This window comes from Klebsiella sp. GW_Kp182 (assembly GCF_040062275.1).
GTDB classification, from domain to species: domain Bacteria; phylum Pseudomonadota; class Gammaproteobacteria; order Enterobacterales; family Enterobacteriaceae; genus Klebsiella; species Klebsiella michiganensis.
Map to the genome: position 1 here is coordinate 57,672 of NZ_JBEAFQ010000039.1, position 57,671 is coordinate 115,342.

54 protein-coding genes (2 of these 54 cut by a window edge) are annotated in these 57,671 nt (G+C 56.6%); 27 read left to right on the forward strand and 27 right to left on the reverse strand.

Annotation, left to right across the window (positions count from 1 at the left end; all coding sequences use genetic code 11):
- The 13 genes from ABLU88_RS16575 to ABLU88_RS16635 form a co-directional block, all read left to right on the forward strand.
- Positions 1-202 carry the final stretch of a fimbrial protein gene (locus ABLU88_RS16575; RefSeq protein WP_032751744.1) on the forward strand. 341 nt of this gene lie to the left of the window's left edge, so 202 of the gene's 543 nt are visible here — the last part of the coding sequence; the start codon falls outside the window, past its left edge; it ends in the stop codon at positions 200-202.
- On the forward strand, positions 202-717 hold the full coding sequence (locus ABLU88_RS16580) for a fimbrial protein (RefSeq protein ID WP_109241094.1): 516 nt from the start codon (positions 202-204) through the stop codon (positions 715-717). Before ABLU88_RS16575 ends, ABLU88_RS16580 begins: the two co-directional genes overlap by 1 nt.
- Positions 718-724: 7 nt before the next feature.
- Positions 725-1,420, forward strand: coding sequence for a molecular chaperone (locus tag ABLU88_RS16585; RefSeq protein WP_064358707.1), 696 nt, complete (start codon positions 725-727; stop codon positions 1,418-1,420).
- Between the two features lies 1 nt (position 1,421).
- Positions 1,422-3,146 (forward strand): Wzy polymerase domain-containing protein, encoded by a 1,725-nt coding sequence (locus ABLU88_RS16590; RefSeq protein ID WP_348837169.1) that lies wholly within the window; start codon positions 1,422-1,424, stop codon positions 3,144-3,146.
- 170 nt (positions 3,147-3,316) lie between these two features.
- Complete coding sequence (locus ABLU88_RS16595; protein WP_025106549.1) at positions 3,317-3,607, forward strand: hypothetical protein; 291 nt, start codon at positions 3,317-3,319, stop codon at positions 3,605-3,607.
- A gap of 199 nt (positions 3,608-3,806) precedes the next feature.
- Positions 3,807-4,664: a small-conductance mechanosensitive channel MscS gene (gene mscS, locus ABLU88_RS16600; protein WP_032751741.1), complete on the forward strand. Its 858-nt coding sequence runs from the start codon at positions 3,807-3,809 to the stop codon at positions 4,662-4,664.
- Between the two features lie 37 nt (positions 4,665-4,701).
- Complete coding sequence (locus ABLU88_RS16605) at positions 4,702-4,950, forward strand: YceK/YidQ family lipoprotein (RefSeq protein WP_223852521.1); 249 nt, start codon at positions 4,702-4,704, stop codon at positions 4,948-4,950.
- A gap of 31 nt (positions 4,951-4,981) precedes the next feature.
- Entirely contained in the window at positions 4,982-5,563 is a 582-nt protein-coding gene (locus ABLU88_RS16610) for a helix-turn-helix transcriptional regulator (protein ID WP_080528435.1), read from the forward strand.
- 323 nt (positions 5,564-5,886) lie between these two features.
- Complete coding sequence (locus tag ABLU88_RS16615; protein WP_025106553.1) at positions 5,887-6,897, forward strand: LacI family DNA-binding transcriptional regulator; 1,011 nt, start codon at positions 5,887-5,889, stop codon at positions 6,895-6,897.
- Between the two features lie 70 nt (positions 6,898-6,967).
- Positions 6,968-8,389, forward strand: a complete 1,422-nt coding sequence (locus tag ABLU88_RS16620; RefSeq protein WP_032751738.1) for an MFS transporter — start codon at positions 6,968-6,970, stop codon at positions 8,387-8,389.
- The gene (locus ABLU88_RS16625; RefSeq protein WP_049079701.1) at positions 8,373-10,061 is read left to right on the forward strand and encodes a glycoside hydrolase family 32 protein; all 1,689 of its coding nucleotides are present in this window, start codon (positions 8,373-8,375) and stop codon (positions 10,059-10,061) included. The genes ABLU88_RS16620 and ABLU88_RS16625 overlap by 17 nt, the downstream gene beginning before the upstream one ends.
- Before the next feature lie 59 nt (positions 10,062-10,120).
- A complete protein-coding gene (locus ABLU88_RS16630) occupies positions 10,121-11,482 on the forward strand; it encodes a NosD domain-containing protein (protein WP_025106556.1) in 1,362 nt (453 codons plus the stop codon).
- A 158-nt stretch (positions 11,483-11,640) separates the two neighbouring features.
- Positions 11,641-13,020, forward strand: a complete 1,380-nt coding sequence (locus tag ABLU88_RS16635) for a carbohydrate porin (protein ID WP_049079702.1) — start codon at positions 11,641-11,643, stop codon at positions 13,018-13,020.
- 47 nt (positions 13,021-13,067) lie between these two features.
- Here ABLU88_RS16635 and rhaM read toward each other — a convergent pair whose 3' ends face one another.
- The 9 genes from rhaM to rhaB form a co-directional block, all read right to left on the reverse strand.
- The gene (gene rhaM, locus ABLU88_RS16640; RefSeq protein ID WP_014227413.1) at positions 13,068-13,382 is read right to left on the reverse strand and encodes an L-rhamnose mutarotase; all 315 of its coding nucleotides are present in this window, start codon (positions 13,380-13,382) and stop codon (positions 13,068-13,070) included.
- Positions 13,379-14,527, reverse strand: a complete 1,149-nt coding sequence (gene fucO / locus ABLU88_RS16645) for a lactaldehyde reductase (protein ID WP_348837176.1) — start codon at positions 14,525-14,527, stop codon at positions 13,379-13,381. Before fucO ends, rhaM begins: the two co-directional genes overlap by 4 nt.
- Before the next feature lie 115 nt (positions 14,528-14,642).
- Positions 14,643-15,647 (reverse strand): ABC transporter permease, encoded by a 1,005-nt coding sequence (locus ABLU88_RS16650; protein ID WP_004855968.1) that lies wholly within the window; start codon positions 15,645-15,647, stop codon positions 14,643-14,645.
- The gene (locus ABLU88_RS16655) at positions 15,644-16,648 is read right to left on the reverse strand and encodes an ABC transporter permease (protein ID WP_025106559.1); all 1,005 of its coding nucleotides are present in this window, start codon (positions 16,646-16,648) and stop codon (positions 15,644-15,646) included. Before ABLU88_RS16655 ends, ABLU88_RS16650 begins: the two co-directional genes overlap by 4 nt.
- Entirely contained in the window at positions 16,648-18,159 is a 1,512-nt protein-coding gene (locus ABLU88_RS16660; protein ID WP_014227417.1) for a sugar ABC transporter ATP-binding protein, read from the reverse strand. Before ABLU88_RS16660 ends, ABLU88_RS16655 begins: the two co-directional genes overlap by 1 nt.
- A gap of 143 nt (positions 18,160-18,302) precedes the next feature.
- Positions 18,303-19,289, reverse strand: coding sequence for a rhamnose ABC transporter substrate-binding protein (rhaS, locus tag ABLU88_RS16665; RefSeq protein WP_004127197.1), 987 nt, complete (start codon positions 19,287-19,289; stop codon positions 18,303-18,305).
- Between the two features lie 81 nt (positions 19,290-19,370).
- On the reverse strand, positions 19,371-20,201 hold the full coding sequence (gene rhaD, locus ABLU88_RS16670; RefSeq protein ID WP_049082052.1) for a rhamnulose-1-phosphate aldolase: 831 nt from the start codon (positions 20,199-20,201) through the stop codon (positions 19,371-19,373).
- 137 nt (positions 20,202-20,338) lie between these two features.
- Positions 20,339-21,598: an L-rhamnose isomerase gene (gene rhaA / locus ABLU88_RS16675; RefSeq protein WP_004107479.1), complete on the reverse strand. Its 1,260-nt coding sequence runs from the start codon at positions 21,596-21,598 to the stop codon at positions 20,339-20,341.
- Positions 21,595-23,061 carry a rhamnulokinase gene (gene rhaB, locus ABLU88_RS16680; RefSeq protein WP_348837184.1) on the reverse strand — a complete coding sequence of 489 codons (1,467 nt, stop codon included), beginning with the start codon at positions 23,059-23,061 and terminating at the stop codon, positions 21,595-21,597. Before rhaB ends, rhaA begins: the two co-directional genes overlap by 4 nt.
- Positions 23,062-23,372: 311 nt before the next feature.
- Between rhaB and rhaS (ABLU88_RS16685) the strand changes: the two genes are divergently transcribed.
- On the forward strand, positions 23,373-24,209 hold the full coding sequence (rhaS, locus tag ABLU88_RS16685; RefSeq protein ID WP_014227422.1) for an HTH-type transcriptional activator RhaS: 837 nt from the start codon (positions 23,373-23,375) through the stop codon (positions 24,207-24,209).
- Positions 24,210-24,282: 73 nt separating this feature from the next.
- A complete protein-coding gene (rhaR, locus tag ABLU88_RS16690) occupies positions 24,283-25,131 on the forward strand; it encodes an HTH-type transcriptional activator RhaR (protein WP_004127212.1) in 849 nt (282 codons plus the stop codon).
- A gap of 5 nt (positions 25,132-25,136) precedes the next feature.
- Here rhaR and rhaT read toward each other — a convergent pair whose 3' ends face one another.
- Positions 25,137-26,171: an L-rhamnose/proton symporter RhaT gene (gene rhaT, locus ABLU88_RS16695; protein WP_348837187.1), complete on the reverse strand. Its 1,035-nt coding sequence runs from the start codon at positions 26,169-26,171 to the stop codon at positions 25,137-25,139.
- Between the two features lie 291 nt (positions 26,172-26,462).
- Here rhaT and sodA point away from each other — a divergent pair, with 291 nt between their 5' ends.
- Positions 26,463-27,083 (forward strand): superoxide dismutase [Mn], encoded by a 621-nt coding sequence (sodA, locus tag ABLU88_RS16700; protein WP_004127220.1) that lies wholly within the window; start codon positions 26,463-26,465, stop codon positions 27,081-27,083.
- A gap of 71 nt (positions 27,084-27,154) precedes the next feature.
- A complete protein-coding gene (yiiM, locus tag ABLU88_RS16705) occupies positions 27,155-27,829 on the forward strand; it encodes a 6-hydroxyaminopurine reductase (protein ID WP_014227423.1) in 675 nt (224 codons plus the stop codon).
- A gap of 91 nt (positions 27,830-27,920) precedes the next feature.
- On the opposite strand, the gene cpxA is transcribed toward yiiM, so the two are convergent.
- Entirely contained in the window at positions 27,921-29,294 is a 1,374-nt protein-coding gene (gene cpxA / locus ABLU88_RS16710; RefSeq protein ID WP_004107505.1) for an envelope stress sensor histidine kinase CpxA, read from the reverse strand.
- The gene (cpxR, locus tag ABLU88_RS16715; RefSeq protein WP_219557740.1) at positions 29,291-29,989 is read right to left on the reverse strand and encodes an envelope stress response regulator transcription factor CpxR; all 699 of its coding nucleotides are present in this window, start codon (positions 29,987-29,989) and stop codon (positions 29,291-29,293) included. Before cpxR ends, cpxA begins: the two co-directional genes overlap by 4 nt.
- Positions 29,990-30,138: 149 nt before the next feature.
- Here cpxR and cpxP point away from each other — a divergent pair, with 149 nt between their 5' ends.
- From cpxP to pfkA, 3 genes are all read left to right on the forward strand, one after another.
- Entirely contained in the window at positions 30,139-30,642 is a 504-nt protein-coding gene (gene cpxP / locus ABLU88_RS16720; protein ID WP_049082048.1) for a cell-envelope stress modulator CpxP, read from the forward strand.
- Between the two features lie 149 nt (positions 30,643-30,791).
- Positions 30,792-31,688 (forward strand): CDF family cation-efflux transporter FieF, encoded by an 897-nt coding sequence (gene fieF, locus ABLU88_RS16725; protein ID WP_014227425.1) that lies wholly within the window; start codon positions 30,792-30,794, stop codon positions 31,686-31,688.
- Between the two features lie 202 nt (positions 31,689-31,890).
- Positions 31,891-32,853 carry a 6-phosphofructokinase gene (pfkA, locus tag ABLU88_RS16730; RefSeq protein ID WP_004127238.1) on the forward strand — a complete coding sequence of 321 codons (963 nt, stop codon included), beginning with the start codon at positions 31,891-31,893 and terminating at the stop codon, positions 32,851-32,853.
- A 59-nt stretch (positions 32,854-32,912) separates the two neighbouring features.
- Here pfkA and rraA read toward each other — a convergent pair whose 3' ends face one another.
- From rraA to priA, 7 genes are all read right to left on the reverse strand, one after another.
- Complete coding sequence (gene rraA, locus ABLU88_RS16735) at positions 32,913-33,398, reverse strand: ribonuclease E activity regulator RraA (protein WP_004127241.1); 486 nt, start codon at positions 33,396-33,398, stop codon at positions 32,913-32,915.
- A gap of 92 nt (positions 33,399-33,490) precedes the next feature.
- Entirely contained in the window at positions 33,491-34,417 is a 927-nt protein-coding gene (gene menA / locus ABLU88_RS16740; RefSeq protein ID WP_014227426.1) for a 1,4-dihydroxy-2-naphthoate polyprenyltransferase, read from the reverse strand.
- 190 nt (positions 34,418-34,607) lie between these two features.
- A complete protein-coding gene (hslU, locus tag ABLU88_RS16745) occupies positions 34,608-35,942 on the reverse strand; it encodes an HslU--HslV peptidase ATPase subunit (RefSeq protein WP_004127247.1) in 1,335 nt (444 codons plus the stop codon).
- Between the two features lie 9 nt (positions 35,943-35,951).
- Positions 35,952-36,482 carry an ATP-dependent protease subunit HslV gene (hslV, locus tag ABLU88_RS16750; RefSeq protein ID WP_004107530.1) on the reverse strand — a complete coding sequence of 177 codons (531 nt, stop codon included), beginning with the start codon at positions 36,480-36,482 and terminating at the stop codon, positions 35,952-35,954.
- Positions 36,483-36,572: 90 nt separating this feature from the next.
- Positions 36,573-37,541: a cell division protein FtsN gene (ftsN, locus tag ABLU88_RS16755; protein ID WP_071846047.1), complete on the reverse strand. Its 969-nt coding sequence runs from the start codon at positions 37,539-37,541 to the stop codon at positions 36,573-36,575.
- 91 nt (positions 37,542-37,632) lie between these two features.
- Positions 37,633-38,661 (reverse strand): DNA-binding transcriptional regulator CytR, encoded by a 1,029-nt coding sequence (gene cytR / locus ABLU88_RS16760; RefSeq protein ID WP_004856005.1) that lies wholly within the window; start codon positions 38,659-38,661, stop codon positions 37,633-37,635.
- Between the two features lie 150 nt (positions 38,662-38,811).
- Complete coding sequence (priA, locus tag ABLU88_RS16765) at positions 38,812-41,007, reverse strand: primosomal protein N' (RefSeq protein WP_116280659.1); 2,196 nt, start codon at positions 41,005-41,007, stop codon at positions 38,812-38,814.
- Positions 41,008-41,248: 241 nt separating this feature from the next.
- Here priA and rpmE point away from each other — a divergent pair, with 241 nt between their 5' ends.
- A complete protein-coding gene (gene rpmE / locus ABLU88_RS16770; RefSeq protein WP_004107543.1) occupies positions 41,249-41,464 on the forward strand; it encodes a 50S ribosomal protein L31 in 216 nt (71 codons plus the stop codon).
- Positions 41,465-41,561: 97 nt separating this feature from the next.
- On the opposite strand, the gene metJ is transcribed toward rpmE, so the two are convergent.
- The gene (gene metJ / locus ABLU88_RS16775) at positions 41,562-41,879 is read right to left on the reverse strand and encodes a met regulon transcriptional regulator MetJ (protein ID WP_004107547.1); all 318 of its coding nucleotides are present in this window, start codon (positions 41,877-41,879) and stop codon (positions 41,562-41,564) included.
- A gap of 266 nt (positions 41,880-42,145) precedes the next feature.
- On the opposite strand from metJ, the gene metB reads away from it, so the two are divergent.
- Positions 42,146-43,306 (forward strand): cystathionine gamma-synthase, encoded by a 1,161-nt coding sequence (gene metB / locus ABLU88_RS16780; RefSeq protein ID WP_014227429.1) that lies wholly within the window; start codon positions 42,146-42,148, stop codon positions 43,304-43,306.
- Positions 43,307-43,308: 2 nt separating this feature from the next.
- Positions 43,309-45,741, forward strand: a complete 2,433-nt coding sequence (locus ABLU88_RS16785) for a bifunctional aspartate kinase/homoserine dehydrogenase II (RefSeq protein WP_014227430.1) — start codon at positions 43,309-43,311, stop codon at positions 45,739-45,741.
- Between the two features lie 39 nt (positions 45,742-45,780).
- Here the strand turns inward: ABLU88_RS16785 and ABLU88_RS16790 are convergent, their stop codons facing one another.
- Entirely contained in the window at positions 45,781-46,152 is a 372-nt protein-coding gene (locus ABLU88_RS16790) for a carboxymuconolactone decarboxylase family protein (protein ID WP_004856015.1), read from the reverse strand.
- A 90-nt stretch (positions 46,153-46,242) separates the two neighbouring features.
- On the opposite strand from ABLU88_RS16790, the gene ABLU88_RS16795 reads away from it, so the two are divergent.
- Complete coding sequence (locus ABLU88_RS16795) at positions 46,243-47,148, forward strand: LysR family transcriptional regulator (RefSeq protein ID WP_219557744.1); 906 nt, start codon at positions 46,243-46,245, stop codon at positions 47,146-47,148.
- A 166-nt stretch (positions 47,149-47,314) separates the two neighbouring features.
- Entirely contained in the window at positions 47,315-48,202 is an 888-nt protein-coding gene (gene metF / locus ABLU88_RS16800; protein WP_004856019.1) for a methylenetetrahydrofolate reductase, read from the forward strand.
- 122 nt (positions 48,203-48,324) lie between these two features.
- Here the strand turns inward: metF and ABLU88_RS16805 are convergent, their stop codons facing one another.
- The 4 genes from ABLU88_RS16805 to ABLU88_RS16820 all read right to left on the reverse strand — a co-directional run bounded on the left by ABLU88_RS16805 (position 48,325) and on the right by ABLU88_RS16820 (position 52,094).
- Positions 48,325-49,074 (reverse strand): DeoR/GlpR family DNA-binding transcription regulator, encoded by a 750-nt coding sequence (locus ABLU88_RS16805; protein ID WP_163461719.1) that lies wholly within the window; start codon positions 49,072-49,074, stop codon positions 48,325-48,327.
- A gap of 128 nt (positions 49,075-49,202) precedes the next feature.
- Entirely contained in the window at positions 49,203-50,306 is a 1,104-nt protein-coding gene (locus tag ABLU88_RS16810; protein ID WP_102803649.1) for a glycerol dehydrogenase, read from the reverse strand.
- A 56-nt stretch (positions 50,307-50,362) separates the two neighbouring features.
- On the reverse strand, positions 50,363-51,025 hold the full coding sequence (fsa, locus tag ABLU88_RS16815) for a fructose-6-phosphate aldolase (RefSeq protein WP_025106567.1): 663 nt from the start codon (positions 51,023-51,025) through the stop codon (positions 50,363-50,365).
- Positions 51,026-51,230: 205 nt separating this feature from the next.
- The gene (locus ABLU88_RS16820; protein WP_025106568.1) at positions 51,231-52,094 is read right to left on the reverse strand and encodes an AraC family transcriptional regulator; all 864 of its coding nucleotides are present in this window, start codon (positions 52,092-52,094) and stop codon (positions 51,231-51,233) included.
- Positions 52,095-52,245: 151 nt separating this feature from the next.
- Here ABLU88_RS16820 and zinT point away from each other — a divergent pair, with 151 nt between their 5' ends.
- Positions 52,246-52,893, forward strand: a complete 648-nt coding sequence (zinT, locus tag ABLU88_RS16825; protein WP_163461703.1) for a metal-binding protein ZinT — start codon at positions 52,246-52,248, stop codon at positions 52,891-52,893.
- Between the two features lie 96 nt (positions 52,894-52,989).
- Here the strand turns inward: zinT and ppc are convergent, their stop codons facing one another.
- Entirely contained in the window at positions 52,990-55,641 is a 2,652-nt protein-coding gene (gene ppc / locus ABLU88_RS16830) for a phosphoenolpyruvate carboxylase (RefSeq protein ID WP_032747324.1), read from the reverse strand.
- Positions 55,642-55,895: 254 nt separating this feature from the next.
- Positions 55,896-57,047 (reverse strand): acetylornithine deacetylase, encoded by a 1,152-nt coding sequence (gene argE / locus ABLU88_RS16835; RefSeq protein ID WP_004127321.1) that lies wholly within the window; start codon positions 57,045-57,047, stop codon positions 55,896-55,898.
- 184 nt (positions 57,048-57,231) lie between these two features.
- On the opposite strand from argE, the gene argC reads away from it, so the two are divergent.
- Positions 57,232-57,671, forward strand: partial view of an N-acetyl-gamma-glutamyl-phosphate reductase gene (gene argC, locus ABLU88_RS16840; protein WP_116280655.1) — the beginning only. The gene runs 565 nt beyond the window's last position; only the first 440 of its 1,005 coding nucleotides appear in the window; it begins with the start codon at positions 57,232-57,234; its stop codon lies off the right edge, out of view.

A 57,671-nucleotide genomic window follows, 5' to 3' on the forward strand; every position in this document is an offset into this window, starting at 1 on the left:
CGGCGGAATGGCCAGCGGCGTGGCGATTGAGCTGCTGGACAGCAGTATGAACGCGATTGCGATTAACAGTACCGATAACGGGTACCCGATTACCCAGGGCAATAACGATCTGACGTTTCGCCTGCGCTATAAAGCTACCGCGGTGCCGGTTACGCCCGGCAACGCCTCTTCGGTACTCTATTTTGATGTGAGCTATCAATAATGAAAAAGACGATCCTGCTGTTATCGCTATCCGGCTTGTCCTGCTCAGCGCTGGCCCACGACGGCACCGTAAACATTACCGGCACGATCCAGGGAAACACCTGCACCGTGACCACCGATACCGCCAACCAGCAGGTGATCCTGGGCGACATTGCGGCGAAACAGTTTACCGCGGCCGGCAGCGCCTCCCAGCCGATAGCGTTCACCATCGGGCTGGAAAACTGCGGCAGCGCGGCGTCGGCGGTCTCATTAACCTTTACCGGCGAGGCGGATACGACCAACAGCGCCCTGCTGGCGTTAACCAGCCAGGCGGGCAGCGCCGTGGGCGTCGGGGTGGCGATCTTAGACAGCCAGCGTACGCTGGTGCCGCTGAACAGCGCCAGCAGGCAATATACGCTCGACCCGCAGCAAACCAGCCAGAACCTCACCTTTTACGGTGAGATGGTAGCGACGAGCAGCCCGGTTACCGCCGGCAGCGTTGACGCCACGACCACCTTTAGCCTGACCTATCAGTAGCCTGTCCATGTTGAGAAAAATCGCTGTACTGCTGGCGCTCAGCGCCTTGTCCCTTCAGGCGCAGGCGGGCGTAGTGATCGGGGGGACCCGCTTTATTTATAATGAGGGTAAGCCGTCGATATCGTTCCGGGTGATCAATCAATCGCCCTCGCGCTACTTGATTCTGAGCAAAATCGTCGCCGATGGCGACCCGCACGCGGCGGTGCCTTTTGTGGCGACGCCCCCGGTCTTTGCGCTAAACGGCCACAAAGAAAATGAAATTCGCGTGATGTACACCAGCGGCCAGCTGCCGGCGGACCGCGAAAGTCTGTTTTGGGTCACGGTGGCCAATATCCCTCAGGCCGACAGTCAGCAGCAGAATACCCTGCAGATTGCGGTGCGCAGCCGCATGAAGCTGTTTTATCGCCCGAAGGGCGTACAAGGGGATTCACAGCAGGCTTATCGCCAGCTGACCTGGCGGCGCCAGGGTAAAACGGTAACGGTGCAGAATCCGACGCCGTTTTACGTCACGCTGCTGAATATGCAGGCCAACGGCCAGAGTATCGCCGGGGCCGGGATGGTCGCGCCGCTTTCCAGCCGCTCGGTGGCGTGGTGTCCGGCGCAGGGCGGCTGCGCGCTGCAGTGGCAGACCCTTAACGACTATGGTCGGGCCATGCCGGCGCTGCGTATTTCGCCCGATGCGCAGGCCAGGAAGGGGCAATAAGATGCACGCAGAACTCAGGGGAGAGCCGGAAACGGCGGCCTCCCGCTGGCTCCTTATGATGCTGGCGCTGATCCTGCTTGGCGTCATGCATATTGTCCTGCCCAGCACCGGCGGCAGCGGCGCCGATTTACCGGAACCGCTGCTGGTCTGGGGCGTGCTGCTGGTCACGATGGTCGGCTGCGCCTGGTTTTTGCGGCATCAGAGACTGCGCAGCAGCCCGTTCCTGCGCGGCATGGCGCTGGCGGCGTTACTGCTGACGCTGCCCCTGCTCTGGAGCCCCTCCGCCGACTGGCGGCTGGATGCCTTCCCGCGCCTGGCGGGCCTGTGGGCGGGCGTGGCGTTTTATTATCTGCTGCTGAACTGTCGGCTCACGCCGCGTCAGCAGCAGACCGTACTGTGGCTGATCGTCACCGCCACTCTGATTCAGGCGGTTTATGCGCTGGTGGGGATCGGCCATCCGGCTTGGCTGCCGCTGCCGGCGCAGGCGGCGCAGCGCCAGGCCGGACAGTTCGCGATCGGCGTTTTTCTGCAACGCAACGTCACCGGTTCCTTTATTGCCACCGGCGCCGCGGTGCTGCTGTGGCTGACGGTCGACGTCCGCTTTGTCTGCCGCAGCGTCGCGAGGGAGAGATATCGTCAGTGGGGAAGCGCGCTCGGGCTCGGGCTGCTCTACGCCACGCTGACCCTGCTGAAATCCCGCACCGGATGGCTGGGCGGCGTGGTCTGCTGGCTGATGATGGTGACCATTTTTTGCTTCTCGCCGTTACGCCGCTCCGCCGCGCGCGGGGCACGCTGGCGTGTCGTACTGGCGCCGGTGGCCGGCGTACTGCTGGGGCTTGCCCTGCTATCGGTCTCGTTACTCAACGCCCTGCATGAACATGACGGCTCGAATCTTGAGCGGGTTTTTATTCTGCAGCAGACCTGGAACATGATACTGCAGCATCCGATCGTCGGCTGGGGCTACGGGGGATACGCCTGGTCCTTTGCCCATTTCGTGGCCGATAGCGTCCCGCCGTTGTCCCGTCGGGTCCCGGGGTTAACCTATCCGCATAATGACCTGCTGTTCTGGTGGGTCGAGGGCGGAGCGGTCGCCCTGCTCGGGCTGCTGGTGCTGGGCGTTAGCGGATTCTGGCTACTGCTGCGCCGCCCCGGCGTACGGCAGCTGGCGCTGCTGGCTTGCCTGATGCCCATTTTGCTGCACACGCAGCTGGAGTATCCGCTGTATCAATCGCCGGTACACTGGTTGTTCGTTCTTATCCTGGTTAACCTGGCCGATCGCTGTCCGTCCGGCGAACAGGCGCCGCTGCCCGCATTCACCGCGCCCTCCACGCGGCCGGTACCCTGCGCGCTGATGATCCTGGCCTGCTACGGCGCGCTGCTCACCGGCTGCGCCTTCTGGCAGGGGCACTACCTGACCGCTTTTCAGCAGTCGCCGCAGCGTTTTGCCAGCCGCGTACTGCGGCTGCATGACATCGGCATCGGCAGCGAAAGGCTGCGTAAAGATCGGGCGCTCAGCTATATCATCCGCTATCAGTCGAGCGCTAACGTGGAGGACCTGGAGGCTTTCAACCAGATCGGCAGGCGCTGGATTGCGGTGTGGAACGACGCCGATATGTACAACAATCTTATTAACGTCGAGCGGTATCTTGGGCAACAGAAAAACGCCCGGGCTTTGCGCGAGGAGGCCCGGCGGCTCTATCCTGAGAACCGGCGTTTTTCATCGTAGTGCCGATGCCGGTTATGGCCGCGGGCTCAGCGTCGCAGAGGCAGCTGAGCCTTTTTACGTATATTGCGGGTCGGGGCTAAAAAAGCATTGATCGAATATAATTAGCAGTGTAATTATCTCCTGTGGTTTGAAATTGATTTCAAAAATGCCCAACACAGGAGTGTTACCCCATGGACGCACGTAAATGCACTGCCGCAGCGGCTTTACTTCTCGCCTGCACTTCTTCTTTCTGCTACGCCGGCCATACCGGAAAAGTCCGCTTCATTGGCACCGTTGTGGAGTCGGGATGCTGGAACAAGCCCGGTCAAAATGAATTATTCTGTTATCGCGATAAGACCGTTTCTCATTATTCCGCGGCGCACGTCAGCAGCGTTTCGCTGGATGTCAGTAATGCCGTGGTGCAAAAAACATTTCTTGATAAACAAAAGCAGCTGGAACAGTTAACGATTAATTACTATTAAGTTTAATGACATTTAAATATCTTCAGCTCATCGGGTTGAAGATATTTATCTCATCTCAAAATTAAGATGTTAGCAAGAAATTACATAATTTTATTATTCTTACAATCTACGATCGTTTTATTACCGCGAGTTGATTGAATCCCCACATATTCCTCTATACTATTCCTCATATATTTTACGCAGAAAAGATATAATATATATGGCTAAGGTGGTTTTGTTTCCGGAGATCTCTTCTTCGCTGGAATGGTTAAAAGGGCATGGTGATACAATTCTTCAGTATGGCTGGAACGTGATTGCCGCTTGTATTCTCTTTTTTATCGGCCGGGTTGTCTCAACCTTATTATCTAAAGGTATCGAGAAAATACTTCTGCGGCGCAGGGTAGATATTACGGTTGTCCATTTCTTTGCCGCCCTGGTGCGCTATATCACGCTGGCGTTTGCGGCCATCGCCGCGCTTGGCCGTTTAGGTATAGAAACGTCCTCAATTATTGCGGTCATCGGCGCGGCGGGGCTGGCGGTGGGGCTTGCGCTGCAGGGATCGCTATCAAACTTTGCCGCTGGCGTACTGTTAGTCACGCTACGTCCTTTCCGGGCCGGAAACCTGGTGCAGATCGGCGCCATTACCGGAGTGGTGGAAACCGTACATATATTTTCCACCACCTTACTCACCGCGGATAATAAAGACGTGGTGATCCCGAACGGCAAAATTATCGCCGACAGTATCGTTAACTATTCGCGCCATCCCTTCCGGCGTATCGATTTGATGATTAGCGTCGGCTACGATAGCCGAATTGCGGAAGTGAAGCGCGTTATTCTGGCGGTCATCGATGCTGACAAACGCATCGATCGGCAGCGTGATACCACCGTTCGTCTGGCCGAACTTGGCGCCTCGTCACTTAATTTTACCGTGCGCGTGTGGGTGAAAAACACCCACTACTGGGATACCTATTACGATCTGCTGGAGAATATTAAAGAGGCGCTGGACGAACATCATATTGCGATTCCTTATCCGCAGATGGATATTCGCGTCGCCGGCACGGTACCGACGTTATCCTGATGGCTGAGATGATATGAATGCGAAAGCGATGGTTTGTATGGCTGTCTGTTTCCTGCTGACGGGCTGCGGCAGCGTCATGGGAAGAACCTCTTTGGCGGAGGGCGAAACGTGGTATCCAGGGGTTAAAACGGATATCGCGGTGATCCGCGGTGACAGCGAGTATGATTATAATTATCTTCAGGGGACATTATGGACTCTGGATACGCCGCTGTCGTTTATTGGTGATACGCTGATGCTGCCGATTGATTATTTTCACGGCCCGTGGTCAATTCACTCCGGAAAATAAAAAATATATTATAAAATGGTGTTAATTCATTATGAGTTCTATTTTAGATGTGGCCGTAATGTCCCCGAATCGCTATTTCTGTCTGGGGCTAAGTAGCCTGCAAGAACAAAAGTCACTGACCGCCATTCGGCTGCACTTTTGTCATGATCTGAAAAGCTTAAAAACGCTAATGGAGAGCATTGCGCTCTCCGGCGTGCTAATGGAAACGTTTGGTGAAGGAGAAAACATCTACGATGCGTTTGTTTTTGGCGATTATCTAAAAAGGCAGGCCAGAGACATCGCCGTGTTTGTTTTCCGCTCATTCTGGAGCAGCCTTTCCGATTTGCCGCATTATGCGCGCTATCATGTTTCCTCAACTGAAGATGAAATATGGCGATATTTTACACTGATACTAAAGGGCTACCATTGTAATAATTATATCTCCCGCTGGGAGGCCCTGCTGACCCATAAAGAGTATCAAGTTATCAGGATGCTGTGCTGCGGAAAGCAGTATCATCACATAGGGAAATCACTGGGTATTACGATTAAAACCGTGAGCACGCATAAAATCAAAGCGCTGAAAAAACTCGGCGCGCCCAGCATGTCATCTTTAATTCTACAATTTAAACGCTAATGGTCGCGCGCCGTAGGCTGCCGTGGCCAGGCGTTCATAGGCCATCCCCGGATCCCCGCATGCTGCGTATTTATCGCGCCAGCTAACGCCATCCCGCAGCAATAGCATAATCTCTTATTCTCCCTTCCTGTATTCTGCTTTCCTGTTGATGGTGTCCGTAATATATTCTCGCCAGGTTTTAATAAAAACCCCTAATAGGGTGATGAATTTGCGAAGGCTAAACGTGATTCCATGTAACAAAGCAACATGTGAACTGGCTTACATTTTCAACCGCGCTCGCCATTTATAGTGAGCGCCAGTGTTAGGGGGCGTATTCAATCATCATGGCATCCATTAAAGACGTAGCGAAAAGAGCTGGGGTCTCGACGGCGACCGTGTCGCGAGTGCTCAACAATCATCCCAGCGTCGTGCCGGAAACGCGGCAGGCGGTGCGTGATGCGATGGATTATCTCTGCTATGTCCCCAGCAAGAGTTCGTTTCAGCTTAGCGGGAAATGTTCAGGGCTGATTGGTGTGGTTTTGCCTAATCTGGTGAATCCTCACTTCTGTGAACTGTTGGCGACGGTGGAAGAAGAGGCCCGGTATATCGGCAAATCGGTGATCGTTAAAACGCATCAGAACCAGCCGCAGCAGGATAAACATATTATTCAGACCTTAGTGGGGATGGGCATTGACAGCTTGCTATGGGTGCCGACAGAAGCAGAAGCCGAACTTTCAGAATGGTTAAGCATTACCCGGATCCCGGTCGCCGTTGTCACCCAGGTGTCCCGGTTCTTCAATTCCGTATCGATTAACCAGGATCGGGGGGCGGAAAGTATTGCGGAACATTTTATTCATACGGGCCATCTTTCATTTGGCTTTGTTGCCCAGGAAGGGGTGGATAGCCGCAAGGTCTCGTCGTACAGCAAAAAAATAGCGAGTCACGGTTTAAAGCTTGCTAGAGATAATTCGTTCTGGATAGCCAAAGGCGAGGGTGAAAAGATATCAGGCCATATTAGTATTCTTGATGACATTATCGAGAAACTCAGCGAGCCGACGCGAACCTGTACATGTCTGTTAGTGTATAACGATATTGCGGCAAACTATATTATCGATGGGCTAAAAGAAAAGGGCATCTCCGTTCCTGAAGATATTGCAATTGCCAGCTTTGATAATACCCTGCTGGCGCAAACTAAAAAAATCACCAGCGTTGCACAGCCGGTAAATGAAATTGCTCACCTCGCGTTTCAGATGGTGAAACATCAACAGCAGCCGGACAGTATTGAAATGCACGAAATTGTCTCGCGGTTAATTATTCGTGAGAGCAGCGTAAAAATTAATATTACTTCCCTGTAAGGGATTTATGTTTAGAAATGGCGCGACATTTGGCGCCATGGGCTCCTTTTAACAAAAAATAGGTATATTTATGTCTGCTACCGCAATGGAAAAGCCAAGCGCTTATGAAAAGCTGGGGCTGAGGGAGAAGATCGGCTACGGCATGGGTGACGCTGGTTCAGGAATGATATGGAGCGTACTGGCCCTCTATCTGACGTGGTTTTATACCGATGTATATGGCCTGAACGCCGGGGTGGTGGGCACATTATTCCTGGTTATCCGCATCTTTGACGCTTTTAGCGATCCGCTGATGGGGGCCATCTGCGACCGCACCGTGACGCGCTGGGGAAAATTCCGTCCATGGATATTATGGATGGCGTTTCCGTTTGGTCTGGGCGCGGTACTGATGTTCACGACCCCAGAACTGAGCATGAACGGCAAGATTATCTATGCCTGGGTTACCTATCTGGTCATGTCGCTGATTTATACCGCGATTAATATTCCCTATTGCTCGGTCGGCGGCGTCATTACGCTCAATCAGAAAGAGCGCATGGGCTGCCTGTCGTGGCGCTTTTTCCTTAATGGCCTGGCAACATTAATTATCTCCTCCTCTATTCTGCCGTTAACGGACTGGCTGGGTAACGGCGACCGCGCCTCAGGTTTCCAGCTAACCATGATCATTATGGGCGGTGCGGCAACGCTGATGTTCCTGTTCTGCTTTTCCAGCATTAAAGAGCGGGTGGTGTCGGTTAAGCAAAACGAGTCGTTGAAGAAAGACCTGCGGGATATTATCAAAAACGATCAGTGGCTCTTGATGATCACTATTACCTTCCTGAACGTTTTCCCGGCATTTATCCGCGGCGGCGTCACTATCTATTATGCTACTTACGTCATGAAAGAGTCGGTCGGATTTATTACCTTCTTTATGGCGCTGGGCGTGGCCTGTAATATGCTGGGCAGCGTGCTTGCCAAACCGCTGACCGATCGCTTTGATAAGCTGGCGCTGTTCCGCATTATTAATATTATTCTCGGCATTCTCTCATTTGCGCTGTGGTTTGTTGATCCGCAATCCCTGACCCCGCTGATGACGCTATTCATCATTATTAACGTTCTGCATTTAATTCAGTCTGGCCCCATTCTGTGGGCAATGATGTCCGATGTCGATGACTACGGCGACTGGAAATTTGGTAAACGCCTGACCGGCATCTCCTTCGCGGGAAACCTGTTTATGCTCAAAATGGGGCTGGCGGTCGCCGGCGCTATCGTCGCCTGGATTCTGGCGTTTACCGGCTATGTCGCGAATGAGCCGCAGCAAAATTCGCAGACCATTCAAGGCATTATCATGATGTTTTCACTGCTGCCGATGGTGAGTTATTTCATCAGCGCGTATCTGGTGCGCTACTTCAAGCTGAATAACGCGTTCCTTGAGAAAATCAAAACGGATCTTGCAAAACGTGAGCTGGAAAAAGGTCGCGGTCAACCACAGGAGGTTCAGGATGTCCCTGTCATTTAATATTAAACAAGGTCAGCGCATTGATTTGTGGCTGAAAGCGTCCGAACCGGCGGCGCAACCCCTGTTTTCTATTCGCGTGAACGGTCAGGTTGTATTTAAGATTCAGGAGGCGCCGCGCTACTTCCAGTATTTTACCTGGACCTCGTTTCAGGACGGCGTTGCCACCCTGGAGTGGCTGCCGGAATATAGCGAGATATCGCTTTGTTACACCTGGCATCCGGATTCACTGCGCGCGCGCGGCGTTACCTTTATCGCGACAGCCGGGCAGGATTTGCGCCTGATGAGTGGTCAGGATATTGCTGACGAGTATCTGCGGGAGCCGCTGCGTCCGGCATTGCATTTCTCGCCCCGTACCGGCTGGATGAACGACCCTAACGGGCTGCACTACAAGAACGGCGAGTGGCATCTGTTTTACCAGTATCATCCGCACTCCAGCCAATGGGGCCCAATGCACTGGAATCATGCGGTGAGCCGCGATCTGTATCACTGGCGGCATTATCCGGTTTTCCTCCAGCCAGAGCAGAATCTTTCGGCGCTGGGCGCGACGGGCGGCGCGTTTTCCGGCAGCGCGTATATTGATAAACAAGGAAAAACCCGCTTCTGGTATACCGAACGGCTCCCGGCTTACGATCTGTATCGCGGCTACCGGGAAGTGCAGAAAATGGCCGTTGCGCACGACGACTACGATAAGCCGGAATGGGTAAAAACCGTCTTAACCGACCTGCCTGCGGGCGTGGACTGCGATTTCCGCGATCCAAAAGTGTGGTACGAAGAGGCCGATGCCACTTTTTATATGATCCTCGGCGCGTCGGTAAACGGCGATCCGGCGATGCTGCTCTTTCACTCTGCGGATAGTGAACGCTGGACGTTCCATCATGTGCTGTATGTCGCTCCCGGCTATTTTCGCGAAAACGGCGGTCGCTGCGTCGAATGCCCGGATTTCTTCTGCCTGGATGGCGTATGGGTATTAATTATCGGCGTCGTTGGCTATACGGAGCCGACAACCGGGCGGCATAATTTGCTTTTTGCCCAGACCGGTACTTTCCGGAACGGCTATTTCACGCCGTCCGAGCAGCCGCTACAGACTTTAGATTTCGGTACGGATTTCTACGCCCTGCAAACCTGGGGCGAGGACGACCGAAGAATCGGCTTTGCCTGGTTATATAACTGGGCGACGCAGAAACCGGTGGATTCCGCTTACTCGGGGGAAATGTCGCTCCCGCGTCGCTTTCATCTCAATGCGCAGCAGCGGCTATGCATGATGCCGGAGCTGCCGCCGGAATCATTGGTCGTCAGCCGCCATGCGCTGGATGACGGTGATATCTGGGTTAATGAGAAAGGCTGTAAAGCCGGCATTGTAACCTTTATGCCTGCCGGTGGTTTCCGTTTGACGTTAACGGGCGATAGCGGCCAGCAAATCATCCTCGAACAGGAGGGTAAAAATCTGACGCTATATGAAAAAGGCCGGGACGATGGGCGTTACCGCGCGCCGGTGGCCGGCGTCAGCGACGTCACCCTGTGTTTTGATGCCGGGATTGTTGAGGTCTTCGCAAATCAGGGCAGCGTATGCGGTACGCGACGCTATTACTCATGCAGTCAGCTCACCCGGATCCAGCTCTCCGGCGCGCCGGCACAGCTTACGCAATATCGCTCGACGTATTCGCAGGAATAAGCAAAGTCAAATTTAAGCGTTGATGTTCGATTTCTTATTATCATTAGAGGCGGTTTTTCATGGTACGTAAAAATTATTATGATGTTACGCAGTGGCACGTCGGCAACCCGTATGAGGATATTGGCGAAGTCATTAACAGTATTCTCGCCGATATTAAATCGCGACAAACTGAAACCGATATTAACGACGGGGGTAAACCGGGCGCCGCGATTTATATTCCGCCCGGCGATTATCATCTGAAGACGCAGGTCTTAATTGATATCAGTTATTTAAAAATTATGGGTTCCGGGCATGGTTTTGTCTCCTCGAGCATTCGCTTTAATACGCCGGCGGACGAGTGGGCGAATTTGCACGATATATGGCCGGGCGGGAGCCGTATCCTGGTCGATCTCTGCCCGCAGCCCGGCGATGAAGAACACGCTGGTGCTGCATTTTACGTGAAACGCAGCGGGGCGCCGCGTATCAGTTCGGTGGCGTTCGAAAACTTCTGTATTGATGGTTTGCACTTTGTTGATGATGGGCTGGGAAACAACGACCCGGAAAATACCTATACGAACGGCAAAACTGGGATTTATATCGCCAGCGCGCAGGACGCTTTCCGCATTACCGGGATGGGATTTATCTATCTGGAGCATGGCCTCACCACGTACAATAGCGATGCAATGGCGATCCATAATAACTTTATCGCCGAATGCGGTAACTGTATCGAGCTGCGTGGCGCCGGGCAGGCTTCAAAAATAACCGATAACCTGATTGGCGCGGGCTATAAAGGCTATTCTATTTACGCGCAAAACTTCGGGGGGTTATTGATTTCTACCAACAATATTTTCCCCCGTGGCGCAAGCAGCGTGCACTTATCGGGCGTGGTCCGCTCTAGCATCACCAGCAATCGATTCCATTCATTTTATCCGGGAATGCTCGTTCTCGAGAACAACTGTGCGGAGAATCTGATCTCGGCAAACCATTTCTTGCGCGATCGTGAACCCTGGCCGCCGATGCAGGCCTATGACAACGGCCTGGATGATGCCTATGGCTTGCTGCATATAAACGGCAGTAATAATTCGGTTATTGCTAATCATATTTCCGAAACGATTGATGTCCAGTATCTCAAGCCGCAGGGAATAAAACCGGTCATCATCCGCCTTGTTTCCGGCAAAGGGAATTATATTGCGAATAACCATATCGTGGCGACCACGGAGACGTCAGCGGCGCAGGCGCAGCCCTCCGAAGAGGATGCCTGCTTTGCGGCGCAGGTCAGCGCTTTGCTGACGACGGCCAGGTTAAAAGAACTCGATGCGGTCGCCGTGCAGGTAGAAAAAGAATCCGCGCAAAACACGATACTTGATAGCGGCAGTGACGCACAGGTGGTCATAGACCGAGCGCGTAATGCCTTCAGGGCGACACCGGTTGCTGGAAATTAATATTCACTCTGTTTGTTAATCCGTATAGCGAATAATGTTATTTAAGGAGGCAGATTACACGTTATTTCATTCATTCTTCTGCTAAATAAAAATCAAAAATATAAAAGGTGAATATTTTTATTCACCTTATCCCACCTTTTACCTCTGGGAAAATAAAAATGAATAAAACAACATTATCAATAGCGCTAGGCTTGTGTTTAATAACGGGATCGGCGGTCGGGAAAAATAATCAACTGACGCTGGAACAACGAATGGAACAGCTTGAAGCGCGGCTTGCCGCCGCGGAAAGCCGGGCGACGGTAGCGGAAGGCCAGGTGCGGGATTTACAGGCGAAGCAGAATGCCGCTATTCAGGCGGCGCAAACCCGTGTGCCGGTAAACAGCGCGGCGGCAACCGCGGAGAGTAAAAAGAATCTTAGCGTCCCGGAGCTGAAATTATCCGGCTATGGCGATCTGAAAATCTACGGCGACGTGGAGTTCAACATGGACGCGGAAAGCAAACACGGCCTGCTGGCGATGACCAACGCCGATGTCGGCAGCGATCCCACCTATGATAAGTGGGATTTAAACGGCCGTATCCTGCTCGGCTTCGACGGTATCCGCAAAACGGATAACGGCTATTTTGCCGGTTTCTCTGTCCAGCCGCTGGCGGATATGACCGGCTCGATGAACCTCGACGACGCGGTATTCTTCTTTGGTCAGGAGAACGACTGGAAGGTGAAAGTGGGGCGCTTTGAAGCGTACGATATGTTCCCGCTGAATCAGGACACCTTCGTCGAGCACTCCGGTAATACCGCCAACGACCTCTACAGCGACGGCCATGGCTATATCTATATGATGAAAGAGGGTCGCGGCCGCTCTGACGCAGGCGGCAACTTCCTGCTGAGCAAGCAGCTTGATAACTGGTATTTTGAGCTCAACACCCTGCTGGAAGACGGTACGTCGCTGTACGACAACGATGGCTACCATGGTCGCGATATGGAGCAGAAAAAGAACGTCGCCTATTTGCGCCCGGTGGTGTCATGGGCGAAAGACGAATTTTCCGTTGCCGCGGCCATGGAAGCGAACGTGGTGCAGAACGCCTACGGCTATAAAGATGCCCAGGGCAACTTTATCGATCAGTCGGGGCGCACCGGCTATGGCCTGACCATGACCTGGAACGGCCTGAAGCGCGACCCGGAGGACGGGGTGGTGGTGAATCTGAACACCGCTTATATGGACGCCAGCAACGAACAGGATTTGACCGCCGGGGTGAACGCGCTGTGGCGGCGCTTCGAGCTGGGATATATCTACGCGCATAACAAAATCAGCGATTATGCCGGGGTGATTTGCGATAACGACTGCTGGATTAAGGATGAAGGCACCTACAATATTCATACCTTCCACGCGTCGTATCAAATTCCGAACGTGATGAATATGCAGAACTTTAATATCTATCTCGGCGCCTATTACTCCATTCTCGACAGCGACGAGAAGCTGAGCCAGGGGGATGATGACGATCGCTACGGCGCGCGGGTGCGCTTTAAGTACTTCTTCTAAGCGCTTGAAACGGCTGCCCCGCTCAGCACAACGGGGCAGCCATAGTTTTACTCCAGATAAAACACCTCTTTAAGCTCCGCGCTTACCGGACTGTTGTCCGGATTGGCAGGCATCACATCGCGCATATGCTGCCACCAGCGCTGGCATACCTCGGTCCCGGCGACGGCGTCCCAGCGCGCTTCGGATTCAATCTCCACCGTGGCGAACAGCAGATGGCGCTCTTTATCGAGATAAATCGCGTAGTGGTGCGCGCCGTGGGCTTTCAGCACCGCTTCCAGCTCCGGCCAGATGGGGTTATGACGGCGCTGATACTCTTCATGCGCGTCCGGGTTTACCTGCATCACGAAAGCTTTGCGGATCATAATGCCTCCAGATAGAGTTCGCGGACTTCATCGCGGCTGGCGGTGCGCGGATTGCACGGCGCGCACGGGTCGGCCAGCGCTTTATCCAGCCAGCCTTCAATATCGGCTTTGCTGACGCCAAGCTGGCTGAAGCCTTGCGGAATGCCGACGCGTTTGCTTAGCGCGCGGATGGCGTTGATGGCCTCCATGCTGGCCGCTTCATCGCTCATACCGCGGGTATCGACGCCCATCGCCTGCGCCACGCGCGCGAAGCGGGCAACCGCGTTCGGCCGGTTAAAGTTTTCGATGATCGGCAGCAGGATGGCGTTGCACACGCCGTGCGGCAGGTTGTGGGTAGCGCCCGGCTGATGGGCCAGCGCGTGCACCAGGCCGAGACCGGCGCTGTTAAACGCCATGCCCGCCAGATACTGGCCAAACGCCATCTGCTCGCGGGCTTCAAGGTGGTGTCCATCGTCGACGGCTTGCGGCAGCCACAGGTTGATCAGGCGAATCGCTTCCAGGGCGTTGGCATCGGTCAGCGGATGCGCGCCCACGGAAACAAAGGCTTCAATGGCGTGGGTCAGCGCGTCCATGCCGGTGGCGGCGGTAATGGATGGCGGGATATCCAGCATCACGCTGGCGTCATCGACGGCGATATCGGGAATGATATTGGGGTCGATAATCACCTCTTTTACCTGGTGCTCGGCGTCGATAATAACCGCGTTGCTGGTCATCTCCGCCGCGGTGCCGGCGGTCGTGTTGATGGCCACCAGCGGCACGCCGGCGTTTTTCACTTTGCCGACGCCGGAGTAGGCGGTCGATGGCCCCGGGTTGGCGGTGAGGATTTTTATCGCTTTGGCGGTATCAATCGGGCTGCCGCCGCCGAAGGCGATAAGGTAATCACACCCGGCCTCGCGATACGCCGCGTAGCCTTTTTGCACCAGCGCTTCCGTTGGGTTAGGGAACACCTCGTCAAACAGATGGTAAGACATCTGCTGTTCATCCAGGGCGGTAAACAGGCTGTCGAGCAGCCCCAGCTTCACCAGCTGGCCGTCGGTGACGATCAGCGCTTTGCCCCAGCGTTTACCCGCCACCAGCTTGACCATATCGCCGATTGCGCCCGCGCCGTGGAGGCTGATTTTGGGCAGTGCCAACATAAAACTCATGATAATTCTCCTTAATGTTGATTTTGGGTAATCCGTTTCCCTTCACCCGCCCCCGGGTCGCGGCTGGCGCCTTACCCGGGCTACACGTACCGGTCAGATTAGGGTGAAGGGGAAATTAAATTCGTCTTCGCTGCATCATCCGCCGGGTAATAATCGGCAGCGAGATCACCACGATCAGCATCGCGCCGATGATGATCGACATCACGATCCCCGGCACGTTGAGCAGGCTCAGGCCAAACGTCACCAGCCCCATCAGGAAGGCGGCGATAATCACCCCCACCATGCTGCCGGAGCCGCCGAGAATATTGACGCCGCCGAGCACCGCCATCGTGACGACCGCCAGCTCCCAGCCCATCGCCAGCGTCGGGCGGGTGCTGCCGAGCCTCGAGGTCAGCAGGACCGCCGCCAGCCCGGCCATCAGCCCGACCAGCGCGAACAGCACCAGATTGTGGCGCTTGACGTTGATTCCGGAGAACCAGGCTCCGGTCGGGTTATTGCCGATGGCGTAGGTCCGGCGGCCAAAGTTGGTTTTATGCAGCAGGAAGGTAAAGGCGGCGGCGAGGAGGATAAACAGCGCGAACTCAAAAGAGAGCGCCCCCCACACGTAGCCCTGTCCGAACCAGGCGAAGCTATCCGGGTAGTGATTGAGCGCCTTGTCGCCCAGCAGAATGTAGGTTATTCCGCGATACAGGCTCATGGTGCCGATGGTGATCACAATCGACGACAGGTTAAAGCGCGTCACCAGGATACCGTTGAACAGGCCGCACAGCAGCCCCACGCCCAGCCCGACGGCCACCAGCAGCGGCGTATCCATACCCGCCGCCGCGCAGAAGCCCATCGCCGTTGAGCTCAGCGCCATCGTCGAGGCTACCGAAAGGTCGATCTCTCTGGCGATAATCAGCATCGCCATCGGCAGCACGATGATCGCTTTTTCGGTAAAGTTAAACGTGGCGTCCGACAGGTTCCAGATATTAAGGAAGTAGGGTGACGCCAGGGCGTTAACCACGAATACCGCCAGGGTTACCGCCAGCAGAAACCCTTCCCAGCACAGCAAGCGGCGCAGCGGCGACGGCGCGGCCGGGGCGCTTTTCATCTCTTCAGACATCATTATTTTGCTCATGATTTCACCGCCTGTTTCTGCCGCGCCAGCGCCGCGTTGCGCAGGATTAATCGTCCGCTACCTTTATTACCGCGTTCGTTAAGCAGCACCGCAATGACGATCACCGCGCCGGAAATGGCCATTTGCCAGAACGGCGAAATGCCAATCACCGGCAGGGCGTTATTGATAACGCCGAGGAACAGCGCGCCGCACAGGCAGCCGAGCACGCGACCGGTTCCGCCCATGGTGCTGATGCCGCCGATGACGCAGGCGGCGACCACCTGCAGTTCAAAACCGTTGGCGACATCGACATAGGCGACGGCGAAGCGCGAGATCCACAGATAGCCGCAGAACCCGGCCAGCGCGCCGGAGAGGCAGAAGCTGACAAACTGCATTTTCCCGGCGTTAATCCCGGTGTAGTACGCCGCCGTCGCGTTGCCGCCCGCGGTGTACAAGGCCCGGCCGGTGCGGCTGTAGCGGAGGAAATAGCCCACCAGCAGCAGCGCGGCGATGGCGCACCAGCTCAGCAGCGGCAGCCCCAGCAGCGAGGCGCGCGGCAGGCCGAGAAAATCGGCGCTCATCTGGTGCGAGTTAACCCAGCCGCCGTCGGAAAGCAGGAAGATAATCCCGCGATAAATACTCATGGTGCCCAGCGTGACCACGATGGCCGGAATGCCGAGCCGCCAGACCAGCAGGCCGTTAATCATCCCCATCAGCAGGCCAAGCAGGGTCGCCAGCGCCAGCAGCGCCGCCACCGGGATACCCGGATAGTGGGCGTTGAGCAGCGCGACGATCATCCCGGTCAGCGCCAGATTGGCGGCCATCGACAGATCGATGCCTTTGGTGAGCAGTACCATCATCTGGCCGAGGGCGAGGACGATCAGAATGGCGGTGTCGTTAAACATCTCCACCAGATTGCCCGGCGAGACGAACGACGGCGCCCGGCTGCCGATAGCGCCGATCAGCAAAACGATCACCGCCGCCAGCAGCGCTTCGCGGTGTTTAAGCAGTTGTTTACCCATTACGCTGCCTCCCGACCGGCGCCGCTGGCGGCGCTGACGATGGTTTCCGCCGTCGCTTCACCGGCGCGATACTCGGCCACCATCAGCCCTTCGTGCATCACGATAATCCGGTCGGCCATGCCCATCACTTCCGGCAGCTCCGAAGAGACCATAATGACCGCCAGCCCCTGGCTGACCAGCTCGGACATAAACTGGTGCACCGCCGCTTTGGAGCCGATATCGATGCCTTTAGTCGGTTCGTCGAGGATAATCACCTCGGGATGGGTCGCCAGCCATTTGCCGATCACCACTTTTTGCTGATTGCCGCCGGAAAGGGTTTCCACCGCCTGCCGCCAGCTAAAGGCCTTAACCTGCAGGCGCGAGGCGTACTCGTCCGCCAGCCGCCATTCGCGGGCGTCGTTAAGCACGCCGCCGGGGTTCAGTTTGCTGAGCTGCGGCAGGCTGATGTTCTGGGCGATCGGCAGGGCGATAATTGCTCCCTGCTTCTGCCGCTCTTCCGGCACGCAGACGATACCGGCGCCGATCGCGTCGGCCGGCTGGCGAAAGCGCATCGGTTTTCCCTTCAGCACGATATCGCCGGAAGAGGGATGCGAGACTCCGGAGAGCGCCTGCATCAGCTCGGTGCGCCCGGCGCCCACCAGCCCGTAAAAGCCAAGGATCTCCCCTTTGCGCAGGCTGAAGCTGATATGGGCGAACTCGGTGGGGTGGCAGAGGTCTTTCACCTCCAGCACCGTTTCCCCTGGGATACAATCGACTTTCGGGTAGGTTTGGGTAATCGCGCGGCCCACCATCATCGCCACCATCCGCTCTTCGGTGATGTCGTTAATCGCACCGGAGCTGACGTACACGCCGTCGCGCAGAATGGTGTAGTAGTCCGCCAGCTCGAAAATCTCATCGAACTTATGCGAAATAAACAGGATCGCTTTGCCGTCCTGCTTCAGGCGCTCAACGATCTGATAGAACTCCAGAATTTCATGCTGCGAGAGCGCGGCGGTCGGCTCATCGAGGATCACCACCTGAGCTTCAAAGGAGAGCGCCCGGGCGATGGCGACCATATGGCGCTGGGCGATACTGAGGGTTTTCAGCGTCGCGCGCGGGTCAATCTGTACCTCGAGGCGGGTGAGAATTTCGCTGGCTTTGCGGTGCATGGCGGGCCAGTCGAGCTTCTTCAGCAGGCCGCGATGCAGATACTGGCCGACGAAGATATTTTCGGTGACCGAGAGTTCGTCGAACAGCACGGTTTCCTGATGAATCGCGGTGATCCCGACCTTATGCGCCGACTCCGGGTTCGGCAGTTGGATAGGGATCGCTTTATAGAGAATCTCGCCCTCTTCGGGCTGATAAATGCCGGTCATCACTTTGACCAGCGTCGATTTTCCCGCGCCGTTTTCGCCGATTAAAGCGGTCACTTTGCCGGGCCAGAGATCGAGCTGTACGTTTTCAAGGGCGCGCACACCGGGAAAAATCTTGGTGATGCCCTTCAGCGACAGCAGTGGGGTGGATGCTGACATGATAGTTCTCCGTAAAATCACCCCTCACCCTAACCCTCTCCCCAAAGGGGCGAGGGAACCGTTCAGTGCTCGCTGGCAGCAGTGCGCAGAGGGCCTGACTTTCTCCCTCTCTTTTGGAAGAGGGCCGGAGTGAGGAAACAGGGTTAGAAAATTTTCGAGAACTTATCGATGTTGCTCGCATCGTAGACGAACGGTTCGGCCATCGCGCCGCTACCGTCGGCGTCCAGCTTCACTTTGCCCAGCTTGCCCATATTGGCTTCGGTTTTGGTCGCCGTGCCTTTGACTAAATCGTCGGCCAGATACGTGGCGGCGTAGCCGAGGTCAATCGGGTTCCAGATGGCGAAGCTTTTGCTGGCGCCGGACTTAATCGCCCCGGCCATTTCCGACGGCAGCCCCAGCCCGGTGACGTAGACCTTGCCGATTTTGCCCTGATCTTTCACCGCCTGCGCGGCGGCCACGATCCCCACTGACGAAGGCGAAACGATCACTTTCAGGTCAGGATATGACTTCAGCAGGCCCACCGCTTCGCGATAGCTTTTATCCGACAGATCGTCACCGTAGGCGACGGTCACCAGATTGACGGACGGATACTGCGGCAGCACCTTTTTCATCTCCTCAATCCAGATGTTCTGGTTGGTGGAGGTTGGGGTGGCGCTTAAAATCGCCACATCACCTTTTTCCACGTTCAGCGCCTTCAGCGCATCGGCGGCGAGCTTAACGTTGGTTTCGCCAATCAGGGCGTTATTGGACGGGTTAAGATGGATCTGGCGGCCCGCCGGCGCGACGCCGGAGTCCCATGAGACCACCTTAATGCCGCGCTGCATCGCTTTTTTCAGTACCGGCACCACGGCGTCGGGATCGTTAGCGGAAATGGCGATCGCATCCACCCCCTGGGCGATCAAACCATTCAGCACTTCGATCTGCGCTTCGGCGGTGGTGGTGGTCGGGCCGGTATAGATCACTTTGACATCGCCTAACTCTTTGGCCGCTTCCTGCGCGCCGACGTTCGCTGCTTCGAAGAATCCATTTCCCAATGATTTCGCCACGAGGGCGATTTTGACTTCGGCTAAAGCGGAACCGGACAACGCCAGAATGGCAACGGTGAGGATCAAGCTTGTGTTTGTTTTCATTGCTTTTACTCCACATGAGTTAGTTTGTAGGGTTTGCAGGTGATTTTTTCGCCCCGTCTCGGTGAGCGGGGCGCGATGTTGTTATGGATAAAGGTCTAACGCGGACTGCAGGGGATGAACGTTGAAGCGTTTGCCAAGGGCGACCAGCTCTTCGCGGGTGATGGTTTGTTTCATCCCGCCCATTGAGTAAACTTTCACCAGCACCTCGGCGGATTTCTCAGCGGTATCGATCAGGCCGAAGGTTTCGTCCAGATTGGGGCCGCTGCCGAAAACGCCGTGGAACGGCCACAGCACCAGCGAATGTTTCTGCATCGCCTCGGCGGTGGCCTGGCCGATTTCGTCGGTGCCCGGCACCATCCACGGCAGGATGCCGACGCCGTCCGGGAAGACCACCAGGCATTCGGTACTCCCTTCCCACAGCTTGCGGGTAAACAGATCGCTGCTGTTCTCCAGCACGTAGGTCAGGGCGATCAGATTGGTGGCGTGGCAGTGCATGATCACCCGGTCTTTACCGTTGGTCAGCCGGATGCGCTCGCTGTGCGACAGGAAGTGCGCCGGCAGCTCGGATGTTGGCACCGCATCGTTGGTCAGGCCCCAAAGAATATGGTATCCCGCGCCGTCGCTGTCGACTTTCACCACCCCGAGGTTCGCCGCCGGGTCGAGCTGGACGTTACGGAAGAATTTACCGGAACCGGTGACGATAAACGGCTGGTTAGCCAGCGTCGGCATCGGCTGGCTCAGGGCGATATAGCGCGGTTTGGCGTGGAAATCCGCCGCGTAGGGTTCGATATCCGCTTCGTCGAGGCGCAGCGTCAGGTTGCCGCCGTTGCGCTCGTCCCAGCCTTTCAGCCAGGCGTCGGAAGTGGCTTTAATCATGCCTTGGACGAACCAGGCGTCGATAATGGTCTGCATAGTCTTGTCTTTCCTGTTGATTCGGCGCGGGGTTGGCCCCTCGCCCTGAATATGTGCGAGCCCCCGGATTGCGCCGTAAACGGCTTATCCGGGCTACCGGTTTGTAGCCCGGCCGCGACCCGGGGAACGTCCGGGCTTTACCCGCGCTGGCTCAGAACCGCATTCTCATAAGCGCGTACGTTATCCAGCCACTGGCTGCCTGCCGGCGTATCGTGACGCTGACAGTACATCTCCCAGATGGCCTGCCACGGCAGGCACTTCTGCTCTTCCAGCAGCGCCAGGCGGGCGGTGTAATCGCCGTCGAGCTCCAGCTGACGCAGCTGCTCAGTCGGTTCCAGCAGGGCGCGCAGCAGGGCTTTCTTCATATTGCGGGTACCAATTACCCACGCCGCGATGCGGTTAATCGAAGCGTCGAAGAAATCGAGACCGATATGCACGCGGTCGAACAGATCGTGACGGATGATTTCGCTGGCGATGGCCTGGGTTTCGTCATCCAGCAGCACCACGTGGTCGCTGTCCCAGCGTACCGGACGGCTGACGTGCAGCAGCAGGCGCGGGATATAGAGCATGGCGGCGGAGATTTTGTCGGAGATGACCTCCGTCGGGTGGAAGTGGCCGGCATCCAGGCACAGGGCGGTCTGGCGGCTGGTGGCGTAGCCCATATAGAACTCATTGGAGCCGACGGTGTAGCTTTCCGCGCCGATACCGAACAGTTTGCTCTCGACGGCATCAATGTGGTGCGCCGGGTCGAGTTTCTCGCTGATCACTTCATCGAGTGCGTTCAGCAGGCGCTGGCGCGGCGCGAAGCGGTCAACGGTAATATCCTTCATGCCGTCCGGGATCCAGATATTCATTACCGACGGCGTGCCCAGCTGCTCGCCGAAGTAAGCGGAAATACGGCGGCTGGCCTTGCAGTGATCGATCCAGAACTGGCGGATTTCATCGTTGGCGTGCGACAGCGTAAAGCCGTCGGCGCTCAGCGGATGCGAGAAGCAGGAGGGGTTAAAATCGAGCCCCAGCTTGTTGGCTTTCGCCCACTCAACCCAGTTTTTAAAGTGCTCTGGCTTAATTTCATTACGCGCTACCGGCGCGTCGGATTCGAGATAGAGCGCGTGCAGGTTCAGACGTTTTGGCCCGGGGATCAGGCTCAGCGCCTGCTCAAGGTCGGCGCGCAGCTCGCTGGCGTTACGCGCTTTACCCGGGTAGTTGCCGGTGGCCTGAATACCGCCGGTCAGGCTTCCTTCCGGGTTTTCGAAACCGACGACGTCATCGCCCTGCCAGCAGTGCATGGAAACGGGCAGGCGATCCAGCTGGCGCAAGGCCTCCTCGACGTCCACGCCGACGCTGGCGTAGCGCTGTTTGGCAATTTCCCAGGCTTGTTCAAGTTGAGTGGTCATGCGCAAAGCTCCTTGGTCTGTTGTGGCTGAAACTGCGCGACGAAGCGGGCAATTTCACTTTCAGGATTGGGGGCAAAGGTGGTGAGGGCGTAGTTTTGCCGCACCACCTGACGGAATTCATCGACGTTGTGCAGCTCGTCCAGGGTCATCAGCTGAATGCCGATATTGCCCAAGGTGGAGGCCTCAATCGGGCCGGCGGTCACGGTGATGCCGCAGGCGTCGGCGCACAGCTGGTTGAGCAGTTCGTTCTGGCAGCCGCCGCCGACAATATGCAGCTGGCTGAACGGCTGACCGCGCAGCGCCGCCAGCTCGTTGAGCACCCGGGCGTAGAGCAGCGCCAGGCTGTCAAAAATACAGCGCGCCAGCTCGGCGTCGGTATCGGGAACCGACTGCCCGGCTTCGCGGCAGGCGGCCTGGATTTCCGCGCTCATGTTGTCCGGGTTGATAAAGCGGTCATCGTTGCAGTCAATGACGAAGCGGCAGGCCGGAAGCGCAGCGGTGCGCGCGATCAGCGCCGGCAGGTGGTCGACGTTTTGCTCCTTGAGCACCCGCTGCAGCAGCCACAGGCCCATAATATTTTTCAGCACCCGATAGCGGCCTTCGGCCCCGCCTTCGTTGGTGATATTGGCCCTTAGCGCCGCATCGCTGGTGCAGGGGGTTTTGCTTTCAAAGCCCATCAGCGACCAGGTGCCGGAAGAGAGATACGCGGCGTTTTTGCTGGCCAGCGGCGAGGCGATAACCGCGCTGGCGGTATCGTGGCTGGCGACGGCGACCACCGGGATGTTATTGCCCTGCGGGCAAATCCAGTTGCCAATAACGTTGCCGGGATGGGTCGGCGTTCCGAACCAGTCGCGCGGCGCGCCGCTCCAGTTCAGCAGATCTTCATCCCAGCTATCGCTGTTGATGTTGACCAGCTGCGTGGTAGTGGCGTTGGTGTATTCCCAGTTCATGTTGCCGGTCAGGCGGAAGCTAAAGTAGTCCGGGATCAGCAGCGCGTGCGCGGCCTGGCTGACCAGCTCCGGCTGCTGTTCAACCAGCGCGCGCAGCTGATAAAGGGTATTAAACGGCAGAAACTGAATACCGCTGCGGCGGTAGATCTCCGCCCGGCCCAGCTGCTCTTCGGCATGGCGCATCAGGCCCTGGGTGCGCGAGTCGCGATAGGAAACCGGCAGGCCGACGCGCTGACCCGCTTTATCCAGCAGGACATAATCCACGCCCCAGGTATCGATGCCGATGCTGTCGATCAGGATGCCCTGTTCGCAGACCTTCTCCAGACCGCGGCGAATTTCCCCTTCCAGGCTATCGAGATCCCAGCAGTCGAAGCCATCCACCTTTTGCAGGCTATTGGTAAAACGGTGAATTTCACGCAGCGCCAGCGTTTGCTGACCGGGCTGATAACCGGCGAGCATCACCCGCCCGCTGGAGGCGCCTAAATCGACGGCGACACAATGACGAAAACTCATGGGAAGATCCTTGTGAAAATCATTGCATGCAGTCTAAAAAAGTCGCGTCGGGCTCACCTTCTTGTTACTGACAGGGAAAATTGGCCGCTGGCAAGAAAGCAAAGGTGACCGTGAGGGAGGTCACAGTTTCGTTTTCTCCGCGCTGGGGTGAGGGATGTGATGTTGTCCGCAGTTCCCGATCTTTCCCGTCATTTCTTGAAAAAGAGGCAGGCTTTACGAATTTTGCGGTCAAAAATTGAAGGCCGGATCGCCGACCCTTAATTACTATTTGCTCCACTGATTGATAACTTTTCTCATCTCGAGGAGCGGCTATGACTATGTTGCACAGTGTGGATTTCTTTAAGTCCGGCGTTTCAGCTGTCGCCATTGAGCCGCGGCTCCCGCAATCCGCTTTTCCTGAGCATCACCATGATTTTCATGAGATTGTTATTGTGGAGCACGGCACCGGGATTCACGTTTTCAACGGCCAGCCCTACACCATCAGCGGCGGCTCGGTCTGCTTTATCCGCGATCACGATCGCCATCTCTACGAGCACACGGATAATTTATGCCTGACTAACGTGCTCTATCGCGCGCCGGACGCGTTTCGCTTTTTGTCCGGCCTGAACGCGCTGTTGCCGCAGGAGCAGGAAGGGAACTACCTCTCGCACTGGCGGGTGAATCAGAATGCGTTGCAGCAGGTGCGCCAGATTGTGGAGCAGATGGAGAACGTTGGCGCGGATGCGGATATGCACGCCATCGCCAGCCGCGAGATTTTATTTATGCAGCTGCTGGTGCACCTGCGTAAAAGCAGCCTCGCCGAAGGGGCCGCCAACAACGACGCGCGGCTCAACCATTTGATGGCCTGGCTGGAAGACCATTTTGCTGAAGATATCTGCTGGGAAGAGGTGGCGGCGCGCTTTTCGCTCTCCTTGCGAACCCTGCACCGTCAGTTAAAACAGCAAACCGGGCTGACGCCGCAGCGCTATCTGAATCGGGTGCGGTTGATGAAAGCGCGCCATCTGCTGCGCCATAGCGATGATAGCGTGACCGATATCGCCTATCGCTGCGGATTCGGCGACAGTAACCACTTTTCGACGCTTTTCCGCCGCGAGTTTGACTGGTCTCCGCGCGATATTCGCCAGGGGCGCGACGCCATTCTTCAGTAACGGGAGAGCAGTCAACGTTTTGACAGACATAAACGCGAATAATGAAACGTTATTCGCGTCCGGAGTTGATGTCGTGGCAGGTCAGCTGATTCTTCGCAAAGATGAATTTTTTGCCTCTCCCGCTCAGGCGGTGGCGGTGGCGGATCGCTATCCGCAAAACGTCTTCGCCGAGCACACCCATGAGTTCTGCGAACTGGTGCTGGTGTGGCGGGGTAACGGCCTGCACGTCCTGAACGATCGCCCGTGGCGCATTACCCGCGGCGATCTGTTCTATATCCGCGCGGAAGATAAACACTCCTACGCCTCGGTGAACGATCTCGTCCTGCAAAACGTCATTTATTGCCCGGACCGGCTGCGGCTTAACTTTGACTGGGCGGCGCACATTCCCGGCCTGTTCGGCACCCCGTGGGTTCCGCACTGGCGGATTGGCAGCAGCGGCATGGCCCAGGTCAGGCAGGTGATTACCCAGCTGGAGCATGAAAGCAGCCGCAGCGATGCGCAGGCCAATAATATGGCCGAACTGCTGTTTGCGCAGCTGGCGCTTATTCTTCAGCGCTATCGCTACGCCACCGATAATCTGGCGGCAACCCAAAGCGAAGCGCTGCTCGATAAGCTGCTCACCGAGCTGGCGGGCAGCCTCAATCGTCCTTTCTTTCTTGACCGTTTTTGCGAGCGCGAAGGGTGCAGCGAACGCGCGCTGCGCCAGCAGTTTCGTCAGCAGACGGGGATGACCATCAACCACTACCTGCGCCAGCTGCGCATCTGTCACGCGCAGTATCTGCTGCAGCATACCGAACGGCTGATTGGCGAAGTGGCGATGCAGTGCGGGTTTGAAGATAGCAACTACTTTTCGGTGGTGTTTAACCGCGAGATAGGCATGACGCCGGGGCAGTGGCGGCAGCGCAGTCGCACCGCCGCCTGACGACGCTAGTTCGCCATTCCCAGACCAACGATATTGGCGGCGATAATAATCACCACGCAGCCGAGGCTGAGGACGCCCACCGGACGACGGCCGGCGTTGTTCCACTCTTTCAGTATCAGACCCACCAGGCCGCCGCACAGCACGTAGAAGCTCATATGCAGCATCCAGCTCATATAGTCGTACTGCGCCGGAATGCTGGCGTGGCCCCAGGCGTAGAAAAAGAACTGCAGATACCACATCAGGCCGCCTAACGCCGAAAGCAGGATATTGCTGATGATGAGCGGTTTTGCCAGCGAGAAGTCGGCTTTTATCGACAGGTTTTTTACTTTTGCCAGACGGATAAAGCAGAAGCCGAGGTTGACCAGCGCGCCGCCGCCCATAATCACCACATAGCTTGGCAGCGCGGTGTAGAGCGGATCAACGCCGAGCGCGGCGGCGGCTTCATGCATCGGCTTGGCGGCGTTCATGGCGAACGACATACCGGCCGAGAAGATGCCGCACATCACCGCCAGCAGCAGCCCCTTTTTCAGGTTGAAGTCTTCGGCTTTGATGCCCATTTTGCGCTCTTTCAGCTGGCCTGCGCGGGTGACGATACCCACGCCAATCACCGCGACCAGCACGCCGAGCAGCGTCATCTGGCCGCCTTTAGTGTTAATGAGAACATCAAACTGACCGTTAAGAATCGGCGTCATTAACGTGCCGACAATCAGCGTGATACCAATGGCGATGCCGATCCCCATCGACATCCCCAGGTAACGCATCGTCAGGCCGTAGTTGATATTACCGATACCCCACATGGCGCCGAACAGGAAAACGGGCAGCAGAGTGGAGGCTTTAAAAGAACCGTAATAGGCCCAGAAATCGGGCAGCAGCATGGCGCTGATGGCCCAGGGGAGGATCAGCCAGGAGACAATACCGCCGATAGACCACATGGTTTCCCAGGACCAATGTTTAACTTTCTTGAACGGGGCATAGAAACAGGCTGCACTGGCCGCACCTATCAAATGCCAAAAAATACCCATCGTAATCGCGTGATTCATTGATTTTATCCTCATCTATTTTTTATCGGATAAATCTTCTTCCGACCCGATGAGTGTAAAAATCGGTCAGTTTTTCCGCCTTTAAGCTGTTGCCACCCGAAGCCTGAACCTGGCAACCAAAAACTTAATTAGTTGTTCTGTATCACAAAACGACATCTATTACCCATTGTTATAACCTTATTAAAAATACGGCATTGATAAGCGTTTTCAATATCATTTAATTAACTATAATGAACCAACTGCTTACGCGGCATTAACACTTTCCGCCGCTCGACAATAATGGAGATGATTATGAGTTATACACTGCCTGCCCTGCCGTACGCTTATGACGCCCTGGAACCGCATTTTGACAAGCAGACGATGGAAATCCATCACACTAAACACCACCAGACCTACGTAAATAACGCTAACGCAGCGCTGGAAAGCCTGCCTGAGTTCGCGAGCCTGTCCGCAGAAGAGCTGATTACCAAACTGGATCAGCTGCCGGCAGACAAAAAAACCGTGCTGCGTAACAACGCAGGCGGCCACGCTAACCACAGCCTGTTCTGGAAAGGCCTGAAAACCGGTACCACCCTGCAGGGCGACCTGAAAGCGGCTATCGAGCGTGATTTCGGTTCCGTTGACAACTTCAAAGCGGAATTTGAAAAAGCGGCGGCGACCCGTTTCGGCTCCGGCTGGGCGTGGCTGGTGCTGAAAGGCGACAAGCTGGCGGTGGTTTCTACCGCTAACCAGGACTCCCCGCTGATGGGCGAAGCGATCTCTGGTGCTTCCGGCTTCCCGATTATCGGCCTGGACGTGTGGGAACACGCTTACTACCTGAAATTCCAGAACCGCCGCCCGGACTACATCAAAGCGTTCTGGGACGTGGTGAACTGGGACGAAGCCGCAGCGCGTTTTGCCGCCAAAAAATAAGGTTGCATTGTGCTGAGCGAGAAGCGAGTCTGATGACTCGCTTTTTTTATATCCGCAGCAAAGGAGCAGCGATGCACTATCCGGTGAATGTCTTTGTGGGCAAGGTAAGGGATTATGACGGCAGCCGTCCAAGCGCCATCGGTAAAATTCAGGTCGATGGTGAACTGACCCTCGGCGATTTGGGGCTGGAGGGCGATGAGCAGGCGGAGAAGAAAATTCACGGCGGGCCGGACCGCGCGCTGTGCCACTATCCCCGTGAACACTACGCCCACTGGGCCCGTGAGCTTCCGCAGCAGGCGGATCTTTTCTGCGCCCCGGCGTTTGGCGAAAATCTCTCGACCGAAGGGCTGACCGAAAAAAACGTCTACATTGGCGATATCTTCCGCTGGGGAGAAGCGCTGATTCAGGTCACGCAGCCGCGATCGCCGTGCTTCAAGCTCAACTATCACTTTGCCGTCAGCGATATGGCGCAGCTTATGCAAAACAGCGGCAAAACCGGCTGGCTGTATCGGGTGGTGGCGGGCGGGCAGGTGTCCAGCGATGCGCCGCTGGCGCTGGTTTCCCGGCTCAGCGACGTGAGCGTTCACGAAGCGGGCGCCATCGCCTGGCAGATGCCGTTTGATGATGAGCAGTACCACCGTCTGCTCTCCGCGGCGGGGCTGTCGGTGAGCTGGAGCCGTACCATGCAGAAACGGCGCCTGAGCGGGAAGATCGAAAATAATTCGCGGAGATTGTGGGGAAAATAGCGCTTCCGTGCGCGTTCCCGGATGGCGGCGCGTTGCGCCTTATCCGGGCTACCCGTTTCGAACCCGGCCCGGCGAAGCCAGGCCGGGGGGATCAGGTGCGCTTGTACAGCGGCAGCCAGAGGGTTAAGCGCAGGCCGCCCAGCGGGCTGTCGTCGGCCTTCACCCAACCGCGATGCTGTTGAATCGCCGCTTCGACAATCGCCAGCCCCAGGCCGGTACCGCCAGACTCGCGGTCGCGCGCCTCATCGGTACGGTAGAACGGACGGAAAATCTGCTCGCGATCCTCCGGACTCACGCCCGGGCCGTCATCATCGACGTTCACCGTGATGCCGTCTTTATCCACTGAGAAGCTTACCGAAATTTTAGTATGCGAGTAGCGCAGCGCGTTACGCACGATATTCTCCAGCGCGCTTTCCAGGGCATTGGGGTTACCGTACAGCGGCCACGGCCCCGGCGGATACTCGACGGTGAACGATTTCCCCATCTGTTCGGCTTCAAAGGCGGCGTTATCCAGCACCTCGCCCCACAGCTGGTTGGCTTTCACCGTTTCGCTGACCAGCGCGGTTTTCGCCTGATTGCGCGACATCACCAGCAGGTCGTTGATCATGCTATCCAGCCGGTGCGCTTCCATCTCAATCCGCTCCAGCTCTTTGCTTTCCCCGCTGCGGCGGCGCAGCAATGCGGTGCCTAACTGCAGGCGGGTCAGCGGCGTGCGCAGTTCGTGCGAGATATCGGACAGCAGACGATGCTGGCTGGACATCATGCGCTCCAGCGCGGTCACCATCTGGTTAAAACTGGTCCCGGCGGCTAAAAACTCCTGCGGACCGGCTTCCAGCTCCGGATGCTGACGCAGGTTGCCCTGGGCGACTTCATCGGCGGCATTTTTGAGCTTACGCGCGGGTTTCGCCAGGCTCCACGCCAGCCATAGCAGCAGCGGGGCGCTGACTAACATCGTGACGATCAGCAGCAGTAGCGGCCGGTCGAACAGCAGATTGATGAAGTCTGATTGTGACGTATTGGCAGGACGAATCAGATAGAGCTGGTAGTTATCTTCTCCATCCCTGACGGAAAAAGGCCCGACCATTTCCAGGCGACCATAGCGCTTTTTCTGCGGATGGTCGGCGTTATCCGCCTGGCCGATAAAGTTGCGGATAATCTGCATTTCGTTGCGTTCGGCACCGATAACGCGACCTTCGCTGGTGACCAGCAGCAAACGCTGGCCCGGCGGAGCCCACTTATCGATGGCGCGAAACAGACGACGCCACCACATCAGGTCGTTTGGCGGATCGTTCGCCAGTTCGGCCTCGACGTGCTGTTCAATCATGATGCCCTGACGTTGCTCGCTCTCCAGCAGCTCGGTCATCTGGCGCGAGTCCAGCTTAGGCAGCATCAGAACCAGCATCAACACCAGCGCCAGCGTGAGCCAGAAAATAGCGAAGATGCGTGCGGTTAAACTTCCAATCATGAAGCCGATACCATCAGATAGCCGCGTCCGCGCAGGGTTTTAAACCACGGATGGCCGTCTTTGCGCTCCGGCAGCTTGCGCCGCAGGTTGGAGATGTGCATATCGATTGCGCGATCGAATGGCGTCAGGCGTTTACCCAGCACTTCCTGGCTAAGATGCTCACGCGATACCACTTGGCCAAGATGCTGCGCCAGAAGATAGAGCAGGGTGAACTCGGTGCCGGTCAGCTCGAGGATCAGACCATCGAAGCTGGCTTCCTGGCGACCAGGGTTAAGGCTTAGCGCATCCACTTCCAGCGTCGGTGAACCGGCTTCGGTTGTCTGCTGCTGCTCGCTCCAGTGCGACCGGCGCAGAATCGCGCGTATACGCGCCACCAGCTCACGATCGTTGAACGGCTTAGGCAAATAATCGTCCGCGCCCAGCTCGAGGCCGAGAACGCGATCCAGCTCGCTCCCGCGGGCCGTTAGCATGATAACCGGGGTCTGGTGTGTCTGACGCAACTCTTTGAGCGTGTCGATACCGTTTTTCTTCGGCATCATCACATCAAGCAAAAGTAAATCGATGCTGTCGTCCAGAAGGGCCAGCGCCTGTTCCCCATCATGGGCGACGAGCACATTAAAACCTTCCATATCGAGCAGCTCTTTTAACAGGGAGGTGAGCTCCCGGTCATCATCTACTAACAGGATTTTATTCATTGTTTAAATACCTCCGAGGCAGAAATTACGTCATCAAGGCTCGCTAATCCATGACTTTACGTTGTTTTACACCCCCTGACGCATGTTTGCAGCCTGCATCGTAAACTCTCTCTCGTTGAATCGCGACACAAACGTTTTGGGAGTATGTGATGCGCAATGTTATCGCTGCCGTCATGGCCTCAACGCTGGCGCTAAGTGCATATAGCCAAGCCGCTGAAGTCGTCACCAGCGTTAACTGGCTTCCCGGAGACGAAGGGGTCCAGCGCAGCAGCCAGAGCCATATGTTTGACGGCATAAGTTTAACTGAACAGCAACGGCAACAGTTACGAGATCTTATGCAGCGGGCACGCCACGACAGGCCACCCGTTAATGTTAGCGAAATGGAGACAATGCATCGCCTTGTCACCGCAGAAAATTTTGATGAAAACGCTGTACGCGCTCAGGCAGATAAGATGGCGCAGGAACAGGTTGCCCGCCAGGTTGAAATGGCAAAAGTTCGCAACCAGATGTATCACCTGCTAACGCCAGAGCAGCAAGCGGTTTTAAACGCTAAGCACCAGCAACGAATGGATCAGTTGCGTGAGGTTGCACGGATGCAAAAAGGCTCAGCGATGATGCTTTCGAGTAGTAGCAATACCCTGCAACCCCAGTAACAACCCTGTTTTCCTTGCCATAGACACCATCCCTGTCTTCCCCCACATGATGTGGGGGTTTTTTTTGCCCGTTATTCAGCGCCCTCCTGCCTCCCCGTCCCGGTAAAAGATCGGGTTATACTAAGCGCATCGCGAAGTAAGGAGCGTTTATGAATCAATCTTATGGGCAGCTGGTGAGCCGCGCGGCGATTGCGGCGACGGTGATGGCCTCTGCGTTACTTTTGATCAAGATTTTTGCATGGTGGTATACCGGGTCTGTGAGTATTCTGGCGGCGCTGGTTGATTCACTGGTGGATATCGCCGCCTCGTTGACCAACCTGCTGGTGGTGCGTTATTCGCTGCAGCCTGCCGATGAAGAACATACCTTTGGCCATGGTAAAGCGGAATCGCTGGCCGCGCTGGCGCAAAGTATGTTTGTCTCCGGCTCGGCGCTGTTTCTGTTCTTGACCGGTATTGATCATCTCGTTCGTCCTGAGCCGATGAATGCGGCGGGCGTAGGGATGGTGGTGACGCTGATTGCGCTGGTCAGCACGCTGCTGCTGGTCACGTTCCAGCGCTGGGTAGTAAGAAAAACACAAAGTCAGGCGGTACGGGCGGATATGCTTCATTATCAGTCTGATGTTATGATGAACGGCGCAATTCTGGTGGCGCTGGCCCTCTCCTGGTACGGCTGGCACCGTGCTGATGCGCTGTTTGCATTAGGTATAGGCGTCTATATTTTATATAGCGCGCTGCGCATGGCTTATGACGCCGTTCAGTCGTTGTTAGACCGCGCGCTTCCTGATGAGGAACGCCAGGAAATTATCAATATCGTGACCGCGTGGCCAGGCGTCAGCGGGGCGCACGATCTACGAACGCGGCAGTCAGGGCCGACTCGCTTTATTCAGATTCATTTGGAAATGGAAGATAACCTCCCGCTGGTTCAGGCACACGTGATTGCCGACCAGGTGGAGCAGGCGCTGTTGCTCCGTTTTCCCGGGTCCGATGTCATTATCCACCAGGACCCCTGCTCTGTGGTGCCGTTAGGGCGGCAGGGTGTTTTATGATCTTTAGGTTATAGTCTGTAAACTCGATGTAAAAGTGTGGGGCGGATCGGCATTTTTTGTATAAATTACCGCCATTTGGTCTGACCTGAATCAATTCAGCCAGAAGCGTTTGATATACTATTGCAATTATCGTTGTGCACTCCTCGTGAGGGGCGCTTCAGGCAACAGGATTATTTTTTGCTTCCTAAGTTCAGAGGTAGTCATGATTAAGAAAATCGGTGTGTTGACAAGTGGCGGTGATGCCCCGGGCATGAACGCAGCAATTCGTGGCGTTGTGCGTGCGGCATTAACGGAAGGTCTGGAAGTTTTTGGAATCTATGACGGTTACCTCGGCCTGTATGAAGATCGTATGGTTCAGCTCGACCGCTACAGCGTTTCCGACATGATCAACCGCGGCGGCACCTTCCTGGGGTCGGCGCGTTTTCCAGAATTCCGCGAAGAACATATTCGCGCCGTCGCGATTGAAAATATGAGAAAGCGCGGCCTGGATGCGCTGGTGGTTATCGGTGGTGACGGTTCCTACATGGGTGCCGTGCGTCTGACTGAGATGGGCTTCCCCTGCATCGGTCTGCCGGGCACCATCGACAACGATATTAAAGGCACCGACTATACCATCGGCTTCTTTACCGCATTGAGCACCGTGGTAGAGGCTATTGACCGCCTGCGTGACACCTCTTCCTCCCACCAGCGTATTTCCGTTGTTGAAGTGATGGGCCGCTACTGCGGCGATCTGACCCTGGCGGCAGCTATCTCCGGCGGCTGTGAGTTCATCATGGTGCCTGAGGTTGAATACACGCGCGACGACCTGGTTTCAGAAATTAAGGCGGGTATCGCGAAAGGCAAAAAACACGCGATTGTGGCGATCACCGAGCATATGTGCGACGTCGACGAGCTGGCTCACTACATCGAGAAAGAGACCGGCCGTGAAACTCGTGCCACCGTACTGGGCCACATTCAGCGCGGCGGCTCTCCGGTTCCTTATGACCGTATTCTGGCATCCCGCATGGGCGCGTACGCGATTGACCTGCTGCTGCAGGGCTTCGGCGGCCGCTGCGTTGGTATTCAGAACGAGAAGCTGGTTCACCACGACATTATCGACGCTATCGAAAACATGAAGCGTCCGTTCAAAAGCGACTGGCTGGATTGCGCTAAGAAGCTGTACTAAGCCTCCGGCGGAAATAAAAAGGCCTTCTCAGAGAGAAGGCCTTTTTTATGGGCGGGACGCTACTCGATATCCAGGGCATCCTCGGAGAGGATAATCCCGGTATTATCGGCGTAGAGATGGTCGCCGGAAAAGAAGGTGACGCCGCCGAAGTTGACGCGCACGTCGCTTTCGCCGATACCTTCACCTGCGGCCCCTACGGGGATGGCCGCCAGCGCCTGGATGCCGATATCCAGCTCTTCCAGATCGTCAACCTGACGCACAGCGCCATAGACGACCAGCCCTTCCCACTCGTTTTGTACGGCCAGACGCGCCAGGTCAGCGTCAATCAATGCGCGTCGAACGGAACCACCGCCGTCAACCAACAGGACATGACCACGGCCGTTCTGTTCGAGCATATCGTAGAGCAACCCGTTATCCTCGAAACATTTTACCGTGATGATTTGTCCACCAAACGACGAGCGCCCCCCAAAGTTGGAGAACAGAGGTTCCACGACGTTGACATCCTCCTGGTAGATGTCACAAAGCTCGGAAGTATCGTATTTCATAGGCTTAACGTTCAGTTGCTGCGAGAATTTTCAGTATATCGCGTGAATCGTACTGTTGGCAAAATCATCAATTGTTAATTGATATTTGTCAGTTAACCCACAAGCCGGCTGCAAATAATTCCGATAACAAACAGCAGGTTGGTCAGCAGCGCCCCTTTAACCGTTCTTTCGAGCATTGGACGCATGGCGACAGGGTCGCGTTCGCGCATCACATAACGCGCCTGTTTGACCAGCAGCGGCGTTGCCAGCAGGAACAGCCAACCCCACGGATTATGCAGCGAGAGAAGGTTAAACAGCGCCAGGCACAGCGGCGCGCCAAACAGCAGGCAGGCGTGGTAGCGGCGAGCGTTAACCGGCCCCAGGCGCACGGCGAGGGTGTTTTTACCGTTTTCACGATCGCTGTCGATATCACGCAGGTTGTTAATATTCAGCACCGCCGTTGCCAGCAGGCCGCAGGCGGTGGCGGGTAAGAAAATAACCGCTTCAACGCTGTGCGCCTGGAGGTACCAGCTCCCGACCACGCTAAGCCAGCCGAAGAACACCAGCACGGAGATATCGCCAAGGCCGATGTAGCCGTAAGGACGAGTGCCGACGGTGTAGGTAATGGCGGCCACGATCGATAGCCCGCCAAGCACCATAAAACCGATAAAATCGGCCATGGTCTGCCAGGCCAGGAACAGCAGCGCCAGGCCAGAAAGGCAAATCAGCGCTACGGTGAGAATCAACGCGCGTTTCATCTGCGCCTGGGTGATTGCCCCTTTCTGCATGCCGCGCAGGGGGCCGATACGGTCAGGTTTATCGCTGCCTTTTACCGCGTCGCCATAATCGTTGGCCAGATTGGAGAGGATTTGTAATAAACCGGCGGTGATGATGGCCAGCAGGGCAACCCAGGGATCGAAGCTGCCCTGATGCCAGGCAAGCGCGGAGCCGACAATAATGGCGGCAAAGGCCAGAGGTAACGTTTTGGGGCGCAGGCTTTCCAGCCAGGCCTGGGTGCGAGTGATAGCGTGTTCGGTCATAAGTCCCGGCCAATAAAAAATGGGGCTCTACCCTTCATACTTCAAGCTGCAGATGCGTTGGCGACGCGCATTCACCCCAGGCACTGCCGGGATAAATGAGGGCCCTCAGCCAACGGCTGCCTTCCCACAACTCGAATTATTTAGGGTATCTATAGCCCCATCTATAGTGATGAAAATATATTGAACCGGATTATAAGATAAAACGGCTCAGATCTTCATCTGCCACCAGAACATCCAGATGCTTACCGACATATTCCGCATCGATGGTGACGGTTTGGCCATTCATTTCGCTGGCATCGTAGGAGATGTCTTCGATCAGACGCTCCAGTACGGTATGCAGACGACGCGCACCGATGTTCTCGGTGGTCTCGTTGACCTGCCACGCGGCCTGAGCGATACGCTTGATGCCATCTTCCGTGAACTCAATATTGACGCCTTCGGTGGCCATCAGCGCTTTATACTGCACGGTGATGGACGCGTTCGGCTCGGTCAGGATGCGCTCGAAGTCGTGGGTGGTCAGCGCTTTCAGCTCAACGCGAATCGGCAGACGACCCTGCAGCTCCGGGATTAAGTCAGACGGGCTGGCCACCTGGAACGCGCCGGAAGCGATAAACAGAATATGATCGGTTTTCACCATGCCGTGCTTGGTGGAGACGGTACAGCCTTCAACCAGCGGCAGCAGATCGCGCTGTACGCCTTCGCGGGATACGTCCGGGCCGGAGGAGTTGCCGCCGCGCTTACAGATTTTATCGATTTCGTCGATAAACACGATACCGTGCTGCTCAACGGCGTCGATGGCATCCTGCTTCAGCTCTTCCGGGTTGACCAGCTTCGCCGCTTCTTCTTCAATCAGCAGCTTCATCGCGTCTTTAATTTTCAGCTTACGCGGTTTTTGCTTCTGGCCGCCCAGGTTCTGGAACATGGACTGCAGCTGGCTGGTCATCTCTTCCATGCCCGGAGGGGACATGATTTCAACGCCCATCGGCGCAGCAGCGAGATCGATCTCAATCTCTTTATCATCGAGCTGCCCTTCGCGCAGTTTTTTACGGAAAGACTGACGCGCGGCGGACGGTTCCTGAGGCTGTTCAGCCTGGCCCCAGTTGTTTTTCGCCGGCGGGATCAGCACGTCAAGGATGCGCTCTTCCGCCAGTTCTTCCGCACGATAGCGGTTTTTGTCGATGGACTGCATGCGCACCATTTTGATCGCCGCATCGGTCAGATCGCGGATGATGGAGTCCACTTCTTTACCAACATAGCCCACTTCGGTGAATTTCGTCGCTTCAACTTTGATGAACGGCGCGTTGGCAAGCTTTGCCAGACGACGGGCGATTTCCGTTTTACCGACGCCGGTCGGGCCGATCATCAGAATGTTTTTGGGCGTGACTTCGTGACGCAGCTCTTCGTTGAGCTGCATACGACGCCAGCGGTTACGCAGAGCGATGGCGACGGAGCGCTTGGCTGCGTCCTGGCCGATAATGTGTTTGTCCAGTTCGCTGACAATTTCGCGTGGGGTCATTTCAGACATGGGAGATCCTTACGCTTTAGACGGTAATTCTTCGATGGTATGGAAGTGGTTGGTATAAATGCAGATATCACCTGCAATATTCAACGCTTTCTCTGCGATATCGCGTGCGCCCATATCGGTATTTTCCAGCAGGGCGCGAGCCGCGGCCTGGGCGTAAGGACCGCCGGAGCCGATAGCAATCAAATCGTTTTCTGGCTGCACCACGTCACCGTTACCGGTGATGATAAGCGATGCGTTTTCGTCAGCCACGGCCAGCAGCGCTTCCAGCTTGCGCAGCATGCGGTCGGTACGCCAGTCTTTCGCCAGCTCAACGGCGGCCTTCACCAGGTGGCCCTGATGCATTTCCAGCTTACGTTCAAACAGTTCGAACAGCGTGAAGGCGTCAGCGGTGCCGCCCGCAAAGCCGGCGATCACTTTGTCGTTGTACAGGCGGCGCACTTTTTTGACGTTGCCTTTCATTACGGTGTTGCCCAGCGTGGCCTGGCCATCACCGGCAATAACGACATGGCCGTTACGGCGAACACTTACAATTGTAGTCACGAGCAGACCCCTTGGTTGCAAAAGCGGAATAGGGGCCCCGCGGTTACGCGGGGCAGAATGCAATTATAGATGGGGGGGATTTTGAGGGTTTCAACCCCTGGCGGCGAGACGAATGCAGTTTGCGTGTCCGGCCATTTTCAGCCGTTCAATCATATTGCTGGCGTTTTCTTTGCCTTTCAGCGGCCCAATTACCACGCGGTTCCAGCCGTTATTGGTGGTGATGTGCGAGGCGAAACCTTCAAACGCCAGCTGCGCGCGCACGGTTTCCGCCTGCTCAGCGCCTTTGAAGGAGCCGCACTGGATCATCCAGCTGCGATCGTCTTTTTTCTCCGCGGCGGCGGTTTTTGGCGCCTCTTCAACGCGGGTTACCGGCGCGGCGGCCTGGGTTTTAGGCTGCGCGGTACTGGTATGCGCCGGCGTTTGCAGCAGATCCTGATACGGCTGCTGGTTCGACGCCGTTTGCTTCGGCGGCTGCTGCACCGGTTTCGGCTGCTCGACGGCCCGCGGCTGGGTTCGCGGTTGCTGTACCTGCGTCTGTGTCTGCTGCTGCACCTGAGCGAGCTGCTGCTGCTGAACTAAACGCTGACGCTGCAGGGTCTGCTGGCGCTGCGCCGGGGTTTGTTCATTCCACGGCACTTCGGTCAGCTGCGTAGGCTGCTGACGCATATCGGCCTGCATTTGCGCCAACAGCTGGCGCTGCTCGTCCGTCAGCTGCTCCGGCTTCATAACTTCGCCGCCTGCCGTGGGTTCCGTAGGCGCACGTACGCCGGGCTGACGGCTCTCCAGCTCTTTAATATAGCGCCAGCGCTCTTCTGGCTTCGGCGGGAGGCCGTTGCCAGCGGCCTGGCGGTTTTGCAGCGCTTCAGCCTCTTCTTTCTTATGATGCGTGATGAAGTACAGTCCACCGATAAAGGCCACCAGCACTGCCGCAGCGATCGCCACCATAGTCGGTGAAACCGCCGAAAGGCCGCCTTGCTTGTTCCTTGAGCTTCGGGTATTGCTCTTTTTGCGCCGCGAAGAAGCCGGTTGGCTGCGGCGTACATAATCTCGTTGTGCCACTATCGTTTCGCTGTCTTATTCGTTTTTCAGCCCGCCATGTTACTTAAGCGGCGGGCCTTTGACCAGAAGGGCAGGCCCGAAAGCCTGAAGGTTATGTTCGGATTTTTCGCGTACTGCCGCGAACGATAAGCTCGCAGTCGAGTAATCGTGAACCGCTGCTGACGCTGTGACCGTGCAGTTGATCCAATAAAAGCAGCATCGCTTCGCGGCCAATATCAAAACGTGGTTGCGCGACGGTCGTCAATGGCGGATCGCAAAATTCAGACAAAGAGATGTTATCGAAACCAATAATAGACAGATCTTCAGGAACTTTCAGGCCGCGACGTTTCGCCAGCGATAATGCCCCCAGCGCCATAATATCGCTATGGCAGAAAACAGCCGTCGGCGGTACCGGCAGCGCCAGCAGCTGTTCGAGGGCGTTGGCGCCGGCTTCATAGGTAAAATTGCCGCGGGCGATATAGTGCGGATCGACGGTTATCCCGCTACGACGCAGCGCCTGGACATAGCCCTGCAGGCGATAATGGCACAGCGGCATCTCTTCCGGGCCGGCGATACAGCCGATGCGGCGATGCCCCAGCTCGTGCAGATAGTTAACGGCGTTAAAGGCGGCGGTGAGGTTATCGATATGCACCGTCGGCAGCTCAAGCTCGGGAGCGAATTCATTGGCCATGACCATCGGCGGCAGATTGCGCTGCTCCTCTACGCCCGCATCGAAGGGCAAACGGGAGCCAAGCAGCAGCATACCGTCGATCTGCTTGGTAATGATCAGGTCGATAAAGGTCTTTTCCTGACGGTTCTGGTGGGCGCAATCGCCAATCAGCACCAGGTACTCCTGTTCCGCCGCGGTGACTTCAATACCGCGAATGATCTCGCTGAAAAAGGGGTCGCAGATATCCGGCACAATCACCAGAATGGTGCGTGACTCGTTGCGCTTCATATTGCGCCCGAGCGATTGCGGTAAATAGCCGACTTCCAGCGCGGCCTGCTCGACCCGGTTACGGGTGCTCTGCGAAACCTTATCGGGATTCATTAACGCTCGGGATACGGTTGCCGTGGAAACGTTTGCCTTTTGGGCAACGTCTTTCATAGTGGCGGCAACGACCTGTTTTTTGGGCTTCACCTGATTTCTCCTCGCTGACTGGCGCAGACACATCCCTGGCGTTCTGACATCAGCAACATTTTTAACAGATAGTACATCCAGAGAGTTACAGAATTTTCATGAAAAACGTGACGATGGTTGAATTTTTCGATCCGCCTCGCAAGAGAAGCCTTAACCTTCAATAGGATCGACGTCCAGAACCCATTTCACTTTTCGCGCTTCCGGCAGCGTGTTAATCAACGCCAGCGTTCCGCTGACGATATGCTGTAGCTGAACGCGCGACGGATGCTGGAGGAGAATTTGCCAGCGCCAGCGGCCGCCACGCTTTGGCGCCAGCGCCGGAACCGGCCCGAGCACCCACAGTTTCTTATCGGCCAGCGGGCTGGCCTGCAGCAGGTTGCGCAGCTGTTGTAAAAAAAGCGGCGCCTGCTGGTTGTTATGATCCTCGGCGCGAATCAGCACGTGGCTGGTCCACGGCGGCAGCTGCATGCTTTGCCGTTCCGCCAGCGCCTGCTCGGCAAACGCGTCGTATCCTTTATAAAGCAGCGTTTGCAGCAGCGGGTGTTCCGGGTGGTGGGTCTGCAGGATCACCTCGCCCTGTTTGCCCGCCCGGCCTGCGCGGCCTGAAACCTGCGTGTAGAGCTGAGCGAAGCGCTCCGCCGAGCGGAAATCGGCGGAAAACAGCGCGCCGTCAACGTCCAGCAGGGAAACCAGGGTGACATCCGGGAAGTGGTGCCCCTTCGCCAGCATTTGGGTGCCGATAAGAATGCGCGCGCCGCCGCGATTGACGTCGGCAAGATATTGCTCAAGCGCGCCTTTGCGGCTGGTGGTATCCCGGTCGATACGGGAAATCGGGATATCGGGAAACAGCGGTCCCAGCGCCTGCTCAAGCTGTTCGGTCCCCAAACCTACCGGTACCAGATGCGTTGAGCCGCAGGAGGGGCACTGGCGCGGAATCGGGCGCTGGCTGTCGCAGTGGTGGCAGCGCAGATGATGCTGAGCCTGGTGCAGCGTGTAGTAGCTGTCGCAGCGCGGACACTCCGCTATCCAGCCGCAGTCGTGGCACAGCAGCGCCGGCGCGAAGCCGCGGCGGTTCAAAAACAGAATCACCTGGTTATCGGCCTGCAGATGCTGGCGCATGCGGCCAATGAGCGCCGGAGACAGTCCGGCCTGCAGCTGCTGGCCCTTTAAATCCAGAACGTGCTGCTGAGCCGGGCGCGCATTGCCCGCTCGTTTGGTGAGCTTCAGCTGGCGATACTTGCCCTGGCGGACGTTATGAAGCGTCTCCAGCGCCGGGGTCGCCGAGCCGAGGATAATTGGAATTTGTTCGCTGTGGGCGCGCCAGACCGCCAGATCGCGGGCGTGATAGCGCCAGCCTTCCTGCTGTTTATAAGAGCTGTCGTGCTCTTCATCGATGACGATGACCCCGAGGTCTTTAAAAGGGGTAAATAGCGACGAGCGGGTACCGATCACAATCGCCGCTTCGCCGTTTTTGGCTTTTAGCCACGCGGAGAGGCGTTCGCTGTCGTTCAGTCCGGAGTGCAGCACTTCCACCGGGGCGCTAAAGCGGTGGCGGAAACGGGCGATAGTCTGCGGCGTCAGGCCGATCTCCGGCACCATCACCAGCGCCTGGCGCCCCTGCGCCAGTACGTTTTCAAGGACGCTCAGATACACTTCCGTTTTGCCCGAACCGGTGATCCCGGCCAGCAGCCAGGCGGAAAAGCTGTCCGAGGCGCTGTGAATCGCGCCCACGGCGGTGGCCTGTTCGGTATTGAGCCGCAGGCGCTCGCCGGGTACCGAGAAGCCCGTGCGCCAGTCGGCGATCGCCGGCGCTTCGCTGGCGAGTTCGGCCAGGCCTTTACCCCGCAGCGCCTGCAGGGCGGCGTCGTTAAATTCGAGTTCGGCAACCTGATGGCGCCAGATCTTGCCCTGACGCAGCGCAGCCAGCGCCTGCTGCTGTTTCGGTGAGCGCTTAAGGCTGTTGATATCAACCGCTTGCCCCTGTTCGGTGGCAAACCAGTACCACATTGGCGCCGCGCTGGCGGGCTTCCCCTGGCGCAGCACGATCGGTAGCGCGTGAAACAGCACATCGCCGATGGGATGATGGTAGTAATCCGCCGCCCACAGCAGCAGCCGCCAGACCGAAGTGGAGAAGACCGGCTCGGCGTCGAGGGCTTCGGCCACCGGCTTAAGTTCGTCGAGCGGCAGTTCGCTGCGCTCACTGACCGCCGTTACGATACCTATCCGCTCCTGCTTGCCGAACGGAACGCGCACGCGACAGCCCGCTTTGACCGGCATACCTTCAGGCAGCAAATAGTCAAAAGTGCGGGGCAGCGGAACGGGCAGGGCAACGTGAGCGACGGGCATTTAATCTTCCTGACTTGAAATCTGGCGGGTTAGTATACACATTGTGATAAGGGCTCGCGGATCAGTTTGCATATGCTGGTCAAATTCTGTATGATTCGCCGCCTTTGATGCGCTTTGTGCGACATCAAAATCTATTACCCGGGAATTTCGCTTCGCGCAATCGCACCGGGAAATTATTAACATCGCGTGGTGTCTGGCGTTAGGGCTGGAAGAGCGACGCGGCCTTAACTGAGGTTCTCCCATGAAAAAAGATATTCATCCGAAATACGAAGAAGTTACTGCTTCCTGCTCTTGCGGTAACGTCATGAAAATCCGTTCTACCGTAGGTCACGACCTGAACCTCGACGTGTGCGGTAAATGCCACCCGTTCTACACTGGCAAACAGCGTGATGTTGCTACCGGTGGCCGTGTTGACCGCTTCAACAAGCGCTTCAGCGTACCGGGTACCAGCAAGTAATTTGCTGAAGAAGCCGCCTCAGGGCGGCTTTTTTGTTTCTCTTGCGCTAAACGCGAGAAAAAAGGGCAGAAGATTTCTTCTGCCCTTTTTTATGGTTTTAGTATTCCCACGTATCCGGGTCGATGCCCAGTTCGCGCATAATCTCTTTCGCCGCTTCCGGGATTTCATCGCTGCGCTCTTTACGCAGGTCTTCATCGTTAGGCAACGGTTGACCGGTAAAGGCATGCAGGAACGCTTCGCACAGCAGTTCGCTGTTAGTCGCGTGCCGCAGGTTATTCACCTGACGACGCGTGCGTTCATCGGTGAGGATTTTTAACACCTTCAGAGGAATGGAAACCGTAATTTTTTTTACTTGCTCACTCTTCTTACCGTGCTCAGCGTATGGGCTGATATATTCGCCGCTCCATTCAGCCATGAGTTACCTTTAATCCTCTATTCATTAGTTAAGGGCCTGAACGCGAGTCCTGGCCATAATTGCGCGTAGTTTACCGTAGAGGGGCGCGTCTGGCACCAAACAAGCCGCTACGGATGTGCGCTAATGCATATAATTTTAACGGCTATTTCCAGTTTGCTCAATCTATACGCAAAGAAGTTTAGATGTCCAGATGTATTGACGTCTATTATAACAATGATTACTCTGGAGCCTGACTTTTCACCGACTCAGCCCAGGAACTCCCCAACATGACGCGTAAACAGGCCACCATCGCAGTGCGTAGCGGTTTAAATGACGACGAGCAGTACGGTTGCGTTGTCCCGCCCATTCATCTCTCCAGCACCTATAATTTCACCGGATTTAACGAACCTCGCGCCCACGACTACTCTCGTCGCGGTAACCCGACCCGTGATGTGGTGCAGCGTGCGCTGGCGGAGCTGGAGGGCGGCGCGGGGGCGGTCCTGACCAATACCGGCATGTCGGCCATTTTGCTGGTCACCACCGTATTTCTGAAACCGGGCGATCTGCTGGTGGCGCCGCACGACTGCTACGGCGGCAGCTACCGCCTGTTTGACAGCCTGGCGAAGCGCGGCTGCTATCGCGTGCTGTTTGTCGATCAAAACGACGAGCAGGCGCTGAGCGCCGCGCTGGCGGAAAAACCGAAGCTGGTTCTGGTCGAAAGCCCAAGTAATCCATTGCTGAGAGTTGTGGATATTGCGAAAATTTGCGGTCTGGCGCGTGAGGCCGGAGCGGTCAGCGTGGTTGATAACACCTTCCTGAGCCCGGCTTTGCAGAATCCGCTGGCGCTGGGCGCCGATCTGGTGTTGCATTCGTGCACTAAATATTTGAACGGCCACTCTGACGTCGTGGCCGGGGTGGTGATCGCTAAAGATCCGGCGACCGTCACCGAACTGGCATGGTGGGCGAATAATATCGGCGTCACCGGCGGAGCGTTTGATAGCTATCTGCTGCTGCGCGGCTTACGTACGCTCTCTCCGCGTATGGAAGTGGCGCAGCGTAACGCGCTGGCGATTGTCGACTATCTGAAATCCCAGCCGCTGGTGAAAAAACTGTACCATCCGTCCCTGCCGGAAAACCAGGGGCATGAGATTGCGGCGCGTCAGCAAAAAGGTTTTGGGGCGATGTTAAGCTTCGAACTGGATGGCGATGAGCAGACGCTGCGTCGTTTCCTGAGCGGGTTATCGCTGTTTACGCTGGCGGAATCGCTGGGCGGCGTGGAAAGTCTGATTTCCCACGCAGCGACGATGACCCATGCGGGCATGGCGCCTGAAGCGCGTGCGGCCGCCGGGATCTCAGAAACGCTTCTGCGTATTTCGACCGGTATTGAAGATGGTGAAGATTTAATTGCCGACCTGGAAAATGGCTTCCGGGCAGCAAACGAGGAATAAACATGAGTGTGATTGCGCAGGCAGGGGCGAAGGGTCGTCAGCTGCACAAATTTGGTGGGAGTAGTTTAGCGGATGCGAAATGTTACCTGCGCGTCGCGGGTATTATGACGGAGTATTCGCAGGCGGGCGACATGATGGTCGTCTCTGCCGCCGGCAGTACCACCAACCAGTTGATCAGCTGGCTGAAGCTCAGCCAGACCGATCGCCTTTCTGCGCATCAGGTGCAACAATCGCTCCGTCGTTATCAGATGGAGCTCATCTCCGGACTGCTGTCACCAGACGCTGCCGACACGCTGATTGCCATCTTTATTCAGGATCTTGAGCGCCTTGCCGGGCTGCTTGACGGCGGCGTCACCGACGCGGTATACGCCGAAGTCGTCGGTCACGGCGAAGTCTGGTCGGCCCGCCTGATGGCGGCGGTGCTGAACCATCTTGGCGTAGAAGCCGCCTGGCTGGATGCGCGTAGCTTCCTGCGCGCCGAGCGCTCCGCGCAGCCGCAGGTGGATGAAGGCTTATCCTATCCGCTTTTGCAGCAGCTGATAGCGCAGCACCCGAACAAGCGGCTGGTGGTGACCGGCTTTATTTCGCGTAACAACGCCGGGGAAACCGTCCTGCTGGGACGTAACGGTTCCGACTATTCCGCCACCCAAATCGGCGCCCTGGCCGGGGCGTCTCGCGTCACTATCTGGAGCGACGTGGCCGGGGTCTACAGCGCGGATCCGCGTAAAGTGAAAGACGCCTGCCTGCTGCCGCTGCTGCGCCTGGATGAGGCCAGCGAACTGGCCCGCCTGGCGGCGCCGGTGCTGCATGCCCGTACGCTGCAGCCGGTCTCCGGCAGCGATATCGATTTACAATTACGCTGTAGCTACACCCCGGATCAGGGCTCAACGCGCATCGAACGCGTGCTGGCTTCCGGTACCGGGGCGCGTATCGTGACCAGCCATGATGATGTCTGCCTGATTGAGTTCCAGGTACCCGGCGGCCAGGATTTCAAACTGGCGCATAAGGAGCTGGACGCTATTTTAAAACGCGCCCAGCTGCGTCCGCTGGCGGTTGGCGTACACGCCGACCGTAAGCTGCTGCAGTTCTGCTACACCTCTGAAGTGGCCGACAGCGCGCTGAAGCTGCTGGACGAAGCGGGGCTGCCGGGCGAGCTGCGCCTGCGTCAGAAACTGGCGCTGGTGGCGATGGTTGGCGCTGGCGTGACCCGCAATCCGCTGCACTGCCACCGTTTCTGGCAGCAGCTGAAGGGCCAGCCGGTAGAGTTTACCTGGCAATCAGAAGAGGGCATCAGCCTGGTTGCGGTGCTGCGCGCCGGGCCGACGGAAAGCCTTATTCAGGGGCTGCATCAGTCGTTGTTCCGCGCGGAAAAACGCATTGGCCTGGTGCTGTTTGGCAAAGGTAATATCGGGTCCCGCTGGCTGGAGCTGTTCGCTCGCGAGCAGACCACGCTTTCCGCCCGCACCGGGTTTGAATTCATCCTTGCCGGGGTCGTGGATAGTCGCCGTAGCCTGCTTAATTACGAAGGCCTTGACGCCAGTCGCGCGCTGGCTTTCTTTAATGATGAGGCGGTTGAGCAGGATGAAGAGTCGCTGTTCCTGTGGATGCGCGCGCATCCGTACGATGATTTAGTGGTGCTGGACGTAACCGCCAGCGCGCAGCTGGCCGACCAGTACCTCGATTTCGCCAGCCATGGTTTCCACGTTATCAGCGCGAATAAGCTGGCTGGCGCCAGCAGCAGCAGTAAGTATCGCCAGATCCACGACGCGTTCGAGAAGACCGGGCGCCACTGGCTGTACAACGCCACCGTCGGCGCCGGTTTACCGGTCAACCATACGGTGCGCGATTTAATTGATAGCGGCGATACCATTCTGGCGCTGAGCGGTATTTTCTCCGGCACCCTCTCATGGCTGTTCCTGCAGTTTGACGGCACCGTGCCGTTTACAGACCTCGTCGATCAGGCCTGGCAGCAGGGGCTGACGGAACCGGACCCGCGCGTCGATCTCTCCGGGAAAGACGTCATGCGCAAGCTGGTGATCCTGGCCCGTGAGGCGGGTTACAACATCGAGCCGGACCAGGTGCGCGTTGAGTCGCTGGTGCCCGCCCACTGCGAAGAGGGGTCTGTCGATCACTTCTTCGAGAACGGCGAAGCGCTGAACGAGCAGATGCTGCAGCGTCTGGAAGCGGCGCGCGAAATGGGCCTGGTGCTGCGCTACGTCGCGCGCTTTGACGCTAACGGTAAAGCCCGCGTCGGCGTTGAAGCGGTGCGCGAAGAGCATCCGCTGGCGGCGCTCCTGCCGTGTGATAACGTCTTTGCTATCGAGAGCCGCTGGTATCGCGATAACCCGCTGGTGATCCGCGGTCCGGGCGCCGGTCGTGATGTGACCGCCGGGGCGATTCAGTCGGATATCAACCGTCTGGCGCAGCTGCTGTAGCCATAAATCAAAGACCAGGCAACGCCTGGTCTTTTCACCTTAGTGCGCCGCGAAAACTTCTTTGGCGGCAAACAGGCCATTCAGGGCCGCCGGGAATCCGGCATAGACCGCCATCTGCATGATCACTTCCGTAATCTCTTCCTGCGTCAGCCCGACATTTAACCCGGCGGCAATATGCACTTTTAGCTGCGGCGCGGCGTTGCCGAGCGCCGTGAGCGCGGCGATAGTGGCAATTTCACGGCTGCGTAAATCGAGTCCTGGCCTGGCGTAAATATCGCCGAAGGGGAACTCAATCAGATAGCGGGCAAAATCGGGGGCGATATCCTTCAGGCTGTTGACGACGGCGTCGCCGCCTTTGCCGTCCACGCGCTGTAGCATTTCTCGTCCGATGGTATAACGTTCGCTGGTCATGGCTTTTCCTCAGTGTGATGATGCGTAATGAGGAAGGTTAGGGAAGTTTTCCTGACTTGAGTAATACCCTTTTCGTGATACCTTTTCAGTATGACAAATTCACGTTTACACACTCTGGATATTCGCCTGCTGCGCTACTTTGCGGTGGTGGCGGAGGAAAATAACATCAGCCGGGCCGCGCAGCGGCTATTTATTTCGCAGCCGCCGCTGAGCCGTCATATTCGCCATCTGGAAACGCAGCTGGGGGTAACGCTATTCTTGCGGCATACCAAAGGTCTGATCCTTACCGACGAGGGAAGACGGGTGCTGGATATCATTCGGCCTCTGCTGGTGCTTCAGGATCGCACCCTGGCGGCGTTGAGCCAGCTCTCTGCGCCCGCGCAGCAGCCTCTGCGTCTGGGGTTGACCACCGCCTTTGAGCAAGGCGTTTTCGCCGCCGCGGAATCCGCTCTGGGTGAGTACACCGGCGCATTGCACATCACTCGTCAGTCATCACCGGCGTTGGCCCAACTGGTGCGAAAGGGCAAGCTCGATGCGGCGCTGGTGGCGCTGCCGCTGAATACCGAGGGGCTTCACCTGCATCCTTTGTCTTACCTGGAGCCGCTTATCGCGGCGCTACCCGCATCCTGGCCGGAGGCCGCCAGGGCGGAGCTGACGTTAAGCGCACTCAATCATCGGCCGCTGTTCTGGTTTAAACGCGAGCGTAATCCCGATTTTTTTGACTATACGCGACGTATTTTTGACCGGGCAGGCTATGTGCCCACCTACGTGGAGGAGCCTGCCGAGCATGATGTTCTGCTGGCGCGGATTGCGCGCGGAGAAGGCCTGATCCTCCTGCCGGCCTCTTTTTCCGCGATTCAGCGGCAGGGGGTCGTCTTTTGTCCTTTGCAGGATGCCAGCCAGCAGCTTCCGCTTAGGCTGGGAATGGTGACGCTGCCCGCAAATGAGAGGGTACGGGAAAGGGTAACAGCAGTCGTTGAAAAATCATTGCCTTAGCGAAAAAGAGATGAATTAATTTCATCCTGGCTGAATATTCCTCACTGTTTACGCTGATTTTTCTATTGACGCGGATGCCCTTTTCCGTCATTTTTACATCTGGACGTCTAAACGTATAGAAGTTCGCGACACAACAAACAATAAAATGCGATTGATGAGGTAAGGTATGAGCTTTTTTCACGCCAATCAGCGGGAAGCCCTGAATCAGAGCCTGGCGGAAGTGCAGGGCCAGATTAACGTCTCCTTTGAATTCTTTCCGCCGCGCACCAGTGAAATGGAGCAAACCCTCTGGAAATCCATCGATCGCCTGAGCAGCCTGAAGCCGAAGTTTGTCTCCGTGACCTACGGCGCTAACTCCGGTGAACGTGACCGCACCCATAGCATTATCAAAGGTATTAAAGAGCGTACCGGTCTGGAAGCCGCCCCGCATCTGACCTGTATCGATGCCAGCCGCGATGAGCTGCGTACCATTGCTAAAGATTACTGGGATAGCGGGATTCGCCATATCGTTGCGCTGCGTGGCGACCTGCCGCCTGGCAGCGGTAAGCCGGATATGTACGCGGCCGACCTGGTGACTCTGCTGAAAGAGGTCGGGGACTTTGATATTTCCGTTGCGGCTTATCCGGAAGTCCATCCGGAAGCCAAAAGCGCGCAGGCCGATCTGCTTAACCTGAAGCGCAAGGTCGAGGCCGGAGCAAATCGCGCGATTACCCAGTTTTTCTTTGATGTTGAAAGCTACCTGCGTTTTCGCGACCGCTGCGTCTCTGCGGGTATCGACGTCGAAATTATTCCGGGCATTCTGCCGGTCTCTAACTTCAGGCAGGCGAAAAAATTTGCCGATATGACCAACGTGCGTATCCCGACGTGGATGGCGAAAATGTTCGAAGGTCTGGACAATGACGCCGAAACCCGCCAGCTGGTGGGGGCGAACATCGCCATGGATATGGTGAAGATTCTCAGCCGCGAAGGGGTGAAGGATTTCCATTTCTATACCCTGAACCGCGCGGAAATGAGCTACGCGATTTGCCACACTTTAGGCGTGCGCCCGGCGTAAGCAGGCTTCATATTTCCCCGTCCTTCTCTTCTCTCTGCGGCGTCAAAACATCTTCGGCGCCGCTTGTTCTGGTTATTTCCTTAACACATCTTTACGGGCGGTAGAACGGGGTGCCTGTGCCATCAGAGGTGACTATCCGCCAGCAGCAGCGGTACGTTTTGCGTTTGCATCAGAGAGAGGATATCGGGGGAGAGGCCGGTCTGGCTGATAACGAGGTCAAGGTCTGCCAGGCGGGCATGGCCTGCAAGGAACGTTTGACCAAATTTACTGCTGTCCGCCAGCAGGATTTTTTGCCGCCCGGCGCGCATCAGCGCTTGTTTGACGTGGGCATCGGCCATTTCAGGAACCGTCAGCTCTCCAAGATCGTTGACGCCCTGAGTGCTGAGGAAGACTTTGTCGGCGTGGATATGACGAAAGAAGTCGGCGGTACTGAAAGAGACCATTCCCTGGCTGGCGTCTTCATATTCACCGGGCGCGACGATCAACTTGATATTTTTTCTTCCTTTCAGGAGATTAACCACCGGAATGGAGTTGGTTATCACCATGATTTTCTTATCGAAAATAAAATGAGCGAGCGCCAGCGGCGTGGTGCCGCAGTCGATAATAATCGTGTCGCCATCTTCAACCTGCTCGGCGGCTTTCTGGCCAATCAGGTGCTTATCATCGGCCATTTGTATCGATTGCAGCTGAAAGCCGGGCTCGACGCTGGCACCGCGGGTTAAGTAGGCTCCACCGTAGGTTGTTTTTACAATACCTTGTTTTTCAAAGAAAGAGAGATCGCGACGGATGGTCATTTTGGTGACGCCGAACTTTTCGGCGAGGTCATTGACGACGACTTTTTTGTCCTGTTGCAAAATGGCGTAAATGCTCATTCTTCGATTTGATGACTGCATATCTACGATTCACCCAAAGGAAAATCGCACTATAAAATACATCGTTTTGGCGGGCAATGGCGGGCGAAAAGAACATACCCGCCTGCTGGCGGGTATGTCGCGAGGGTTTATTCCCACTCTTGCAGGAAGCGTTGACCGTACTGGTCGGCCACCAGAAGCGCGGCATAGACCTGATCCGGCGTCGCGCCGCCGGGCATATTGTGGATGGTTTCACCTTCCGCGCAGGCGGCTTCCGCCACGGTACGCATTTTGCCCGGGATATCGACTTTAATATCCAGCTGCGCCAGGGTGATAGGCAGCCCGACGCTATGGCACAGCGCCGCTACGGTTTCGATCTCTTCCACCGGCGCGTTTTCCAGTACCAGCTGCGTAAGCGTACCGAAAGCCACTTTTTCACCATGGTAGTAGTGGTGAGCGTCCGGAATAGCGGTCAGACCGTTATGGATAGCGTGCGCAGCCGCCAGGCCGCCGCTTTCAAAGCCGACGCCGCTCAGATAGGTGTTGGCTTCAATAACCCGTTCCAGCGCCGGCGTCACCACGTGCTGCTCCGCCGCCAGCATCGCTTTTTCGCCCTCTTCAACCAGCGTGTTGTAGCACAGTTCAGCCAGCGCCAGCGCCGCCTGGGTGCATTTTCCGCCCGCCATGGTGGTCGCGCCGCTGCGGGAGCAGGCACGCGCTTCAAACCAGGTCGCCAGCGCATCACCGATACCGGCTGCCAGCAGGCGCGCCGGGGCGCCTGCAACGATTTGCGTATCGACAATGACCATGTTCGGGTTGCGCGGCAGCATCAGGTAGCTATCAAACTCGCCGTCATCGGTATAGATGACCGAGAGCGCGCTGCACGGCGCGTCGGTGGAGGCAATCGTCGGGGCAATAACCACCGGCAGATTCATAAAATGTGCTAATGCTTTTGCGGTATCCAGCGTCTTGCCGCCGCCGATACCCAGCACGGCGGTGCAGCGGGCGGAACCGGAAATATCACGCAAGCGGTTGATTTCGTTATGTGAGCATTCGCCGCCAAACGGTGCGATTTCGCCAGCCAGCCCCGCATCCGCCAGGCTTTTACGCAGTTTTTCTTCGGCAAAACCGAGTACGAATTTATCGCCCACGATGAGCCAGCGTTCTGCCAACGGCTTGAGGTATCCACCAAGGCGGGTAATGACGTCCGCGCCCTGAATGTACTTACCGGGTGATTGAATAATGCGATCCATTTCTATTCCTCCTGGATGACCGTGATGCCACCCCCCTGGGCAGCTCGCCGATCGGGTTACAGGTTTAGCGTTCCAAAAGCGTTATTCCAGTCCTGCTCAAACTTCTCAATAGCTGACTCTACCGCAGGGGTACCGAGCATTTGTTGCGCTACATCTAACGGAAGGGTGATCGCTTCGCAGCCTGCTAACAGGCAATCCAGCGCCTGGCGCGGCGTCTTAAAGCTGGCGGCCAGCACTTTGCTTTCCGGCGCATGCAGCTCCAGCAGGGACTGCAGCTCCTGGACCATGCGGATGCCGTCACCGCCCTGGGCGTCGACGCGGTTGACGTACGGCGCCACATATTTTGCCCCGGCCAGCGCGGCCAGCAGGCCCTGAGATGCGCTATATACCGCCGTACCCAGCGTGGGGATACCTTCTTTTTTCAACAGTTTGATAGCGGCAAGGCCTTCGGCGGTGACCGGGATTTTTACCACGATACCGGGGACGGCGTTGCTCAGGCGTTTGGCTTCTTCCACCATGCCCTTCGCGTCGCGGCTCATGGTCTGGGCGAACAGAATACCTTCCGGACCGACGGCTTTTTGCAGGCGCGGAAGAACATCCCAAACCGGCGTTTTACCGGCTGCGATAATGCTCGGGTTGGTGGTCACGCCGGCCAGCGGGTAGATGCGCGCCAGGCGTTCAACTTCTGCTACGTTTGCGGTGTCCAGATAGAGTTCCATGATGCTTTCCTCAATGCTTAATTCGGTAGTGTCGTTGAGGAAAGAATACGGCTTTCACGCGGAGGGTCGCCAGATGACAAATTTGCCAAAAACTGGATAAATGTACGCATTGCGGTTAATGATGATTTAGATCACATTTATCCCGCCACCCGGATTAAAATGGGAAAATAAGAGCGCACAAAAGTCAGGTTTAACACACAAAAATCTAGTTTTTTAGCGAAGCCGTTTTTTCCGTCAGCTGGCTGTGATACTGACGGCGATACTCCGACGGCGAGCGCTCGGTGTTTTTGCGAAACAGGCGGCAGAAGTAGTTGCTGTCGGCGAAACCACAGGCGTGGGCGATATCTTTCACTTTCATATCGTGGCCTTTTAGCAGCATTCTGGCCTGCTCCAGACGGATGTGATTCAGGTATTCGTTAAAGCCCATTGGCCCGCATTTCTGGAACAGATGGGAAAGATAGTTTGGTGAGAGATAAAACGCCTGCGCCACCGACTCGCGGGTTAACGGGTCGGCAAAATGGGCATCAATATGTTTACGAATCGCTTCAAAAAGCGCCTGGCTGCGCGATGACGTTTGTACCTGGCTGCCCAGCAGATCGGCACAGTGGCTGAGCAGGCTGGTGACAATACAGCGGGCCGTATGCTGTTCCTGCGGCTGCATCTGCATTTCATTCAGCGCCTGCAGCAGAAACGATCCAACCCGGGGGCCGCGGCGAGGAACCTGCTGTTTATCCAGCACGTTAAGCGCGCTGCCGTCCCAGTGGCGTAGAACGAATTCCAGCTGCTGCTTACCAAATAAGACAGTTAACAGCGTGGAGGGCATCAGCCACTGCGGGTCATTCCATCCGCCTGCGGGGACGTACAGCACATCGTGCGGCGTCAGCTGCGCCTGGTCGGCCTTAATCGCCGGATCGCGAAGCTGCCCCGCAAGCATGATTTCGAGGCGCGGAAAATCGACGCTTAGCGCTTTCTCAGAAGCCGGTCTGGATTCTGTGGAAAAGTGGACTTTGCCGATTACCGCCGGGCCTTTAATAAAAGAATCAATGGCCTGATTAATGTCGCTATCCATTCTCTCTCCGCGTCGCGCGATCCCGTTTCATCATACCTAACAAACTGGCAGAGGGAAAAGCCGCGCGATTTTTCTGCGAAGAGAGTTGTAAGATTTGATTGATATGTTATATCGTAACATATTATTGCAAACCTAAACTCAGGAGAGAGTGATGACCCGAAAGATTTCCGCGCTTATGCTTGGTGTAAGCCTGGTCCTGGCGAGCAGTCAGGCGGTCGCCCACGGCCACCATAGCCATGGCCCGGCGCTGACCGAAGCGGAGCAGAAGGCGAGTGAAGGCATTTTTGCCGACCAGGACGTAAAGGACAGGGCGCTGAGCGACTGGGAGGGTATCTGGCAGTCGGTTAATCCCTATCTGCTGAACGGCGATTTAGATGCCGTGCTGGAGCAGAAGGCCAAAAAAGCCGGTAAAAGCGTGGCGGAATATCGGGAGTATTATAAGAAGGGCTACGCTACCGATGTGGACCAGATTGGTATCGAAGATAACGTCATGGAGTTTCACGTCGGGAAAACCGTCAACGCCTGCCGGTACGCCTATTCCGGCTACAAAATTCTGACCTACGTATCCGGTAAAAAAGGCGTGCGCTACCTGTTCGAATGCCAGCAGGCGGATTCAAAAGCGCCGAAGTTTGTTCAGTTTAGCGATCACACCATCGCGCCGCGCAAGTCCCAACATTTCCATATCTTTATGGGCAATGAGTCCCAGGAAGCTCTGCTGAAAGAGATGGATAACTGGCCAACCTACTATCCTTATGCCCTGCATAAAGAGCAGATTGTCGACGAAATGCTGCACCACTAATAAAAAAAGCTCCGGTAAATGCAATGCTTACCGGAGCTATGGTTTTTAACCCGGCTCGCGCTACGCTTAGCCGGGCTACAGGTTTCTCAGGGCGAACTAGCCGGTGTTACGCATGCCTGCCGCAACGCCTGCGATGGTGACCATCAGCGCTTGCTCAACGCGCGGGTCCGGTTTTTCACCTTTCTCTTCCGCCAGACGTGAACGATGGAGCAGCTCGGCCTGGAGCACGTTCAGCGGGTCGGTATAGATATTACGTAGCTGGATGGACTCCGCGATCCACGGCAGGTCGGCCATCAGGTGGGAGTCGTTGGCGATTGCCAGTACCACGTTGATATCGGCGGACAGCAGTTCACGCAGCTCTTCGCCCAGCTTCCACAGTTCCGGTTTCACCAGACGCTGATCGTAATATTCCGCCAGCCACAGGTCGGCTTTTGAGTAGACCATCTCCAGCATGCCGAGGCGGGTAGAGAAGAACGGCCAGTCGCGGCACATGCTTTCCAGCTCGCTCTGCTTGCCGCCTTCAACGACTTTTTGCAGCGCGGCGCCGGCGCCCAGCCAGGCTGGCAGCATCAGGCGGTTTTGCGTCCACGCGAAGATCCACGGAATAGCGCGCAGCGACTCGACGCCGCCGGTCGGGCGACGTTTGGCCGGACGCGAGCCCAGCGGCAGTTTGCCCAGCTCCTGCTCCGGCGTCGCGGAACGGAAGTAAGGAACAAAATCTTTATTTTCACGCACGTAGCCGCGATACATCTCGCAGGAGACGTCGGACAGCTCGGCCATGATGTCGCGCCATTGCGCTTTTGGCTCCGGCGGCGGCAGCAGGTTGGCTTCCAGAATCGCGCTGGTGTAGAGCGACAGGCTGCTGATGGTGACTTCCGGCAGGCCGTATTTAAAGCGGATCATCTCGCCCTGTTCGGTAACGCGCAGACCGCCTTTCAGGCTTCCCGGAGGCTGAGAGAGCAGGGCCGCGTGCGCCGGCGCGCCGCCGCGGCCGATAGAACCGCCGCGACCGTGGAACAGCGTCAGTTCAATGCCGGCTTTTTCACAGGTCTTAATTAACGCGTCCTGCGCCTGATACTGCGCCCAGGAGGCGGCCATCACGCCCGCATCTTTCGCCGAGTCGGAATAGCCGATCATGACCATCTGCTTGCCCTGGATAAAGCCGCGATACCAGTCGATATTCAGCAGCTGGGTCATAACGTCGTCGGCGTTATTCAGGTCGTCCAGCGTTTCGAACAGCGGGGCGACCGGCAGCGCGAAGCCGATGCCGGCCTCTTTCAACAGCAGATGCACGGCCAGGACGTCTGACGGCGTTTTCGCCATCGAAATCACGTAGGCCGCAATAGAGCCGCGCGGCGCTTCGGAGATGACTTTGCACGTCTCGAGCACTTCGCGCGTTTCTTCGCTTGGCTCCCACTGGCGCGGCAGCAGAGGACGCTTGGAGTTCAGTTCGCGGATCAGGAAGGCCTGTTTATCGGCTTCTGACCAGCTTTCATAGTCGCCGATGCCGAGATAGCGGGTCATTTCGCCCAGCGCTTCGGTGTGGCGGGTGCTTTCCTGACGGATATCGATACGCACCAGCGGTACGCCAAAGGCTTTTACGCGGCGCAGGGTATCGAGCAGCTCGCCGTTGGCGATAATGCTCATACCGCAGGCTTGTAGCGACTGGTAACAGGCGTAAAGCGGTTCCCACAGCTGCTCGTTTTGCGTGATAAGGCCCGCCGGTTTGGGCAGTTTCTGTCCTTTCAGGCGCGCTTCCAGCCAGGCCTGGGTCTCCATCAGCTGCGTGCGCAGTTTTTTCATCAGGTAACGATAGGGTTCCTGAGCGCCTTCCGCGCCTGCCAGCTCACGCAGCTCGTCGGTGCACTCAACCATCGACAGCTCGGAAATCAGCAGCTGGACATCTTTCAGGAACAGATCGGTTGCCTTCCAGCGGCTGAGCAGCAGGACGTGGCGGGTAATGTCGGCGGTCACGTTCGGGTTGCCGTCGCGGTCGCCGCCCATCCAGGACGTAAAGCGAACCGGAACAAAATCGACCGGCAGCCGATAGTTCAGGTTATCTTCCAGCTGTTCATTCAGCTCGCGCAGGTAGTTCGGTACGCCTTCCCACAGGCTATTTTCGACAACCGCGAAGCCCCATTTGGCTTCATCCACCGGGGTAGGGCGATGCTTGCGGATTTCATCGGTGTGCCACGACTGGGCAATCAGCTGGCGCAGACGGCGCATGACCTGATGACGTTCATAGTCCGCAATGTCGTTGTTATCGAGCTGCTTCAGGCAGCTGTTGATCTCGCCCATCTTGTGGATCAGCGTACGACGCGTGATTTCGGTCGGGTGCGCGGTCAGCACCAGCTCCAGCGACAGGGATTCAACGGCTTGTTTAATAATCGTTTCGTTGAGATTGGGTTGCTCTTTGAGCTTTCTCAGGGTGCGGGCAATCACTTCCGGATTACTGGCCGCTTCGCCTTTTGGCGAAATGCTGTGGTATTGCTCAGCGGTATTCGCCAGGTTCAGAAACTGGCTAAAGGCGCGCGCCACCGGCAGCAGCTCGTCGTTGGACAAGTTTTGCAGCGTGGTGAGCAGCTCCTGGCGGTTGGCTTCATTGCCAGCGCGAGAAGATTTGGACAACTTACGGATAGTTTCGACACGATCAAGAATGTTTTCTCCCAGCGCATCCTTGATGGTGTCGCCCAGCACCTTACCGAGCATACTGACATTACTACGCAAAGCGGAATATTGTTCGTTCATGTTACCCCAGACACCCCATCTCATTTTATTTTGTTATATCCGGCGCTCGATAATTTGAGCAGTGGATAAGCAACCGTCTTTTATAAAGCCACGTAAAAACCCCCACGTCAATTGTTGCGAAATCGCTTCAGCAAACGAATAAATGGCGGCAATTTGCGAAATTTAACTCGGAGGTCGCTTGATAAGCGTTGCTTATGAAAATGTGATAATTGTCACCCTCTCGCGCCGATGAAATCGCACGAGAGAATGGGTATTTAATGCCAGCAAAAATGGTGAACCACCTGAGTGATGAGCTCGCGGGTCGGCTTAATAAAGCGCGTTTCCAGGTACTCATCCGGCTGGTGGGCCTGGTTGATAGAGCCCGGGCCTAACACCAGCGTTGGGCAGAGGGTCTGAATAAACGGCGCTTCGGTACAGTAGTTGACCACGTCGGTTTGCGCGCCGAGGAGTTTTTCGACGACCTCAACCAGCTTATGGTCCGGCGGGCATTCGTAACCGGGGATCGGCGGATGCAGTTCAGAAACGGTCAGGCGACCAGGCCAACGCTCGCTCACTGGCGCCAGCGCTTCGTTAAGGAGCCCGTTGAGATCGTTGAGCGTCATTCCGGGCAGCGGACGAATATCCATATGCAGTTCGCAGCAGGCGCAAATGCGGTTGGAGGCATCGCCGCCGTGGATGGCGCCGAGATTCAGCGTCGGCCAGGGAACGGTAAAGGCGGCATAGTGATAACGCTCTTTTAAGTCGTCGCGCAGCTGCATGATGCGGCCAATGGCGTCGTGCATCAGTTCAATCGCGTTGACGCCGCGTGCCGGGTCGCTGGAGTGGCCCGACTGCCCCTGAATGCGAACCGCGTTGGACATGTGGCCTTTGTGCGCGCGTATCGGCTGCAGCGACGTGGGCTCGCCGATAATGGCGCAGTCCGGTCGCAGCTGGGTCGTCTCGGCGAAGTAGCGGGCGCCGGCCATGCTGGTCTCTTCATCGGCCGTCGCCAGAATATAGAGCGGCTTTTTCAGCTGAGTGACGTCAACGTCGCGCAGGGCGTCGAGAATAAAAGCGAAGAAGCCTTTCATATCCGCGGTGCCGAGACCGTACAGCTTATTGTCGTGCTCGGTCAGGGTAAAAGGGTCGCGGGTCCAGCGGCCATCATCAAACGGGACGGTATCGGTGTGCCCGGCAAGCAGCAGGCCGCCAGCGCCGTGGCCGCTGCTGGCCAGCAGGTTGAATTTATTACGCGTGTCCGGCACTGGCTGAACTTCAACATTAAAGCCGATATCGCGGAACCAGCCTGCCAGTAAATTGATTAAAGACTCATTGCTTTGATCCAGCGCCTCTTCGGTTGCGCTGATGGAAGGTGTGGCGATCAGCGCGCGGTAAATCTCGATAAAGGGCGGTAATTTGTTTTTCATTGTTGACACACCTCGGGTCGTGATAGTATCAATATTCATGCATTATTTGTGAATAAAAATACATTATCGTTGAGCGTAAGAAAACCCATCGAATGTAAGGATGATGCTCTTACGGCTCAACAGGGTGGGGAAGGCAACGGTCTTCCAGGGCAAATATACGTAAGCAAGAAGGTGAAGAGCCCCAATGTTGAACACGCTGATTGTGGGCGCCAGCGGTTATGCCGGCGCAGAGCTAGTGGCCTATGTAAATCGCCATCCTCATATGACCATAACCGCATTGACGGTCTCCGCGCAAAGCAATGATGCGGGAAAATTAGTTTCCGATTTGCATCCGCAGCTGAAAGGCATTGTCGATCTGCCGCTGCAGCCGATGTCCGATATCAGCGAGTTTAGCGCCGGAGTCGATGTCGTTTTTCTGGCTACCGCGCACGAGGTAAGCCATGACCTGGCGCCGCAGTTTCTCGCCGCTGGCTGCGTCGTGTTCGATCTCTCCGGGGCGTTCCGCGTTAATGACGGCGCCTTCTATGAAAAATATTACGGTTTCACTCATCAGCACCCTGAACTGCTGGAGCAGGCGGTTTACGGCCTGGCCGAGTGGAGCGTCGAAAAGCTAAAAGAAGCCAA

Bases quoted from the DNA above. Each gene is read 5' to 3' on its own strand.
- rpmE (WP_004107543.1), top strand. From the start codon at position 41,249: ATGAAAAAAGATATTCATCCGAAATACGAAGAAGTTACTGCTTCCTGC.
- ABLU88_RS16790 (WP_004856015.1), bottom strand. From the start codon at position 46,152: ATGACCAGCGAACGTTATACCATCGGACGAGAAATGCTACAGCGCGTG.
- rraA (WP_004127241.1), bottom strand. From the start codon at position 33,398: ATGAAATACGATACTTCCGAGCTTTGTGACATCTACCAGGAGGATGTC.
- ABLU88_RS16795 (WP_219557744.1), top strand. From the start codon at position 46,243: ATGACAAATTCACGTTTACACACTCTGGATATTCGCCTGCTGCGCTAC.
- hslU (WP_004127247.1), bottom strand. From the start codon at position 35,942: ATGTCTGAAATGACCCCACGCGAAATTGTCAGCGAACTGGACAAACAC.
- metB (WP_014227429.1), top strand. From the start codon at position 42,146: ATGACGCGTAAACAGGCCACCATCGCAGTGCGTAGCGGTTTAAATGAC.
- zinT (WP_163461703.1), top strand. From the start codon at position 52,246: ATGACCCGAAAGATTTCCGCGCTTATGCTTGGTGTAAGCCTGGTCCTG.
- fsa (WP_025106567.1), bottom strand. From the start codon at position 51,025: ATGGAACTCTATCTGGACACCGCAAACGTAGCAGAAGTTGAACGCCTG.
- ABLU88_RS16655 (WP_025106559.1), bottom strand. From the start codon at position 16,648: ATGGGTAAACAACTGCTTAAACACCGCGAAGCGCTGCTGGCGGCGGTG.
- fieF (WP_014227425.1), top strand. From the start codon at position 30,792: ATGAATCAATCTTATGGGCAGCTGGTGAGCCGCGCGGCGATTGCGGCG.
- rhaB (WP_348837184.1), bottom strand. From the start codon at position 23,061: ATGAGTTTTCGTCATTGTGTCGCCGTCGATTTAGGCGCCTCCAGCGGG.
- mscS (WP_032751741.1), top strand. From the start codon at position 3,807: ATGGCTAAGGTGGTTTTGTTTCCGGAGATCTCTTCTTCGCTGGAATGG.
- ABLU88_RS16580 (WP_109241094.1), top strand. From the start codon at position 202: ATGAAAAAGACGATCCTGCTGTTATCGCTATCCGGCTTGTCCTGCTCA.
- ABLU88_RS16635 (WP_049079702.1), top strand. From the start codon at position 11,641: ATGAATAAAACAACATTATCAATAGCGCTAGGCTTGTGTTTAATAACG.
- menA (WP_014227426.1), bottom strand. From the start codon at position 34,417: ATGACCGAACACGCTATCACTCGCACCCAGGCCTGGCTGGAAAGCCTG.
- ABLU88_RS16620 (WP_032751738.1), top strand. From the start codon at position 6,968: ATGTCTGCTACCGCAATGGAAAAGCCAAGCGCTTATGAAAAGCTGGGG.
- metF (WP_004856019.1), top strand. From the start codon at position 47,315: ATGAGCTTTTTTCACGCCAATCAGCGGGAAGCCCTGAATCAGAGCCTG.
- ppc (WP_032747324.1), bottom strand. From the start codon at position 55,641: ATGAACGAACAATATTCCGCTTTGCGTAGTAATGTCAGTATGCTCGGT.
- cpxA (WP_004107505.1), bottom strand. From the start codon at position 29,294: ATGATTGGAAGTTTAACCGCACGCATCTTCGCTATTTTCTGGCTCACG.
- ABLU88_RS16585 (WP_064358707.1), top strand. From the start codon at position 725: ATGTTGAGAAAAATCGCTGTACTGCTGGCGCTCAGCGCCTTGTCCCTT.
- priA (WP_116280659.1), bottom strand. From the start codon at position 41,007: ATGCCCGTCGCTCACGTTGCCCTGCCCGTTCCGCTGCCCCGCACTTTT.
- ABLU88_RS16605 (WP_223852521.1), top strand. From the start codon at position 4,702: ATGGCTGTCTGTTTCCTGCTGACGGGCTGCGGCAGCGTCATGGGAAGA.
- rhaA (WP_004107479.1), bottom strand. From the start codon at position 21,598: ATGACCACTCAACTTGAACAAGCCTGGGAAATTGCCAAACAGCGCTAC.
- rhaT (WP_348837187.1), bottom strand. From the start codon at position 26,171: ATGAATCACGCGATTACGATGGGTATTTTTTGGCATTTGATAGGTGCG.
- metJ (WP_004107547.1), bottom strand. From the start codon at position 41,879: ATGGCTGAATGGAGCGGCGAATATATCAGCCCATACGCTGAGCACGGT.
- yiiM (WP_014227423.1), top strand. From the start codon at position 27,155: ATGCACTATCCGGTGAATGTCTTTGTGGGCAAGGTAAGGGATTATGAC.
- cpxR (WP_219557740.1), bottom strand. From the start codon at position 29,989: ATGAATAAAATCCTGTTAGTAGATGATGACCGGGAGCTCACCTCCCTG.
- ABLU88_RS16590 (WP_348837169.1), top strand. From the start codon at position 1,422: ATGCACGCAGAACTCAGGGGAGAGCCGGAAACGGCGGCCTCCCGCTGG.
- rhaD (WP_049082052.1), bottom strand. From the start codon at position 20,201: ATGCAGACCATTATCGACGCCTGGTTCGTCCAAGGCATGATTAAAGCC.
- ABLU88_RS16650 (WP_004855968.1), bottom strand. From the start codon at position 15,647: ATGAGCAAAATAATGATGTCTGAAGAGATGAAAAGCGCCCCGGCCGCG.
- cpxP (WP_049082048.1), top strand. From the start codon at position 30,139: ATGCGCAATGTTATCGCTGCCGTCATGGCCTCAACGCTGGCGCTAAGT.
- ABLU88_RS16660 (WP_014227417.1), bottom strand. From the start codon at position 18,159: ATGTCAGCATCCACCCCACTGCTGTCGCTGAAGGGCATCACCAAGATT.
- ABLU88_RS16785 (WP_014227430.1), top strand. From the start codon at position 43,309: ATGAGTGTGATTGCGCAGGCAGGGGCGAAGGGTCGTCAGCTGCACAAA.
- argE (WP_004127321.1), bottom strand. From the start codon at position 57,047: ATGAAAAACAAATTACCGCCCTTTATCGAGATTTACCGCGCGCTGATC.
- ABLU88_RS16595 (WP_025106549.1), top strand. From the start codon at position 3,317: ATGGACGCACGTAAATGCACTGCCGCAGCGGCTTTACTTCTCGCCTGC.
- ABLU88_RS16625 (WP_049079701.1), top strand. From the start codon at position 8,373: ATGTCCCTGTCATTTAATATTAAACAAGGTCAGCGCATTGATTTGTGG.
- ABLU88_RS16610 (WP_080528435.1), top strand. From the start codon at position 4,982: ATGAGTTCTATTTTAGATGTGGCCGTAATGTCCCCGAATCGCTATTTC.
- rhaM (WP_014227413.1), bottom strand. From the start codon at position 13,382: ATGATCCGCAAAGCTTTCGTGATGCAGGTAAACCCGGACGCGCATGAA.
- ABLU88_RS16805 (WP_163461719.1), bottom strand. From the start codon at position 49,074: ATGAGCATTTACGCCATTTTGCAACAGGACAAAAAAGTCGTCGTCAAT.
- rhaS (WP_014227422.1), top strand. From the start codon at position 23,373: ATGACTATGTTGCACAGTGTGGATTTCTTTAAGTCCGGCGTTTCAGCT.
- ABLU88_RS16810 (WP_102803649.1), bottom strand. From the start codon at position 50,306: ATGGATCGCATTATTCAATCACCCGGTAAGTACATTCAGGGCGCGGAC.
- rhaS (WP_004127197.1), bottom strand. From the start codon at position 19,289: ATGAAAACAAACACAAGCTTGATCCTCACCGTTGCCATTCTGGCGTTG.
- pfkA (WP_004127238.1), top strand. From the start codon at position 31,891: ATGATTAAGAAAATCGGTGTGTTGACAAGTGGCGGTGATGCCCCGGGC.
- ABLU88_RS16630 (WP_025106556.1), top strand. From the start codon at position 10,121: ATGGTACGTAAAAATTATTATGATGTTACGCAGTGGCACGTCGGCAAC.
- ABLU88_RS16820 (WP_025106568.1), bottom strand. From the start codon at position 52,094: ATGGATAGCGACATTAATCAGGCCATTGATTCTTTTATTAAAGGCCCG.
- fucO (WP_348837176.1), bottom strand. From the start codon at position 14,527: ATGAGTTTTATGTTGGCACTGCCCAAAATCAGCCTCCACGGCGCGGGC.
- ABLU88_RS16615 (WP_025106553.1), top strand. From the start codon at position 5,887: ATGGCATCCATTAAAGACGTAGCGAAAAGAGCTGGGGTCTCGACGGCG.
- sodA (WP_004127220.1), top strand. From the start codon at position 26,463: ATGAGTTATACACTGCCTGCCCTGCCGTACGCTTATGACGCCCTGGAA.